This window comes from Microbacterium paraoxydans (genome assembly GCF_020524545.1).
GTDB classification, from domain to species: Bacteria; Actinomycetota; Actinomycetes; order Actinomycetales; family Microbacteriaceae; genus Microbacterium; species Microbacterium paraoxydans_C.
In genome coordinates, this window is the sequence record NZ_JAIVLG010000012.1 from 1 (window position 1) to 57,671 (window position 57,671).

Annotated in this window: 54 protein-coding genes and 1 pseudogene (1 of these 55 running past the window's edge); 36 read left to right on the plus strand and 19 right to left on the minus strand. The window is 64.2% G+C overall.

The features are described 5' to 3' along the window. Positions 1-181: 181 nt before the first annotated feature. Positions 182-310, minus strand: a complete 129-nt coding sequence (locus LC041_RS17245) for a hypothetical protein (protein WP_264189505.1) — start codon at positions 308-310, stop codon at positions 182-184. Here LC041_RS17245 and LC041_RS16685 point away from each other — a divergent pair. Then, a protein-coding gene (locus LC041_RS16685) for an IS3 family transposase (RefSeq protein ID WP_226534231.1) occupies positions 309-1,582 on the plus strand; the annotation gives its coding sequence in 2 pieces (ribosomal slippage) (positions 309-579 and positions 579-1,582; 1,275 coding nt in all). The genes LC041_RS17245 and LC041_RS16685 overlap by 2 nt on opposite strands. Positions 1,583-1,664: 82 nt before the next feature. Here the strand turns inward: LC041_RS16685 and LC041_RS17455 are convergent. Further along, positions 1,665-1,769 (minus strand): annotated as a pseudogene (locus LC041_RS17455) (NAD-dependent epimerase/dehydratase family protein); the annotation flags it as partial. Between the two features lie 134 nt (positions 1,770-1,903). Continuing rightward, the gene (locus LC041_RS16690) at positions 1,904-3,313 is read right to left on the minus strand and encodes an MFS transporter (RefSeq protein ID WP_308012793.1); all 1,410 of its coding nucleotides are present in this window, start codon (positions 3,311-3,313) and stop codon (positions 1,904-1,906) included. Between the two features lie 60 nt (positions 3,314-3,373). Here LC041_RS16690 and LC041_RS16695 point away from each other — a divergent pair, with 60 nt between their 5' ends. The 5 genes from LC041_RS16695 to LC041_RS16715 are packed head-to-tail and all read left to right on the plus strand — an operon-like array spanning position 3,374 to position 8,965. After that, a complete protein-coding gene (locus LC041_RS16695; RefSeq protein WP_226534234.1) occupies positions 3,374-3,721 on the plus strand; it encodes a cupin domain-containing protein in 348 nt (115 codons plus the stop codon). 17 nt (positions 3,722-3,738) lie between these two features. Then, positions 3,739-5,046, plus strand: a complete 1,308-nt coding sequence (locus LC041_RS16700; RefSeq protein ID WP_226534297.1) for an MFS transporter — start codon at positions 3,739-3,741, stop codon at positions 5,044-5,046. Positions 5,047-5,079: 33 nt separating this feature from the next. Further along, a complete protein-coding gene (locus LC041_RS16705) occupies positions 5,080-6,744 on the plus strand; it encodes an amidohydrolase (RefSeq protein ID WP_226534235.1) in 1,665 nt (554 codons plus the stop codon). Continuing rightward, the gene (locus LC041_RS16710) at positions 6,744-7,364 is read left to right on the plus strand and encodes an FMN-binding negative transcriptional regulator (protein WP_226534236.1); all 621 of its coding nucleotides are present in this window, start codon (positions 6,744-6,746) and stop codon (positions 7,362-7,364) included. The genes LC041_RS16705 and LC041_RS16710 overlap by 1 nt, the downstream gene beginning before the upstream one ends. Next, positions 7,361-8,965: a thiamine pyrophosphate-binding protein gene (locus LC041_RS16715; protein ID WP_226534237.1), complete on the plus strand. Its 1,605-nt coding sequence runs from the start codon at positions 7,361-7,363 to the stop codon at positions 8,963-8,965. Before LC041_RS16710 ends, LC041_RS16715 begins: the two co-directional genes overlap by 4 nt. Here the strand turns inward: LC041_RS16715 and LC041_RS16720 are convergent. Further along, entirely contained in the window at positions 8,950-9,879 is a 930-nt protein-coding gene (locus LC041_RS16720) for a LysR family transcriptional regulator (protein WP_226534238.1), read from the minus strand. The genes LC041_RS16715 and LC041_RS16720 overlap by 16 nt on opposite strands. A gap of 100 nt (positions 9,880-9,979) precedes the next feature. Here LC041_RS16720 and LC041_RS16725 point away from each other — a divergent pair, with 100 nt between their 5' ends. Next, positions 9,980-11,155 (plus strand): iron-containing alcohol dehydrogenase, encoded by a 1,176-nt coding sequence (locus tag LC041_RS16725; protein ID WP_226534239.1) that lies wholly within the window; start codon positions 9,980-9,982, stop codon positions 11,153-11,155. Beyond that, the gene (locus LC041_RS16730; protein WP_226534240.1) at positions 11,152-12,705 is read left to right on the plus strand and encodes a CoA-acylating methylmalonate-semialdehyde dehydrogenase; all 1,554 of its coding nucleotides are present in this window, start codon (positions 11,152-11,154) and stop codon (positions 12,703-12,705) included. The genes LC041_RS16725 and LC041_RS16730 overlap by 4 nt, the downstream gene beginning before the upstream one ends. Positions 12,706-12,768: 63 nt before the next feature. Here LC041_RS16730 and LC041_RS16735 read toward each other — a convergent pair whose 3' ends face one another. Continuing rightward, a complete protein-coding gene (locus LC041_RS16735) occupies positions 12,769-13,845 on the minus strand; it encodes a 1-aminocyclopropane-1-carboxylate deaminase/D-cysteine desulfhydrase (RefSeq protein ID WP_226534242.1) in 1,077 nt (358 codons plus the stop codon). A 69-nt stretch (positions 13,846-13,914) separates the two neighbouring features. Here LC041_RS16735 and LC041_RS16740 point away from each other — a divergent pair, with 69 nt between their 5' ends. Next, positions 13,915-14,871 (plus strand): LysR family transcriptional regulator, encoded by a 957-nt coding sequence (locus tag LC041_RS16740; protein ID WP_226534244.1) that lies wholly within the window; start codon positions 13,915-13,917, stop codon positions 14,869-14,871. A gap of 163 nt (positions 14,872-15,034) precedes the next feature. Continuing rightward, positions 15,035-15,622 carry a helix-turn-helix domain-containing protein gene (locus tag LC041_RS17420; protein WP_226534246.1) on the plus strand — a complete coding sequence of 196 codons (588 nt, stop codon included), beginning with the start codon at positions 15,035-15,037 and terminating at the stop codon, positions 15,620-15,622. 118 nt (positions 15,623-15,740) lie between these two features. Here the strand turns inward: LC041_RS17420 and LC041_RS16750 are convergent, their stop codons facing one another. Both LC041_RS16750 and LC041_RS16755 read right to left on the minus strand, forming a co-directional pair. Further along, positions 15,741-16,094, minus strand: a complete 354-nt coding sequence (locus LC041_RS16750) for a DMT family transporter (protein WP_226534248.1) — start codon at positions 16,092-16,094, stop codon at positions 15,741-15,743. Beyond that, entirely contained in the window at positions 16,094-16,408 is a 315-nt protein-coding gene (locus tag LC041_RS16755; RefSeq protein WP_226534250.1) for a DMT family transporter, read from the minus strand. Before LC041_RS16755 ends, LC041_RS16750 begins: the two co-directional genes overlap by 1 nt. Positions 16,409-16,482: 74 nt before the next feature. On the opposite strand from LC041_RS16755, the gene LC041_RS16760 reads away from it, so the two are divergent. The 10 genes from LC041_RS16760 (at position 16,483) to LC041_RS16805 (ending at position 25,896) form a co-directional block, all read left to right on the plus strand. Continuing rightward, complete coding sequence (locus LC041_RS16760) at positions 16,483-17,079, plus strand: XRE family transcriptional regulator (RefSeq protein WP_226534252.1); 597 nt, start codon at positions 16,483-16,485, stop codon at positions 17,077-17,079. Further along, positions 17,076-17,804 carry a B3/B4 domain-containing protein gene (locus LC041_RS16765; RefSeq protein WP_308012794.1) on the plus strand — a complete coding sequence of 243 codons (729 nt, stop codon included), beginning with the start codon at positions 17,076-17,078 and terminating at the stop codon, positions 17,802-17,804. The genes LC041_RS16760 and LC041_RS16765 overlap by 4 nt, the downstream gene beginning before the upstream one ends. Positions 17,805-17,817: 13 nt before the next feature. Then, positions 17,818-19,050, plus strand: a complete 1,233-nt coding sequence (locus tag LC041_RS16770; RefSeq protein WP_226534253.1) for a trans-sulfuration enzyme family protein — start codon at positions 17,818-17,820, stop codon at positions 19,048-19,050. 5 nt (positions 19,051-19,055) lie between these two features. Further along, positions 19,056-19,955, plus strand: coding sequence for a dihydrodipicolinate synthase family protein (locus LC041_RS16775; protein WP_226534299.1), 900 nt, complete (start codon positions 19,056-19,058; stop codon positions 19,953-19,955). Beyond that, positions 19,952-21,154, plus strand: coding sequence for an MFS transporter (locus LC041_RS16780; protein WP_374197681.1), 1,203 nt, complete (start codon positions 19,952-19,954; stop codon positions 21,152-21,154). The genes LC041_RS16775 and LC041_RS16780 overlap by 4 nt, the downstream gene beginning before the upstream one ends. Continuing rightward, a complete protein-coding gene (locus tag LC041_RS16785) occupies positions 21,151-22,074 on the plus strand; it encodes a LysR family transcriptional regulator (protein WP_226534256.1) in 924 nt (307 codons plus the stop codon). Before LC041_RS16780 ends, LC041_RS16785 begins: the two co-directional genes overlap by 4 nt. After that, positions 22,061-22,504, plus strand: a complete 444-nt coding sequence (locus tag LC041_RS16790; RefSeq protein ID WP_226534258.1) for an Lrp/AsnC family transcriptional regulator — start codon at positions 22,061-22,063, stop codon at positions 22,502-22,504. The genes LC041_RS16785 and LC041_RS16790 overlap by 14 nt, the downstream gene beginning before the upstream one ends. A gap of 108 nt (positions 22,505-22,612) precedes the next feature. Continuing rightward, positions 22,613-23,491: an arginase family protein gene (locus tag LC041_RS16795; protein WP_226534259.1), complete on the plus strand. Its 879-nt coding sequence runs from the start codon at positions 22,613-22,615 to the stop codon at positions 23,489-23,491. Positions 23,492-23,534: 43 nt separating this feature from the next. Further along, positions 23,535-24,959 carry an MFS transporter gene (locus tag LC041_RS16800; RefSeq protein WP_226534260.1) on the plus strand — a complete coding sequence of 475 codons (1,425 nt, stop codon included), beginning with the start codon at positions 23,535-23,537 and terminating at the stop codon, positions 24,957-24,959. 133 nt (positions 24,960-25,092) lie between these two features. Beyond that, positions 25,093-25,896, plus strand: a complete 804-nt coding sequence (locus LC041_RS16805) for an aquaporin (RefSeq protein ID WP_226534261.1) — start codon at positions 25,093-25,095, stop codon at positions 25,894-25,896. On the opposite strand, the gene LC041_RS16810 is transcribed toward LC041_RS16805, so the two are convergent. The 7 genes from LC041_RS16810 to LC041_RS16840 all read right to left on the minus strand — a co-directional run bounded on the left by LC041_RS16810 (position 25,869) and on the right by LC041_RS16840 (position 34,269). Then, positions 25,869-27,395: a PucR family transcriptional regulator gene (locus tag LC041_RS16810; RefSeq protein ID WP_226534262.1), complete on the minus strand. Its 1,527-nt coding sequence runs from the start codon at positions 27,393-27,395 to the stop codon at positions 25,869-25,871. The two genes, LC041_RS16805 and LC041_RS16810, sit on opposite strands and share 28 nt — an antisense overlap. Before the next feature lie 36 nt (positions 27,396-27,431). Next, positions 27,432-28,796, minus strand: coding sequence for an aspartate ammonia-lyase (locus LC041_RS16815; RefSeq protein ID WP_226534263.1), 1,365 nt, complete (start codon positions 28,794-28,796; stop codon positions 27,432-27,434). Beyond that, positions 28,793-30,196, minus strand: a complete 1,404-nt coding sequence (locus tag LC041_RS16820; RefSeq protein WP_226534264.1) for an aldehyde dehydrogenase family protein — start codon at positions 30,194-30,196, stop codon at positions 28,793-28,795. Before LC041_RS16820 ends, LC041_RS16815 begins: the two co-directional genes overlap by 4 nt. Next, positions 30,189-31,235: a homoserine dehydrogenase gene (locus LC041_RS16825; RefSeq protein ID WP_226534266.1), complete on the minus strand. Its 1,047-nt coding sequence runs from the start codon at positions 31,233-31,235 to the stop codon at positions 30,189-30,191. Before LC041_RS16825 ends, LC041_RS16820 begins: the two co-directional genes overlap by 8 nt. 249 nt (positions 31,236-31,484) lie before the next feature. Then, positions 31,485-32,378 (minus strand): universal stress protein, encoded by an 894-nt coding sequence (locus tag LC041_RS16830; RefSeq protein WP_226534267.1) that lies wholly within the window; start codon positions 32,376-32,378, stop codon positions 31,485-31,487. After that, positions 32,375-33,880, minus strand: coding sequence for an amino acid permease (locus LC041_RS16835; RefSeq protein WP_226534268.1), 1,506 nt, complete (start codon positions 33,878-33,880; stop codon positions 32,375-32,377). Before LC041_RS16835 ends, LC041_RS16830 begins: the two co-directional genes overlap by 4 nt. A gap of 62 nt (positions 33,881-33,942) precedes the next feature. Further along, a complete protein-coding gene (locus LC041_RS16840; protein ID WP_226534269.1) occupies positions 33,943-34,269 on the minus strand; it encodes a hypothetical protein in 327 nt (108 codons plus the stop codon). A 94-nt stretch (positions 34,270-34,363) separates the two neighbouring features. Between LC041_RS16840 and alr the strand changes: the two genes are divergently transcribed. The 14 genes from alr (at position 34,364) to LC041_RS17260 (ending at position 46,783) form a co-directional block, all read left to right on the plus strand. Beyond that, positions 34,364-35,527: an alanine racemase gene (gene alr, locus LC041_RS16845; RefSeq protein ID WP_226534270.1), complete on the plus strand. Its 1,164-nt coding sequence runs from the start codon at positions 34,364-34,366 to the stop codon at positions 35,525-35,527. Between the two features lie 160 nt (positions 35,528-35,687). After that, positions 35,688-36,668: a LacI family DNA-binding transcriptional regulator gene (locus LC041_RS16850; RefSeq protein ID WP_308012795.1), complete on the plus strand. Its 981-nt coding sequence runs from the start codon at positions 35,688-35,690 to the stop codon at positions 36,666-36,668. Positions 36,669-36,763: 95 nt separating this feature from the next. Then, the gene (locus tag LC041_RS16855) at positions 36,764-38,131 is read left to right on the plus strand and encodes an aminopeptidase P family N-terminal domain-containing protein (RefSeq protein ID WP_226534273.1); all 1,368 of its coding nucleotides are present in this window, start codon (positions 36,764-36,766) and stop codon (positions 38,129-38,131) included. A gap of 12 nt (positions 38,132-38,143) precedes the next feature. Then, positions 38,144-39,409, plus strand: a complete 1,266-nt coding sequence (locus LC041_RS16860; RefSeq protein ID WP_226534274.1) for an amidohydrolase family protein — start codon at positions 38,144-38,146, stop codon at positions 39,407-39,409. 14 nt (positions 39,410-39,423) lie between these two features. Next, positions 39,424-40,245 carry an ABC transporter ATP-binding protein gene (locus LC041_RS16865; RefSeq protein WP_226534276.1) on the plus strand — a complete coding sequence of 274 codons (822 nt, stop codon included), beginning with the start codon at positions 39,424-39,426 and terminating at the stop codon, positions 40,243-40,245. Then, positions 40,242-41,090 (plus strand): ABC transporter permease, encoded by an 849-nt coding sequence (locus tag LC041_RS16870; RefSeq protein ID WP_226534277.1) that lies wholly within the window; start codon positions 40,242-40,244, stop codon positions 41,088-41,090. Before LC041_RS16865 ends, LC041_RS16870 begins: the two co-directional genes overlap by 4 nt. A gap of 134 nt (positions 41,091-41,224) precedes the next feature. Beyond that, positions 41,225-42,241, plus strand: coding sequence for an ABC transporter substrate-binding protein (locus LC041_RS16875; RefSeq protein WP_226534278.1), 1,017 nt, complete (start codon positions 41,225-41,227; stop codon positions 42,239-42,241). Between the two features lie 79 nt (positions 42,242-42,320). After that, the gene (locus LC041_RS16880; protein WP_226534279.1) at positions 42,321-43,187 is read left to right on the plus strand and encodes an arginase family protein; all 867 of its coding nucleotides are present in this window, start codon (positions 42,321-42,323) and stop codon (positions 43,185-43,187) included. 38 nt (positions 43,188-43,225) lie between these two features. Further along, positions 43,226-44,665, plus strand: coding sequence for a purine-cytosine permease family protein (locus LC041_RS16885; protein ID WP_226534280.1), 1,440 nt, complete (start codon positions 43,226-43,228; stop codon positions 44,663-44,665). Positions 44,666-44,673: 8 nt separating this feature from the next. Then, positions 44,674-45,003, plus strand: coding sequence for a hypothetical protein (locus tag LC041_RS16890; RefSeq protein WP_226534281.1), 330 nt, complete (start codon positions 44,674-44,676; stop codon positions 45,001-45,003). Then, the gene (locus tag LC041_RS16895; protein ID WP_226534282.1) at positions 45,003-45,500 is read left to right on the plus strand and encodes a hypothetical protein; all 498 of its coding nucleotides are present in this window, start codon (positions 45,003-45,005) and stop codon (positions 45,498-45,500) included. Before LC041_RS16890 ends, LC041_RS16895 begins: the two co-directional genes overlap by 1 nt. A 200-nt stretch (positions 45,501-45,700) precedes the next feature. Continuing rightward, complete coding sequence (locus tag LC041_RS16900) at positions 45,701-46,180, plus strand: hypothetical protein (protein ID WP_226534284.1); 480 nt, start codon at positions 45,701-45,703, stop codon at positions 46,178-46,180. Further along, positions 46,177-46,572, plus strand: a complete 396-nt coding sequence (locus tag LC041_RS16905) for a hypothetical protein (RefSeq protein ID WP_226534285.1) — start codon at positions 46,177-46,179, stop codon at positions 46,570-46,572. Before LC041_RS16900 ends, LC041_RS16905 begins: the two co-directional genes overlap by 4 nt. Before the next feature lie 76 nt (positions 46,573-46,648). After that, positions 46,649-46,783: a hypothetical protein gene (locus LC041_RS17260; protein WP_264189508.1), complete on the plus strand. Its 135-nt coding sequence runs from the start codon at positions 46,649-46,651 to the stop codon at positions 46,781-46,783. Positions 46,784-47,309: 526 nt separating this feature from the next. Here the strand turns inward: LC041_RS17260 and LC041_RS16910 are convergent. Together LC041_RS16910 and LC041_RS16915 are read right to left on the minus strand one after the other, a co-directional pair. Continuing rightward, positions 47,310-48,113: an SDR family oxidoreductase gene (locus LC041_RS16910; protein WP_226534286.1), complete on the minus strand. Its 804-nt coding sequence runs from the start codon at positions 48,111-48,113 to the stop codon at positions 47,310-47,312. Continuing rightward, positions 48,110-48,628, minus strand: coding sequence for a MarR family winged helix-turn-helix transcriptional regulator (locus LC041_RS16915; protein ID WP_226534287.1), 519 nt, complete (start codon positions 48,626-48,628; stop codon positions 48,110-48,112). The genes LC041_RS16910 and LC041_RS16915 overlap by 4 nt, the downstream gene beginning before the upstream one ends. 172 nt (positions 48,629-48,800) lie before the next feature. Here LC041_RS16915 and LC041_RS16920 point away from each other — a divergent pair, with 172 nt between their 5' ends. Next, positions 48,801-54,761, plus strand: coding sequence for a DUF5979 domain-containing protein (locus tag LC041_RS16920; protein WP_226534288.1), 5,961 nt, complete (start codon positions 48,801-48,803; stop codon positions 54,759-54,761). Positions 54,762-54,782: 21 nt separating this feature from the next. Here the strand turns inward: LC041_RS16920 and LC041_RS16925 are convergent, their stop codons facing one another. Beyond that, positions 54,783-55,754: a methyltransferase family protein gene (locus tag LC041_RS16925; protein ID WP_226534289.1), complete on the minus strand. Its 972-nt coding sequence runs from the start codon at positions 55,752-55,754 to the stop codon at positions 54,783-54,785. A 46-nt stretch (positions 55,755-55,800) separates the two neighbouring features. Continuing rightward, on the minus strand, positions 55,801-56,952 hold the full coding sequence (locus LC041_RS16930; RefSeq protein WP_226534290.1) for a calcium:proton antiporter: 1,152 nt from the start codon (positions 56,950-56,952) through the stop codon (positions 55,801-55,803). 197 nt (positions 56,953-57,149) lie between these two features. Here LC041_RS16930 and LC041_RS17265 point away from each other — a divergent pair, with 197 nt between their 5' ends. Then, complete coding sequence (locus tag LC041_RS17265) at positions 57,150-57,284, plus strand: hypothetical protein (protein WP_256535463.1); 135 nt, start codon at positions 57,150-57,152, stop codon at positions 57,282-57,284. Positions 57,285-57,402: 118 nt separating this feature from the next. On the opposite strand, the gene LC041_RS16935 is transcribed toward LC041_RS17265, so the two are convergent. Then, positions 57,403-57,671: the end of a hypothetical protein gene (locus LC041_RS16935; protein ID WP_226534291.1), read on the minus strand. The gene runs 745 nt beyond the window's last position; only the last 269 of its 1,014 coding nucleotides appear in the window; its start codon lies beyond the right edge, outside the window — the gene reads right to left on this strand; the stop codon is at positions 57,403-57,405.

Consider the following 57,671-nt stretch of genomic DNA (forward strand, 5'->3'; position numbering starts at 1 on the left):
TGATCAGGATCTCGTACTTGGCCACCGTTCACGATGTCCTGAGACATCACCGCGCCACCAGACCCACCGTTCACGATGTCCCGAGACAGTCGTTCACGATGTCCTGAAACCAGACACCCCCTCGCGCACAGTGTGATGTCTCAGGACATCGTGAACGACTGAACCCCCGGTTTCCGGGGGTTCAGTCGTTTTTGAGTTGGTAGTTCTTGGTGGGGTTGAGGGTGTATTCGGCGAGTAGTTCGCCGGTGTCGTGAACCGTCCCCGGTTTGATGCCGTTTCCTTTCGAGTCTGGAAGGAAGATGTTGATCATGCCGAAGAGGATTCCGGAGGAGACGAAGCAGCGCGCGATCAGGCTCGTGCTCGATCACCTCGATGAGTACCCGAATCTCACGAGCGCGTGCGAGACCGTGTCGAAGCGGCTCGGTTTCGGTGCCGAGAGCTTGCGCCGGTGGGTGCGTCAGGCGCAGGTCGACGTCGGCGACCGGCAGGGCGTGACCTCGAGCGAGTCGGAGCGGATCCGCAAACTCGAGCGCGAGAACCGCGAGCTGCGCGAGGCCAACGCGATCCTGCGAGACGCGGCGGTTTTCTTCGCCGGGGAGCTCGACCCCCGAAAGCGCTGATCGTCTCGTTCATCGAGGAGCAGCGAGCGCTGGGACGCGCGGTCGAGTCGGTCTGCCAGGTCCTGCGGGAGCAGGGCGTGCAGGTCGCCGCGCGAACCTATCGGTCCTGGAAGACCGCACTGCCCTCATTCCGCGACCTCGAGGACGCGGTGATCATCGACGCGATCCTCGCTGCCCGTGTCGACGAGAACGGGAAGGCGACGCCGGAGTCGATGTATGGGCGGCGGAAGATGACCGCCTTACTGCGCAGGCAGGGCCTGACCGTGTCGAAACGCCGTGTGGACAGGCTGATGCGTGACCTTGGCCTCAACGGGCTCGTGCGCGGCCGCGGCGTGCGGACGACGGTCCCGAACCGCAACGCCGACCGCGCGCCGGAGCTGCTGGAGCGGGACTTCACCGCCGCCGCCCCGAACGGCCGGTGGGTTGCCGACTTCACGTATGTGCGGACGTGGTCGGGGTTCGTGTACGTGTCGTTCGTGATCGACTGCTTCTCGCGGTCGATCGTCGGCTGGCACGCCGCGACGACGAAGACGACCCCGCTGGTGACCACCGCCCTTCGGATGGGACTGTGGCAACGCGACCGGGCAGGTCACCCCGCCGGCGACGGGCTCGTGCATCACTCCGATGCCGGGTCGCAGTTCACCTCGATCAGCTTCGCCGAGACGCTCGCGCTGGAGGGCATCGCGGCTTCGATCGGGAGCATCGGCGACGCCTACGACAACGCCCTCGCGGAATCGACGATCGGACTGTTCAAGAACGAAGCGATCCGCGACGACTCGCCGTTCCGGAGCGGGCCGCTGCGCACCCTCGACGACGTCGAATGGGTCACCGCCGAATGGGTCGACTGGTACAACCACCGACGCCTGCACTCCACACTCGGCGACGTCCCGCCCGACGAATTCGAGGCAGCCCACTACGCTTGCCTCGAAACGCCATCCCACCCGGTGCTGGCACCCGCATAGGAGCGGCAGAAACCCGGGGACGGTTCACAAGGTCCTCGGCGGAACCTGACCGATACTCCACACCCTCGATCTGCTCGGACGGGATGGATCGGCTCAACGACGTCACCTCGTGGCCGCGGCGGCGGGCTTCGGCGACGACGGCGGAACCGGCGTAGCCGCTTCCGCCGAGGACTGTGATTTTGGCCATTGGAACTCCTTGAGGATATAGGTGGCGTGGAGGCGTCTCGGCACCCTTACGCTGGATGGTGTAGTGCAGTTGGCTGCCTTTTGAGCGTACTGAGCTGCACGGTGCCCGGATCCGATATTTCGTGATTCGTCGCCTTAGAGTCGCTGAGACCGTTGGAAGAAGATGGCGACAACCAGTGCCGCGATCACAATGGCAGACATGGCTGTGATGGCCGCGCCGTCGAGACCAGAAACTGCGAGCACACCGCTAACACCAACGACGCCTAACGCGTTCGAGGTTCTCATCATCGCAAACACCTCGGCGCGTCTATCGGGCGGTGAGAGTTGGTCTAAGACAAGGGAGTAATACGTGCCCAGCGCGGGCAAGCAGAACCCGACCACGACGGCCCCGAGGAGCAAGAGGGTGATGTTGACGCGCAACCCAACGAGCACGGCGCCAGCTGACGTGAGGACAAGGAGGGCGATGACCTGGCGTCGTGTGAGAATGCGGTTTCGGATGCTCACCCAGACCCCTCCGGCGACTGAACCAACGCACAGGGTCAAAGCGAAGACGAATCCCCACTCCGGCGCGAGTCCGAAACGTACAGCGAACGGCACCGCGCCCACCTCGACAGCCGCTACCACTGCGGATCCAGCTGCCGCGCAGATCAACCAAACCCAGACCGCCCTCGGTAGCGGCATTCGTCGCGGCGTCGCAGGACGTAAGGGAGCCCGCGCTTGCGGGATGGAGGGCATGAGGACGAGCGGACCGACGCCGAGAATGGTGAGCGTGAACATTGCGACCACGGGAGACAACGTTCCTAGCGCGGCAGCCAGCACGGGCGAGACTGCGAATGTGACTTCGTTCAGGGTTGCTGCGACCCCTAGAGCGCGGGGTAGACGCTCAGGCTCGACGAGATAGTTCAAGAGTGACCGCTGGTACCCGTAGGCGGCGCCGTTGGTGAGGCCGGCGGCTGCGGCGGCGGTGATGAGGACGGGCATGGGCGCGGCGACGGCGGCCGCATAGGTCACGCCGAGGAGGGCGACAGTTCGCGCGACGAGGAGGGCACGTAGGTAGGACACCGGATTGAATCGGTTGCCCCATCTGGAAAGTGGAGTTGCGGCGAGAACTTGAGCGGCAGTCATCGCGAAGACCATCCCTGAGCCTGCTTCCGCGGACCCAGTCAGGGGCAGCGCCAGAAGCGAGAAGGCAATCGGGGCTGCAGCTTGGGGCACACCGAACGTCCCATACCCGACTTGCCATCGCACGAGCTTCCACCGACTGACCGCCATGGTTTGAGAGTATCGACAGTGCAGCAGAATGCTCTTCTCTGCGCTTTCGCATGCTCGCGGGAACGGTACATCGACCGGCACATGCCCCTCCCTTCTCGCCCCCGCTGAGCGCCGAAATTCGGTGCGCATGTTGCGTCGATGTAAACATCTGCGCACGCGCGCATCACACGCGAACGTCGGCGCCGCGAATTCTCGGGGCCGCGTGGCTTCATATGGTCCGGCCTGCAAATCTGCAGTCTGAACTGCGGCGGTGTGCATTGACGTGATCAACATCGCCGCCTTGGATGTGTGTAACCCGAAGAGGTCTCGATACTTCCGCCCGAAGGAGCCGCAATGCCCACTCTGACTCGTGTCGCACTTTCCACCGTCGATGGTGAACTCAAGCCGGCGGGACAGCGTGCCGGCGCTGATTCCGGGGATCCGCAGCTCAGGACCTTGGCGCTGCCGACCGGGAGCGACGCAGCCATTGGTGTCTGGGAATGTGAACCGGGCGGCTGGGAAGTCCTCAACCGCCCAAACACGGAGACGTTCACTGTGCTGAGCGGGTCTGCGGTCCTGACGGACTACGACACCCAGGAGCAGACCACCATCTCGGCGGGGGACCTCATCATCCTCCCGCCCGGTTGGTCGGGCCGCTGGGATGTCACCGAGACGCTTCGCAAGGCATATTCCATCTTCTGACCGTTCAAGGAGCACCAATGACCGCTGCATCCGTAACCGCCCCGGCGAGGTCGACAAACTCGCCCCGCCGCATCGCTGCTGCCCAGATCATCGGAACCACAATCGAGTGGTACGACTTCTTCATCTTCGGCACAGCGTCTGCGCTCGTGTTCAACACGATCTTCTTTCCCGAGTTCGACCCGTTGACCGGAACCCTGTTCGCATTCGCGACGTTCGGCGTCGGGCTCGTCGCCCGACCGCTGGGCGGGATTATCTTCGGTCACATCGGAGACCGGATTGGTCGGAAGACCACGCTCGTCGTGACTCTCATCCTTATGGGCGTCTCCACCGTCGCCATCGGACTACTACCCACGTTCGACACCGTCGGTATCGTCGCCCCCATCCTTCTCGTCGTGCTCCGCATCATCCAAGGCATCTCCGTCGGAGGGGAATGGGGCGGCGCCGTCCTCATCGGCGTCGAGCATGCTTCCCCGAGCAAGAAGGCGCTTTTCGGCTCTTTCGCACAACTCGGATCCCCGATTGCGCTCGTCCTGTCAACGCTCGCGTTCCTCGCCGTCTCGTTCGGGTCGCCTGAGTGGATGCATGACTGGGGCTGGCGCATCCCGTTCCTCGCATCCGTCATCCTCATTCCGGTCGGTCTGTACATCCGCAGCCGCGTCTCTGAGTCTCACGAATTCAAGGAGGCGTCCAAGAAGCCCAAGCCGGAGCGACTGCCGATCTTGGAAGTCCTTCACCGCAGTTGGAAGCAGCTTCTGATCGGCGTCGGCGTCGCCAGTGGCATTTTCGTGACGTACTACCTGTTCGTCACCTTCGTCCAGGCGTATGCGAAGAACACCCTTGGTATGCCGCAGTCGATCTCCTTGCCGGCAAACATCATCGCTGCCGTGTTCGAAGGCGGAGCTTTGATGCTCGGGGCATGGTTGTCGGTGAAGGTTGGCGGGAGGCGCATCGCCATCATCGGTGCGGCCGCGCTCGTCGTATGCGCCATTCCGAGCTTCATGCTGGTGAGCACGGGGGAGCCGTGGGCGCTCTATCTCGCGACCGCTGTCAGCATGACCGCACTTGGGCTCCCGTACGGCGTTATCGCAGCGGAGATCGCGCTCATGTTCAAGACTCAGGTGCGTTATACGGGGCTGTCGCTGTCGTACAACGTCTCCAGCGCGCTGGGTGGCGGGCTCTCGCCCGTTCTTGCGACGCTGTTCCTCGGCTGGACTGGGAATCTGTGGGGCGTGGCGATCATGACCCTTATCGTCTCCGTCATCATGCTCCTGTCGTGTATTGCTCTGCCCAAACGCGACTTCAGTGACGACGTGCAAGAGTCATAGGACGCGTAGTTAGGCACGGAAGGAACACCCCGTATGGCCCCCCAGATTGTTGTCTATACCGCTCGCTCTGTCATCACGATGGATCCTGGTCGTCCGAGGGCGGATGCTGTTGCTGTCATGGATGGGCGCGTCCTCTCCACCGGGACGGTAGAGTCGATGGGGCCGTGGCTCGAGCGGTACGACCACCGCATCGACGACCGGTTCAAGGATGCGGTGATCACCCCCGGCTTCATCGACCCGCACACGCATTTCGAGATGTCGTCCGGGTATCTGGGGGTCCCTTACGTCGGGCCGATTGAGTCGCCAGGGCCATGCGGGACGAATCCGGCACACCCCACGCGCGAGAGTGTGCTCGAGGAACTTGCGTCGTTGAACACCTCGACGCCAGAGGGGGAAACGATTGTCGCGTGGGGCTTGGATCCAGCGATCCAAGGAGGGCACCTGCACCGAGACGAGCTCGACGCCGTCGTTCCAGATCACCCGCTGTTCGTGATCTCGTATGCTCCGCACTTCCTTTACGCCAACAGCCGTGCGCTGGCGTTGACGCCGCTGACCGACGACTCGACCAGTGAAGGAGTAGGCAAGTACGATGACGGCCGCCTCAACGGTCAGTTCATTGAGATGGCCGCCCACAAAGCAGCGGTCGGCAAATCGGCTGCGGACCTCGTGGATGATGCTGGAGAGGCCGGGCTTCGCCGCATGGCGGATGTCGGGGTCGCTGGTGGCGTCACCACAACTGCGGAGATGCTCTTCGGTCTCACTGACCCTGACCGCGAGTGGCGAATCCACGACGCCGTCTTCAACGCGCCGAATCCGGCGATGCGCATGGCGCTCGTATACAGCTCCATGACGTTGCACGACGATCATGGCGCTGACGCCGCTGCCCACCTTGCAGAACAATACGCCCGTAACTCCGACTCGCTTTTCTTTGCGGGTGTGAAGTTTCTCGCGGACGGTTCGTTCCCGGCGATGTCGTCGCGAACTCGGTGGCCGGGATACCTCGACCTCACCAACGGCGTCGAGAACGACGTCCCGTGGACCGAGTTGGCAGAAAGGATGCGCCCGTACTGGGAGGCGGGCATCCCGATTCACTGTCACGCAAACGGCGACGAAACCATCGATGCGACCTTGGACGCGCTCGCTCAGCTGCAGGCGTGGCGTCCGCGGTTCGACCACAGGTTCACGTTCGAGCACTACTGCCTCAGCACCCCGGATCAGGCACGCCGTCTCGCGGTTCTCGGGGCGCTCGCGTCGGTGAACATCTACTACGTGCATTATCGGAGCCACATCCACCGCGAACAGGCATACGGTCCTGACCGTGCTGAGGCACTCGGCCGCGTGGGCTCGCTCGCTCGCGAACGTGTTCCCTTCGCGCTGCACTCTGATTTCTCGCTCGTCGGTGTTCCGATGAAGCCGTTGACGGCCGCGTGGATCGCCGTGAATCGAATTGCTCAAGACGGCTCGACGGTTTTTGCTCCCGGTGAGCGGATCTCCGTTGACGCAGCATTGCACGCCATCACGACGGATGCTGCATATGTGCTCGGTCAGGAGCGCGTGCTCGGAAGCCTCGAACCAGGCAAGTTCGCCGACTTCGCCATCCTCGATAAGGACCCTTACGAGGTGGCGCCGGAGGAACTGCGGGACATCGAGGTGCTCGGAACCGTCGTCGGCGGAGTCGTTCATGGGGCCTTGGCCTGATGTATCTCCCTCCGCACTACGCCACGAACGATGGAGAAGCGCGCGAAATCGTGCGATCCGGTCGGGCCGCGGATTTCGTCACGGCAACCGAGTCAGGTCCGGTGGTGAGCTTTCTGCCGTACGTGTTTGACGAGGCGGGTGGACGCTTGCTGGCGCACTTTGCTCGAGGCAACCAGCACTGGAAAGAGCGTGCCCTCGGATGCTCGACAGCCATCATTCACCGACCGCACGGTTACGTGAGCGCGGATTGGTACCCCTCGACCCGTGAGACCGGCGGGTCTGGGCCGACATGGAACTATGTCGTCGCGCACGCGCGCGGTGACATCGTGATCCACGACGATCCGCAGTGGGCCATCGAGAGCATCCGTCACCTCATCGATGTGAATGAGGCGGACCTCGGATCGTCCTGGTCGCTTGACGATGTGTCGGAGGACTACTTGCGCAAGCGAGTGCGTGGTGTGGTCGCGTTCGAGTTTGTCATCGACACCATCGAGGCGAAAGTGAAACTTTCGCAGAACAAGCCGCAACAGGATGTCGACAGCGTCATCGCGCATCTTCGGCAGGAAGGTAGCGCTGTGGCCGATGATATGCAGCGGCACTACGGGGCGGGACAACAATGACGACTGGATTTTCGCTCGCGGCGACAGAGATCGCTGCACAGGAGCCGGGGGTTGTGTTCGGTCTCATGGGCGACGGCAACATGCGCTTGACAACGGCTCTCATCCGTGACCACCAGGTCCGCTATGTAGGCACAGTGCACGAGGCAGGCGCTGTTGCTGCTGCGGATGGGTATCACCGCGCAACCGGCGGTATCGGTTACGCGACCATCACCCACGGTCCTGGTCTGACCAACGCGGTGACCGCGTTGACCGAAGCGGTGCGGAATCGCAGTCAGCTACTCGTCATCACCAGCGAGCCGCCTCAGCGCCGTGAGTACGCGCAGCACATCGATTCGGCGATGGTCGTCGCCCCGACCGGAGCCGGATACATCCTCATCAGACATGAGTCGGACATCGTCGCAGGGTTGCGTCGCGCAGCACGGGCGGCGCGAAAGCAGCGCCGCCCTATCGTCGTGAACGTGCCGTTGGACGTGCTCAACGCTGACCTCGACGCCGACGGCCCGGCGTACTCGGCACCGACAGTCACTGCACCACTACCCACTTCAACCTCTCTCGCAGACATCGCGAGCGCGGTAGCGGCGCTCCGTCACGCGCGCAGGCCGGCAGTTCTCATTGGCCGTGGTGCGATGAGCTTGCCGCTGGAAACCGTTCACGCGCTTGGTGATCGTCTGAAGGCGCCGATACTGACGACTCTCCTTGCACGGGACCGCTATCAGGAATCGTCGCGGAGCCTTGGCGTCGCCGGAGGGCTCGGTACGAGAGCTGCGTGTGGTGCTCTTGACGAGGCGGATGCTCTACTCGTGCTCGGTGCGGGCCTCAACCATTTCACGACGCAGCATGGCCGTTTCACTGACGGCAAGACGATTATCCAGGTGGACACAGACTTCGAGGCCTTCGGTCTGCACGTTGAGCCGACGGTCGCTGTCACCGCAGACGCCGGCATGGCCGCAGCTGACATCATCAGCGCACTCGATGCGGCCAGCGAGGACGATTGGGCTCAGCCGTGGTTCGATGCCCGCGACCGAGAGACCCTTTCGGATGAGTATGAGTCCGGAGATCGCGGTTCAGGTCTCGACGCTCGAGACGCGCTTATACATTTGAACGCGACTCTTCCACGCGAGCGGATCATCGTCACAGACGTGGGCAGGTTCGTGATGGCGGCGTGGAAGTATCTCAGTGCTCCGAGCCCTGGCCAACTCATTCACACATGCACCTTCGCCTCCATCGGCTTGGGGCTAGCGACTGCCGTGGGTGTAGCTGCGACCGGGCGACCAACGGTGGCTGTGGTCGGTGACGGTGGCCTAATGATGTCGCTCGGAGAACTCTCGACAATCGCGCGGCATTCTCTGCCGGTGGTCATCTTGGTCGTCAATGATGGGGCGTATGGCGCCGAGCACATGCGGTTGCGTCAGTACGGCGAGGATCCTCAGCCTTCGCTGATGGCGTGGCCCCACCTCGCCGAGGTTGCTCGTGCGTGCGCGATACCCAGCATCGTGGTCGACGGGAAGGAGTCATTGCAGCATGCTGCGACCCGATTCTCGGAGTTGCCGACCCTGGTGGACATCCGCACAGACCCGGCAATCGATTACGGCGACTGGTGATTCTCGGTTGCTTTCGTGCGCGCTGCACGCAGGCCTGGCTGCGCTGCCACGAGCCCTCGGAGAGCCTCAATCATTGTCTGAACCCGCGCCAGCTGCACGACCTGTTTCGGCACGACTAGCCAGTACGTCCGCTCCACGCTGAACTCCGACGGCAGCAGCCGGACAAGCGAGGGATTGTCTTCGCCGATATAGGTGGGAAGAGGGGCAACGCCAAGTCCACGCAGGGCGGCCGTGAGATGTCCGGAGATGTTGTTGGTCTGCACTTTTGCTCGAGCTCCCGGGAGAACCTGGTCGAGGATGCGCAGGGGCTGGACGTCCAACACGGAGTCGACGTACCAGATGATGGTGTGGTCGGATCGCACGGCAGCCAGATCCTGTGGCGCGCCATGACGGGCGACGTAGTCTACGGAGGCATACAGACCCAGCTCATACTCTGCGAGCCGTTCGGTTCTGGTGCTATGCCGAGCTGGCTTCTCAAGAGTTACCGCCAGATCGAAATCGCGTGCGACAAGAAAGTCGTGTGATGTCGCCGTCGACACTTCCAGATACACGTCCGGATTCGCCTCATGGAACACCGCCAACCCGGGAACGAGGACGTATGCCCCGAACCCATCCGGCGCGAGCATACGAATCGTTCCCGACAGGGATCCTGGGGCCGAGGTAAGTGTTTCGGAGGCTGCGGCAAGGGTGCTGTCTATGCTCTCCGCATACGGGAGGAGTCGTCGCCCCACCTCCGTCAGTTGCCAACCGCCGCGTCCCCTATCGAAGAGCCGGTGGCCGACCTCAATCTCTAGCCGGCCTATGCGGCGCGACAACGTTGTCTCATCCACACGCAGCTTGCTCGCGGCGTCGGACAGCCGCCCCGTGCGTGACAACTCGAGCATGAGCCTGAGGTGATCCGTGCTGATCTCCATGTCTGCATTGTTGCAGATTTGCCTGCGTGACTGTGCGTTGACCTAGGCAAATATGCGGTGAAGGCTGAGTGGATCACACCTACGCTACGGAGGCGCATACATGTCATATGAGGTGAGCTTCCCGCGGCTCGTTCGGGTCGGCGGTGGTGCCATATCTGAGGTGGCGGACATCGTCGTCCAACTTGGCATCACGAGGCCATTCGTCGTCACTGACGCGTTCCTGAAGAACTCGGGACTGCTCGACAAAGTCGTTGACATACTCGCGACCGCGGGGATTGTTGCGGGGTCGTTTGCGGAGACAGTCGCGGATCCGACGACTGCGTCGGTGGCCACCGCGATGCAAGCTGCAGCCGACCATAATGCGGACGGCATCATCGCATTGGGGGGCGGCAGCCCTATCGACACGGCGAAGGCGATGGCAGTACTCGCCAAGTACCCGGGGCAGATGCACGAGCTGAAAGCCCCGGTGTCGTACAACGGGCCAGCTCTGCCGGTGGTCGCTATTCCGACAACTGCTGGCACTGGATCGGAAACCACACGGTTTACCGTCATCACAGACAGCCGTACCGGGGAGAAGATGCTCTGCGCGGGTGGTTCGTACATGCCGGAGGCAGCGATTGTCGACTACGAGTTGACGACGACGATGCCGCCACGCTTGACGGCGGATACCGGGATCGACGCGCTGACGCATGCCATCGAGGCGTACGTCAGCACCAAAGCCAACCCGATCTCGGATGCGTTGGCTCTGCGAGCCATCGCGCTGATTGGACGCAACCTCCGTCGCGTGTACACCGACGCGGACCATATTGCTCGCGATGAGATGATGACAGCCGCGACTCTGGCGGGGATGGCTTTCTCCAACTCCAGCGTCGCCCTCGTGCACGGCATGAGCCGCCCTCTCGGAGCTCATTTTCACATCGCGCACGGCCTGGCGAACGCGATGCTGTTCGCCGAAGTGACAGCATTCTCGGTCAGCGCAGCTCCCGAGCGTTATGCAGAGTGTGCACGGGCGCTGGGGCTGGGTGCTCATGACAGCACAGCTGCGGAACTAGGGTCCGAGCTCGTGGCGGAGCTTCGTGCCCTCGCGGAGGAGCTTGAGGTGCCCACGCCCCCCCAGCTCGGCATCGAACGTGAGAACTGGTCAGAGCACGTGCCTGTGATGGTGACCCAGGCCATCGCTTCCGGCTCGCCAGCGAACAATCCGCGGATCCCGACCGCTGACCAAATCGCGGAGATCTTCCAGACCGTCTTCGACCACCAGAAGGAGCAAGCATGACGAATGTGACCGAAGCTGCCACGACGACAGACACAGCAACGACAGTTCGCACCATCGGACATTGGATCGAAGGTAAGGAGCACCGTTCCCAGAGTGGCCACACCGCCACGGTCTATAACCCGGCCACCGGCTCGGTGACAGCGAATGTTGCTCTCGCCGACCAGGCAGAGATCGACGAGGCCATCGCGTCCGCCGAGCGCGGTTACCAGGTCTGGAAGAACTACTCCATCGCCAAGCGTCAGACCGTCATCTTCGCCTTCCGCGAGCTGCTGAACGCCCGCAAGGACGAGTTGGCGGAGATCATTACGGCCGAGCATGGCAAGGTCGTCTCCGACGCCATGGGCGAGATCCTCCGCGGTCAGGAAGTCGTCGAACTTGCCACCGGCTTCCCGCACCTCATCAAGGGCGCGTTCAGCGAGAACGCGTCCACCGGCATCGACGTGTACTCGCTCAAGCAGCCCCTCGGTGTCGTGGGCATCATCAGCCCCTTCAACTTCCCGGCCATGGTCCCGATGTGGTTCTTCCCCATCGCCATTGCCGCCGGAAACGCCGTCATCCTCAAGCCCAGCGAGAAGGACCCGTCCGCTGCGCTGTGGCTCGCGCAGCTGTGGAAGGAAGCCGGTCTCCCCGACGGAGTCTTCACCGTCCTCCAGGGCGACAAGCTCGCCGTCGACGGTCTGCTGCACAGCCCGGTGGTGCAGTCCATCTCCTTCGTCGGCTCCACGCCCATCGCGCAGTACATCTACGAGACCGCGTCGCGCAACGGCAAGCGTGTCCAGGCGCTCGGCGGTGCGAAGAACCACATGCTCGTCCTGCCCGACGCCGACCTCGACCTGGTCGCCGACCAGGCCGTCAACGCAGGCTACGGCGCAGCCGGCGAGCGGTGCATGGCGATCTCTGTGGCCATCGCCGTCGAGCCCGTCGCTGACGAACTCATCGAGAAGATCTCGGAGCGCATCGCCATGCTAAAGATCGGCAACGGCGCGGGCCAAGACGGCGTCGAGCCCGACATGGGACCGCTCATCACCGACGTGCACCGTAACAAGGTGGCCTCCTACGTCGACATCGCGGAAGCCGACGGAGCGAAGATCGTCGTCGATGGTCGAGGTATCACGGTCGACGGGCACGCGGACGGCTTCTTCTTCGGCCCGACCCTCATCGACGAGATCCCGACCACCTCACGCGCGTACACCGAAGAGATCTTTGGCCCAGTGCTGTCGGTGGTGCGAGTGAAGACCTTCCAGGAAGGCCTAGACCTCATCAACTCCGGCGAGTTCGGGAACGGCACCGCGATCTTCACCAATGACGGTGGCGCTGCTCGTCGCTTCCAGAGCGAAGTCGAGGTCGGCATGATCGGCATCAACGTGCCGATCCCCGTCCCCGTTGCCTACCACTCGTTCGGTGGCTGGAAGGCGTCGCTGTTCGGTGATGCCAAGGCTTACGGTGTGCACGGCTTCGACTTCTTCACTCGTGAAAAGGCCATCACGAGTCGCTGGCTCGACCCCGCCACCCACGGCGGCATCAACCTGGGCTTCCCTCAGAACAGCTGAGCGAGCCAATCGACCCTCGCCGCGGGCCGCTTCACAATCTGATGTGGAGCGGGCTCGTCGGGTCTAGCCGCCGATTCCGCCAACAATCTCAGGGATCTCGAAGAGATTTCCGGTGTCGCCGGTATGCAGAAAGGCGACGTTGCTCCCGGCGGGGATTCGTCCACTACGCGCGTGGTCGAGCATCCCCGCGAGACCTTTGCCGGTGTACACAGGGCCGACGAACACGCCCTCCGTTGCAGCGAGCTCGCGGATCGCTTGGGTGCTCTCTACGGAAGCGACCGCATAGTCCGAGCCGATGAAGCGCTGGTCGACGTCGATCTCAGCGCGAATGCTTGGGATGTCGGGGACATCGGCACCCAAGGTGCGAAGGACAACCTGCGTGCGTTCTGAGATGACGCTCGGATTCATCGGGTCGCTGTCGTTGTAGCTCTGGATGGCGATGGAGCGAAAGCGAACGGAGGAGCCCAGGCTTAGCTTCGCGGCCAGCATGCCGGGGAGCGCTGTGCCGGTTCCGATGGTGTGGTAGGCGAAATCCAGATCTACACCCATCTCCTCGGACTGCTGAAGCATCTCGGCGAACGTCACCGCATGAGCGACGAATCCTTCGGCAAGTGCGCCTCCTGTGGGGACCACGAGCACCTTCGCCCCGCTCTCCTCCAACGCGAGCTTGCGACGCTCGATGAGATCGGCGATGACGGCGCCGACCTCGGGGTCTTCCCACGGGTTGCCCTCCACGTTGACCAGGTGGGTCTCGACCCCCATGGTCTGTGTGAGGAGGTAATTGCCGCGAAACTCGGTGAGTTCGCCGTGGTTCACCGTGTTGCGAGTGAGGACGAGGATCGGTGTGATTCCGCTGCGCAGGCACGCCGCAGCAAATTGCATGCCGGAATTGGTCAGTGACGCCCCCTGAGTGATGAGGTGCGTCACACCATCCGTGAGGGCGCGTCCGATGATGAACTCTGCCAGTCGAGTCTTGCTTCCGCTGATTGCGCTCGGGCCGGCGAGGTCTTCGCGCTTCATGAAGAAGTTCACTCCATACGCGCGAGAGAGGTTCGGCAACGCATGAAAGGGAGTGGGGTAGAAACCGACTCGCGTGCGCGGGAGGGCATCGATGGTCTGGGAGAAGTCGGTCAGGTTCATAGGACCAGCCTTGGGCTGAGTCAGGATAAGAACAAGCGAAGATTGCTTCTCTCTCGATAAGCTCCAGTGATGGATCGAGAGTGGCCATTCGACCCCCGGCACTTACGTGCTCTTGAGGCCGTGGTACGGCTGAAGTCATTTCGAGCTGCTGCGGAGGAGCTCGGGTACACCCAGTCCGCAGTCTCGCAGCAGCTGTCGGAGCTTGAGCGTCGTGTCGGGCACCGTGTCCTCGAGAGGAGGCCGGTGCGCGCGACGGAGACGGGCCAAGTCCTTCTCGATGCTGGGGCTTCGTTGAGCGCAGTGATGGGTCGCGCCGCCATCGAGCTAACAGCCCTGTCTAGCGGTGATGCTGGCACCCTACGAGTGGGTGCGTTCATCTCTGCGGCAGCTTCGTTCGTCCCACCCGCTCTCGCACAACTTCGAATGAACCATGCCGGAGTTGGCATCGTGCTGCGCGAAATCGAACAGCACGAAGCAGATCCATTGCTGCTCCACCGCGAGCTAGACCTCGTCGTGACGTTCGACTACGTCCACGCCCCGGAGAAGGTGCCGGCGGGAGTGACCCGGACACACATCCTTGACGATCCCATCATGGCTGTCCTGCCTCACGGGCACCCCTTGAGTGACGCAGATGTCGTTGACCCCCGTAGCCTCCCAGCAGATCAGTGGATCAACACCGCGGTCGATGTCGGAGCCTTCTCTCCTGCCCCTGCGGAAACTGCACGGGGCGGTCTTGGTTTTGATGGGCAGGATTTCCGGACGGTGCTAACTCTGGTTGATGCCGGCCTGGGCGTTACGTTGCTTCCGTCGTTACTGCTCCTGGATCCGCCTGCAGGCGTCGTCGTGCGGCACCTCGCCCCGGAGCACAGTCTCGTACGTCGGATATTCGTCAGTGAGCTTTCTGCAGACCGGGTGCGTTTGTCTCAGCAGCGGCTCGTCAGCTACCTAGCTGACGCTGCCAGCCAGATGGCCGTTGCGACACTTCCGGGCACCGGGTCGCGGGCGCTTCCGCTGTCGACGTTCTGAGTTCCCATTCTGGGAGTCCGCGCGGGATGTCGCGGATGCCATGTGTCCATGGGCGGGGTGCGGCGGTTGAGGCCGGTCGTCCCTTTGCGCGCACGTTGGTCGTGAAGAAGGGCCACCGTTCACGTGCCCGCGTGTGCCGAGCTGCCGCGTCTATGATGCCTAAGTGACCGAATCCCCGAGCGACCTCTCTGCCGTGATAGGCGCACGCGTGAAAGACCGGCGCCAGGAACTGCGATGGACCTTGGACCGCCTCGCTGAACAGGCAGGCGTCAGCCGTCGCGTCCTGGTGAACATCGAGCAGGGAGCAACGAACCCGAACATTGGGACGTTGTTGCGCGTCAGCGACGCTCTCGGGGTGGGGCTTCCCGAACTTGTCGAGCCGCCGGACATCGACCTTGCACGAGTGACGCGGCATGGTGAGGGAGCGGTCCTGTGGAAAGGTGAATGCGGGGGCCGGGGTGTACTCGTCGCGGGCACGAAGTCGCCGAACGTAGTGGAACTCTGGGATTGGACCCTCGCTCTCGGGGAGCGGCACGACAGCGAAGCGCACATTGACGGCACTCGAGAGTTGCTCCAGGTATTACGGGGCTCTGTAGAAGTCAGGGTGGGATCAGAGGCGTTCACGTTGGCCGAACGGGATGCCATCACGTTTCGTGGCGATGAAGCTCACGCATACGTGAATGTGGGCGATGGTGAGGCACGCTTTGCGCTCACGGTTTTCGAGCCGATCCCAGGTGGCGCGCACCGGTAGAGCGGCCCATACAGCAGAGCGCTGCCATCCGTGTGGCGGGATGACAGCGCTCTCCGCATGCACGGGTGCTGCGGTGTGCCCGCGCGCTCAATCCCCCGATATGTCGCGCGCGGGGCGCCTATGCGCTCTCTGAGGGCGAGGCGGTTTTCGGGTGACCAGTGGGAGCGAGCTTCAATCCGATGACTGCCCCGACGATGCCCCCGATGAAGATGAGCTTCCACAGGGACGCCGGTTCCGTGCCGGTGAGGATGGCGTAGATCACGGTCAGGGCGGCGCCCAGACCAACCCAGACGGCGTAACCGGTGCCGATGGGGATTGTCTTCACTGCCCATCCGAGGCCGACCATGCTGAGGGTCGCGGCGGCGAGGAAGATCGCTGTCGGGACGAGCTCGGTGAGACCGTTCGACAGTCCAAGCGCGGTGGCCCACACGGCTTCAAGGACGGCGCTTCCTAGGAGAACGAGCCACGGCATCAGCTCACCACCTTCAATCCGATCACTGAACCGACCAGAAGAAGAAGGAGAGCGACCCTGATGAGCGTTGGACGCTCCTGCTTCGTCACGAACCCCCAGACGAGCGTCAGCGTCGCACCGATCCCCACCCAGACCGCATATGCGGTCCCGGTCGGTATCTCATTCATCGCCCAGGCAAGTCCCGCGAGGCTCGCACCGATGGAGACGAAGAACAGGATCGTGGGTCCCCTCTTCTTGAAACCATTGGACGCGGACAGCGCAGCTGCCCACACGGCCTCCAGCGTGCCGGAAAGGAGGAGGACAACCCAGGCCATGGAGTTCCTTTCGCTTGGGTGCTAGTCGACGACTCGTCGTTGACTACACTGCCTAGTGCAGTATTATGCACTACATGAACGATGCCGCCAACTCCCTCTCTCGCGCAATCGGGGCGCGAGTGAAGAACGAGAGGACCGCTCGTCAGTGGACCCTGGATCGACTTGCAGAAGCAGCTGGCGTCAGCAGACGCATGGTCATCAACGTCGAGCAGGGAGTGGCCAACCCGAGCGTCGCGACCCTCGTCCGCATCAGCGACGCCCTTTCTATAGGATTACCGAGCCTGGTCGAACCGCCCACCACACACAGCACCAGCCTCACCCGAGACGGTGAAGGCTCCGTGTTGTGGAGAGGGGAACATGGTGGGGAAGGCGTCCTTCTCGTTGGCACCCAGCAAGCAGACTCTGTAGAACTCTGGGAGTGGACCCTCGCTGTCGACGACATCCACCGCAGCGATCCCCATGCTCCGGGGACGAGGGAGTTGTTGCAGGTCCGCTCCGGTCGAGTGAGTGTTTCCTCGGGGAGCCAGGTGCACATACTTGCTCTTGGCGATGCCATCGCATTCGCAGGAGACAACTCGCACTCCTACATGAACGCCGGCAAAGAGGAGGCTCGATTCCTCCTCGCCGTGTTCAAACCAGATCTTCGCAAACACCAATGGAAGGAGCCATGATGGCTACGACAACCGACCTCGAGAGCTTTCTCAACGAGGCCACCATCGACGAAGAAGTCTTCGCTCTGCGTCCCGATTACCGGGCACTGCTGATCGCCGTGGACGGCATTGAGCCAGGAGCCAGCGATGCGCATAGCGAAGCGCTTCTCGTACGCGCTGAAGCAGTCGCTGCCTCCTCGCTTGCGCAGGGACCGGTGGAGGAGCTCCCTCACATTGCTGCTTGGCGGGAGGCCTACCGTGCATTCGGTGCCAAGCCTCAGCGCACGCGCAACAGCCTCGAAGCACTCACCCGCCGCGCTGTAGACGGTCTCCCACGCGTGAATCGATTGACCGACATCTACAACGCAATTTCCGTCACTCACCAGATCCCGCTCGGAGGTGAAGACCTCGGCGGTTACGAGAGCGCACCGCGACTCACACGCGCGAGCGGGTCTGAGAACTTCGACACCATCTCGGGTGGCGAGATCACCATCGAGCACCCGGACCGTGGCGAGGTGATCTGGGGCGACGTTCGCGGTGTCACCTGCCGACGCTGGAACTGGCGGCAGGGACGCCGCACTGCGCTCACCGACAACACCCGATCTGCGCTCTTCATCCTTGACGCGCTGGCGCCACTGAGCGATGAGGACCTCACGCGGGCGGGCCAGGAGCTCGTCGATGAGCTGAGTCGTCTCGGCGAAGAGATCACAGTCTCGCAGCGACTTCTCGCCGCAGGAACGAACTAGGAGGAAGACCAACATGACCACTCGACCCGACAAGCACAACGCTGACACTGTGGACTTCCTCACCTGGGCAGTCCACGGCGGTAACACCATCGATGAAGGCACCGGCGCGGTTCGCACCCCGCTCGTCATGGCCAACTCGTACCGGCTTCCGGACGACCCGGCCTCCATGGACTGGTCTGCCACCGACCGTCTTACCTACACGCGAAACGGCGGCGCGAACCAACAGGCGCTGGAAACCAAGCTCGCTGCGATGGACGGCGGCGAGGCGGCCGCGACCTTCGCAACCGGAGTCGCCGCCCTCCACGGTGTCTTCTTCACCCTCCTGAAGACCGGAGATCACGTCGTCGTGTCGAACGTCACGTACGAAGCTGTCTGGAAGCTGTTCTCCGAACTCCTCCCCGAGCGGTACAACATCGAGGCGACGTTCGTGGATGTCGGAGACCTCGACGCTGTCCGCGCGGCAATCCGCCCCAATACGAAGCTCGTTCATGTCGAGACCATCGCGAATCCCACAACCAAGGTGGCCGACATCCAGGGGATTGCGAAGATCGCCCACGATGCGGGAGCGCTGCTCACCGTCGACGGCACGTTCACACCGCCGCCCTTCTATCGGCCGCTGGCGGACGGCGCTGACCTCGTCATCCACTCGCTGACGAAGTACATCAACGGACACGGTGATGCGATGGGCGGCGCGGTCATCGGCAGCTCCGAGCTGGTGGAGCACATCCGACACGTCGCTGTCGTTGATGTCGGAGGAGTCATCTCCCCGTTCAACGCCTGGATGATCATGCGCGGGTCGGTCACCCTTCCGCTCCGGCTCGCTCAGCACCTCGCTTCCGCGCAGCGAGTTGCAGAGTTTCTCGAATCCGATCCTCGCATCGCGTATGTGGAGTACCCGGGTCTTGCGTCCCACGCACAGCATGAGATCGCCAAGCGGCAGTTCGGCGGACGAGGGTTCGGTGGCATGCTCGCATTCGCCGTTGATGGCGACAGCGACACGCAGAACCGTTTCGTTGACAACCTTGGTGTGGTCACCTCCGCTGTCTCCCTCGGGCACGACGAAACCCTCATCGTTCACGTTGGACCGGATGCGCGCGGAGGAAGCGAAAGCTATCCCGCTGGATTCCTTACCTACGGGCACCTTCGCCTGTCCGTGGGACTGGAGTCCGCAGACGACATCATCGCTGATATTCGTTCGGCTTTGGACCGTACGGAGATCACTGGCGCGCGAAAGGGCGGACAGTGAGCGCCGTGTTCAGCGGGCTGAGCGCTTTCCCGCTCACACCGCTTCAAGATGACAGCCTGGACGAGATCTCCTTCGCTCGGATCATCGGGCATCTCGCTGGATCGGCTGTGGACTCGATCACGGTGCTCGGTTCAACCGGATCCTATGCATACCTAAACCGCCCTGAGCGTGCGAACGCCACCCAGATCGCGCTCGAGCTTGCAGGAACCGTGCCAGTCTTCGCGGGGATTGGGGCACTGCGCACACGAGACGTCGTGGCGTACGCCGAAGATGCCCAAAGAGCCGGAGTGGCGGGCGTGCTGCTGCCGGCGATGAGCTACCAGCGGCTGACAGAGGACGACGTATACGGGCTCTTCGCAACGGTCACCGCGAACCTCGACCTGCCTCTTATCGTGTACGACAACCCGGGAACAACACATTTCGAGTTCACGGACGATCTGTACGCGCGCATCGCGAACTTGCCACACGTTGCGTCCATCAAGATTCCTGGTGTGCCTGAAAGTCCTGTCGACGCTGCTCGCCGCGTCACGGAGATCCGAGCCAGAGTACGGGAAGGCGTGACCATCGGAGTGTCCGGCGACGCGCTCGCAGCGACCGGCCTGAACGCTGGTTGCGATGCATGGTACTCGGTCATCGCCGGTACCCTTCCGGGAACCGCGCTGGCCATCACGCGAGCAGCACAAGGTGGCCAACAGGACGAAGCTGTCGCGCTGTCGAGGCAACTGGAGCCGCTCTGGGCCGCGAACCGTCAGTACGGCAGTCTGCGAGTTGTCGCTGCGCTTGCCGAGCACATCGGCTTGACACAGAAGAACGCCCTTCCTCTCCCGATTGTTGGGCTCAGTGGCGCGGATCGTGATGCCGTCATCGCGGCGGCCGTGCAGTCGAAAGTATTGAGCACACCGTGACACAGCCGTCCGACGAGCGCCGAGGAGGACTCGCTCGATACATCGTCGCGGCGACTCTCGCGCGCACGTCGGACGGCGGCGCGGTGGTAGGTGTCGTGCTCCTCGTCACCACGGTGGGCGGACCGCCCTGGGCGGCCGGCCTTCTGGGAGCATGCATCACCTTCCCTCACCTGATCGGACCGTTCATCGCGCGTGTACTGGACACTGCGCGCGATGGACGGAACGTTCTCGCATGGGCGTGCGTTCTTCATGCCGCCACGCTGGCTGCGGCTGTACTCCTCTACGACGTCATCTGGATAGGTATACCCGCCGCCCTTCTCATCGCATCAGGTGCTCTCGGCCCCCTCCTCACCGGAGGTATCAGCTCTCGGCTGCCCGCCATCGCCGGACCTGAGCGAGAAAAGCAACGTCGCGCCCAAGGGTGGGATGTCGCCACCTACGGCATCGGAGGTACCGTCGGACCGACTGTCGTGGCAGTCATCGCTGCAGCATGGGATCCCACCGCGGCTGTTCTCGTGCTGGCTGGCTCCGCAGCAGTCGCCGCTTTCCTCGTGAAGATGCTTCCTCCGTCGGAAGAGAACGTGGGGTCATCCGATGTCCCACGTCCGTTGCGGACCCTGTCGATGATGCTCAGCTCGGGGCCACTGCGGCGCACCTTCTACAGCACGATTGCGATTGCCCTGTCCGTGGCGGTGCTTCCGGTCGTCGCCGTTTCAGGAACCACCCGATTCGATGTGCCACCTGCCGCCGCCGGCTTTCTGACCGCTGCGTACGGCCTGGGGAGCTTCGCAGGTTCCGTGGGCGTGATGGTCCGGCCTCTCCGGGGCGACGCAGACAAGGCGATGCCGCTGCTCGCAGCCTGCGTTGGAGTAAGTCTGCTCGGTGTGTTCATCTCCGGCGACATCGTGTGGGTCGTCACGGCGTACGCACTCACCGGGATCCTGAACTCATGCTTCTTTGCTGCAACGCTCGCGGCGCGAAGTGAGTATGCGCCGGTGGCTGCGCGTAGTCAGGTGTTCGTCTGGGTGGGAGCGTTGAAGATAACTGCGGGCTCGCTCGGCACGGCGGCCGCGGGCACCCTCATTGCTGTGGATGCCTGGCTGCCCGTCATTCTTGCGTCGGCGCTCGCTTTGACCTCAGCTGGCGTCGCCGCGCTCGACAGGTTCGGGTCGCGATCTGGGGAAGGCAGTGATTCATGACCTCTCTGCCGGGCGATCTCACCCGGACACTTGCCGCTGTTGCTGACGCGGGATCCCTGGACGGTGCGGCGCGTGAACTCCGGGTCACTCCCTCGGCTGTGAGCCAGCGGCTCAAGGCTCTGGAGACTCTCCTCGGTCAGGTCGTGTTGGTGCGCTCGAAGCCGGTGCGCTTGACGACCACGGGGGCATATGTCGTTCGTTTCGCGCGGCAAGCTGAGATGCTTGAGAGGGAAACACTGCGCGGCTTGGGGCTGCTATCCGAAGGCGCTTCTCGGAGGCGCGCAACCGTCGCCGTAGAAGTCGATTTGAGTTCGGTATGGCTTTCTGCGGTCGCGCGGGCTGCTGTCGTCGCGCCGATGGATCTGCACATTATCGACGAGCCCGCGAAGGGACAATCGCTCTCGAGCGACGACATCATCTTTCGAGTCACCACCTCACCCGAGGAGATGTCAGGAACACACACTGTCGATCTCGGACAGGGGATGCTCGATGCGGTGGCGGCTCCAGCCTTCATCGACCGTTGGATTACGCGGGGCGCCCAGCGGGCAGATTTCACTTCTGCGCCGGCCGTGATCGTTCGCGGCCGGGAAGCTCGTCATCAAACGTTCGTCGAAGCGGCATCGTTGGCGTCGAGCAGTGCGCTATCCACTGTGGCGTCTACCTCGGCGGCGAAAGCGCTGCTGCTGGAAGGAGCGGCGTGGGGTCTTCTTCCGCGGTACGAAGCGAGAAGAGAGATCCAGATGGGCCGTCTCCATCGTGTGTCCACAGCTACGGCGGTAGAGAGCTACTACCTGAGGTTCGCCGCTCTGGAATCTGAAGCGTTGCATGTGCTGGCGGAGCACGTGCAGGCTGCCGCCCGCACCGCCCTCGGGTCGGGCCCGACGGTGCAACAAGGAGGTTCTGCGCATGCGTCAGCTTGACTCCATCGACCAGAGGATCCTCGTCGAACTTCGACAGAACGCGCGCACCAGTCACGCACAGCTCGGCGAGATCGTGCGACTGTCACGGAACGCCATTCGTCAACGAATCGAACGTCTCGAGCGCGACGGGCACATCCTCGGCTACACCATTCAGGAAAGACCTCTCGGAGCTCCACCGGTGAGCGCCACCATGCTTGTCTATCGCCAGGACAGGATGCGTGGCGCCGATGTCCTCGCAGCGCTGCAACAGATCCCTGAAGTCGTGCAGTGCGACGTCGTGGCTGGCGAGCTCGACCTGGTTGTGCGTGTGGAAGCCCCCTCACCCGAACGGATCCAAGACGTCTGGACAACGGTCGCGGATCTTCCGGGCGTTCGCGACATCACCACAGCGATGTCGCTGCGCACCGTCATCGCAAGGGGCGGCCGGTAGACAATCCCGTGCATCTCTGTGCCCTTCAGAGTGCATTCTGATGATTGTTAGAAGGTCGATGCGCGCCGAGACTTGAGCCAGTTCTTCATCTCAGCAAGGCGGCTTCTCATGACTTCTCCCCGCACATTCGAGCTCATCGGCGCTCCCTTCGATGGAGCTGCAACGCTCGGCTGGCCCGGCTCTCGCTACGCGCCAGCCAAGATCCGAGAAGCGCTCGGGTGGGTCACGCAGCGTGCTGTGAACGGACAGGTCTATTCCATCGAGACCGGAGAGACGCTCGCTGCTCCGCACATCATCGATGGTGGAGACGCTGACGTCGTCGCCCATGATCTGACCGAAACCCTGGCGAACGTCTCGGATCGGGTTGCCGCGAGTGTTCGTACCGGCAATGTTCCTATCCTCCTCGGGGGAGACGACAGCATGCTGTTCGCCGGCACCAAGGGACTGCACGACGCTGTCGAGGGAGAAGTGGCGATCATTCACTTCGACGCGCACCTCGACTCTGTGCATGAGAACCGGCAGCAGGGGCGGTACAGCCAGTCCAGTGGGATGCGCCGCAGCCTCGAGCTTGAGCGCGTGAATCGCGAGAACACGATTCAGATCGGTCTGCGACACTTCAGCTTCCCTGAGCTTCACCGCTTTGCGGAAGCTGAGGGACCCGCCCAGATCACTGCTCGTCAGTTCGCGCAAATCGGCACCGACGAGGCAGTCGCAGAAATCCTCGCGCACATCGCAGGAGCGCAGCACGTCCACGTGAGCTTCGACATCGACGCCATCGACCCCGCTCACGCGCCCGGAGCGGGTGCGCACGAGCCGGGTGGGATGACATCTCGGGAGGCGCTGGAGATCGTCGGTGCCCTCGCCCCGCACTGCGACTCACTGACCATCGCAGAGGTCAATCCGCTTAAAGACGTCCAGGACCTCACCGTCAACCTCGCGGCCTACCTGACCTACTACTTCGCACTCTTCGGCGCCACTCGCGCCTGAACCCCTTTCCACGCAACACACCCGAATGAACGAAGGAGTTCTCATGACCACGCCCGCACCCGGTGAGCCCGCAGCGCTCACAACCGGCACCATCAACGTCATCCGACGGAAGACACTCAATCGCGCTGTCCGCGGCACCATCGTCGGGAACGTGATGGAGTGGTACGACGTTGGAGTGTTCGGCTACCTGATCGTCACACTCGGAGCAGTGTTCCTCCCGGACGCTGACCCCGCAGCGCAGGTGGTGTTCCTTCTCGGGACTTTTGCGAGCACCTACCTGCTTCGACCAGTTGGCGGATTGTTCTTCGGGTGGCTCGGAGACAAGATCGGTCGCCGACGGGTTCTCCTGCTCACACTGATCCTGGTGGCAGTGTCGACATTCTGCATCGGAATCCTGCCGACGTATGACGCCATCGGGTTCACGGCCGCGCTCCTACTCATGTTCCTCAAGGTGGTGCAGGGCTTCTCAGCTGGCGGCGAGCTCACCGGAGCCCTGACCTTCATCGGAGAGTCGGCCCCCGACAAGAAGCGTGGCTTCTACTGCGCGCTTCTCGACTCCGGCAGCTACATGGGGTTCGCGCTGGGTGCAGCGTTCGTGACGCTCCTTCAGGTGACTCTGGGGCAGGACACGATGGTCGAGTGGGCATGGCGCATCCCGTTCCTGGTCGCCGGCCCCTTGGGCATCATCGCCATTGTCCTTCGACTCCGGGTCGAGGAGTCTCCTCACTTCGCTGCTCTGCAGGCGGAGCAGCTCGCCAAGGTTGGTCAGACGGCGCTCAAGGTGAGCATCTTCCGGGTCTTCGCTCAGAACTGGCGTCCCATGCTCATCGTCGCTCTGCTGGTGGCGGCGGCCAACACCGCCGGATACGCCTTCACGTCGTACATGCCGACTTACCTCGCGACGGTGGAGAACTACGACGCGGTGCAGAGCAACCTGCTGACCCTTCCGCTGCTGGTCCTGATGGCGCTCGCGATGCCGTTCGTTGGTGCACTGTCCGACAAGGTGGGCCGCAAGCCTGTCCTGTTCGCAGCGTCTGTGATCACCATCGTGTTGAGCGTGCCCGCGTTTCTGCTGATCGACGCTGGCACCCCCGCTCTCGTGATTGCCGGGCTTGCTCTGATGGGGTTCCCTGTCGCCCTGTACATGGGGTCGCTGGCGGCGACTTACCCGGCGCTGTTCCCGACCAAGAGTCGCTACACGAGCCTCGGAGCGTCGTACAACATCTCGGTGGCGATCTTCGGAGGCACCGCTCCACTCGTGATCGACTCCCTGATCCACTCGACCGGCACCTTCCTCGCCGCGCCCTTCTTCCTGATTGGTGCATCGGTTGTCGGACTGGTCACGGTCTTCTTCCTGAAGGAGAGCGCGCGGCGTCCACTGGACGGTGCCGAACCGAACGTCGAGACGGACGAAGAGGCTCACGAAATTCATACTGCTCGTATCGCGGCTCTCGCCGCGCGCGACTGATCTCCACGAAGAAGGACCCGATGTTCGGATCGAGCATGCAGTCAGCAGCCGCTTTCGCGCGACCTTTCTCGCTATGCGTACAGGACACACCTCTGGCGGTGTGCTCACCCGCAAGCCAGTCGGAGCCTGAGGGATGACTGTGGCCGATTCGGACCAGGCGGTTTCTGCGCCCAACGTACCCCCGACCGTGCGAACGCCCCTGACGTTCGCACGGTTGGGTGCGGAAGCTGTCGGCACGGCTGTTCTCGTCGTCGCCGGCGTCGGCACCGGCGTTCTCTCCTTTTCAATGCCCGGCGGCGAAGGCCTTGACTCCGGGGTCGGAATCCTCGGCGTCGCCTTCGCCGTTGGCTTCAGCATCGTTGCTGGTGTCTTGGTTTTCGGCCCCATCTCCGGGGCGCACTTCAACCCCGCGGTCACTGTGGGTATCGCGGTGGCAGGCGAGGCTCCCTGGCGGACGGTGCCGGCGTACCTGGCTGCACAGCTCATCGGTGGCGTAGCGGGCGTATCCCTGATCGCCTTCATCCTCGGCCAGGCGCCAGGACGTTTTGATGCTGCAGTCGCGGCTGGTTTCTCCGCCAACGGGTACGGGGATCAGTCCTCGTTGGGCGTCGGCGTCGTCGGTGTTTTCGTCGTTGAGGTTCTTTTCACGGCCCTGTTGGTGATGGTTGTGCTGATTGCCCGCACCCGAGGGACGATGTTCGCAGCCGTCGCAATCGGGCTCACGGTGGTCCTGTGCTGCATCGTGACGATTCCCGTCGACAACACGTCGCTCAACCCGGCGAGGTCGTTCGCAGCCGCGCTCTTCGCGCCATCGACCGCCATGGAACAGGTGTGGCTCTTCTTCGCCGCGCCCGTGGTCGGTGCTGTGCTCGCAGGGGTCGGTTATCGTCTGATGCGCCGAGCACGAACTCAGCTGGAGCGCGTGTCTCGCTCCTGAAGAGCGAACCACAGCGACATCCGAACATCTGCGGAGTCGAACGACGCGCCGAGTCGTCCTTCGATGGACGCAATCCGTTTGACCAACGTCTGCCGGTGGATACCGAGGGCACGCGCGGCGGGCTCCCATCGCCCGTTCGCTTCCAAGAAGGCGCGAGCGGTCCGCAGCATCTCGTCCCTGTCGGACAAGAACGCGTCGAATGGTGCGAGCAGGGTGCGGCTCACAGCGGTGGCATCCTCGGGGCGAGCGATCCCCAGCACAACGTCGAAGGATGACAGTTCGGAGAACACGACGATTGGTGCGGAGACGCTTGCATGTTCCAGTGCCACAGCCGCCTGTCGTCGTGCTTTCTCCAAACCCACAACGAGCGTCGCATCGCTAACTCCGACTCGTGTCTCTTCCCCTAGACGAGCTCGCAGGGCGACCATGTCGTCAGTCGCTGCTCCAGGCGTTTGCAGGATGATGATGTGCCGGTTCTTCTGCGTACGATCCCGGATGCTGATGGTCGGAACCTCGTGTGGAGAGAACACGTCGTGCACGATCTGTGCGACGTCTTCGACCGCGGTCATTACCGCAAGGACTTGCACCGACGTTCGCGGTCCGATCCCGAGACCTTCCGCGGCGCCTGCCCTCTGGGCGGAGGTGGAGGTAGCGCTCAGCAGGGTCGCCCCCAAGACGTCGGCGGCTGCAGCCTGCTGGCCGGACAGACGAAGCCGCTGTTCCGAGGCGAAGGACAGCAAGGACACGGCGCTGGCGATGACAATGCGGTCGAAGGCATCGAAAGCCTCTATCTTTCCCACGATGAGCACCTGGCGGACGGAGAGCGGACCTCCCAGCGGGTGCAGGCTTGTCACTCCCTGCGGCCCGGAGACAGAGGCGACCGAACCGGAGTCTCGGACGCGCGCGAGATCTTGGTCCAGCTCGCTGAGCAGGTCCGGTGACGTGGCGTTTGAGGCGGCAATCGTCCGACCCATGGGGGTGGTGAGTGCCGCCCACCCGTTGATCAACGCCGCCAACGTAGTCACGACACGTGCATGGCCCTGCCTGTCGAGAGCGACTCGGGTGAGGTCGCGTTGGGCGTCGAATGCACGCTGAGCGAGCTGGTTCTGCTCGTCTGCGATGCGGCGGGAAACGTATTCGGAGATGAGCACCCAGGGGGTGTCGATAGGGACTTCGAGCAGCGGGATACCTCGCTCGGCGGCCCCCGCGAGAAGCGCCGGCGGAATCACCTCATGCATTCCGAGATAGTTGCCGGTGCTGAACCCGATGCCTGCCACTCCGTGAGCGGCGAGGCGATCCAGGTACGGCGGAACGAGAGCGTCGTCGGTGAGTCGGAACCCTGTCGTCAGTACAAACTCACCGCCCCGCATCCATGGGGTCGGATCGAGCATCTCGCTGACATGCACCCACCGCACAACGTTCTCAACGTTCTCGGCGCCCGCGCGCAGAGTGAGATTCGCGTCCTCAAGCTCGAGGAGGGAGCGGACGGTGACTGACATGACTCAAGGGTAGGCGCGGGGCGACGGAGGGCGACCTCACCCCGCGAGCTGTTGTGCTTGTTCGACGTCGATGAGGCCCTGACGGATGGCAAGGCTGATGACGTCCTCGCCGGACACGCGTGCTTCCGCTGCGAGCGTGGACGCACGGCTGTAACCGAGAAGCGGTACCAGAGCGGTTGCCTGGGCGGAGTTGGATGTGCGGCGCGCGACGAGCGCGGGTCCCACCTCGATGCCTTCCACGCACAGAGACGCGAGGGTGGATGCTCCGTTCCCGATCCACGTCATCGACTGCAGAATGGCGTGCGCAATCGCCGGCTCGAACGCGTTGAGCTGAAGCTGTCCATGCTCGGCTGCGAAGGTGACGGTGAGATCTGCACCGAACGTGAAGAAGGCGATCTGGTTCATCACCTCTGGAATGACCGGGTTGACCTTGCCGGGCATGATCGAGGATCCGGCTTGCCTCGCCGGCAGCGTGATCTCAGCGAAGCCCGTCTCCGGCCCGCTGGCCAGCAACCTGAGGTCGCTGCTGATCTTGGACAGTTTCGTCGCCACGCGCTTGAGGACGCCGGAGAATTGAACGAAGGCCCCCGTATCCCAGGTCGCCTCAATCAGGTCTCCTGCGGGCGTCAGATCGAGGTTGGCGACCGAGATTAGACGACCAAGGATCTGTGCGCGATACTCGGGTGTCGCGGTCACTCCCGTGCCGATGGCTGTCGCGCCGATGCTGCACTCAAGGAGCAGCCGGGCCGCGTCAATGAGTCGCTCCTGGTCCTCGCGAATCGTCACGGCAAACGCGGTGAACTCCTGCCCGAGCGTCATCGGAACGGCATCCTGCAACTGAGTGCGCCCGAGCTTCGGCACGTCGGCGAAGGCTGCGCCACGTTCTGCGAAAGCTGATTCCAGGTGCCGGAGGGCGTCGAGCAGCGGGTGGAGTGCGAAGACCACAGCGATCCGAAGGGCGGTGGGGTAGACATCATTCGTCGACTGGCACAGGTTGACGTGCTCAATCGGGTGGATGATGTCGTAGCGGCCAGCATCGTGACCGAGAACCGTGAGAGCGCGGTTTGCGATTACCTCGTTCGCGTTGAGGTTGACGGACGTGCCCGCACCTCCCTGGATCACATCGACGACGAACTGTTCGTCAAGCTCCCCGTTGATGACGTCCCGACTGGCGGCGACGATAGCGTCGCCCACCTCGCGGGGAATCAGGCCGAGGTCACGGTTGGTGAGCGCTGCCGCCGCTTTGACGGTGCCCAGCGCTTTGACCAGAGCCCGGTGGGTCCCGACTGGGGTCCCACTGATGCGGAAGTTGTCAAGGGCTCGCTGCGTGTGGATGCCCCACAGGGCTCCGTCAGGGATGTCGACGGAGCCCAGTGAGTCACTTTCGGTGCGGGTGATCATCGTGAGATCGCCACGACCTTCGGCTGAGTCATCTCCTCGTAGGCGAAGCGCACTCCCTCGCGACCCATCGACCCGTACTTGCTGCCACCGAAGGGCATCGCGTCGAGGCGATAGTCCGAGGAGTCGTTGATCATCACACCGCCGGCGTCGATGGCCCCGGCGACACGGAGCGCCCGGTTGAGGTCCCTCGTGAAGACGCCGGCCTGGAGGGCATAATCGCTGTCGTTCGCAGAGATGATGGCGGACTGCTCATCGTCGAAGGGTTCGACGATGACGATGGGTGCAAAGACCTCTTCTTCCCACAGGCGGCAGGTGCGAGGGACACCGGTCAGCACGGCCGGGGTCAGCAGCGAGCCGTTCAGCTCACCACCGGTGAGAAGCGCGGCACCGTCGGCAACGGCCTCATGGATCTTGGCGCTGGCCGCCTCGGCGGACTGTGCGCTGATCATCGGCCCCACATCAGTGGCATCCAATCGCGGGTTGCCGGTCACGAGCTTCTCGGTTGCGGCGACGAACGACTTCAGGAACGCCGGGAACACTGACCGCTCCACGAGGATCCGCTGTGCCCCGATGCAGTTCTGTCCTGCCGCCCAGAACGCTCCGGACACTGACGCCTCCACCGCAAGGTCAAGGTCAGCGTCAGCGAAGACGAGGACCGGGGCGTTGCCGCCGAGTTCCATCGCCAGCTTCTTGATGCCTGCGGTGGCTGCGATTGCCTGGCCGGTGGCGAAGCCCCCGGTGAACGAGACCATGCGCACGTTCCGAGCCTGCACGAGCGCCTGCGCCACGTAACGGTTACCGCGGACAATGGTGATGACGTTGTCCGGAAGGCCCGCCTCAACGAGAAGGTCGACCAGAAGCTGCGCAGTGAGAGGCGTCTGCTGAGCGGGCTTCAGAAGCACAGCGTTGCCTCCGGCGATGGCCGGCCCGATCTTGTGAGCGACGAGGTTCAGCGCGTCGTTGTACGGCGTGATCGCCACGATGAGACCGAGCGGTTCCCGGCTGAACCATCCCTGCCGGTTCTCTCCACCGGGGAACGAGTCGAACGGGATGACTTCGCCGGCGTTACGCAGGGCCTCAGCGGCGGAGAGCCGGAGCGTGTTCACGGCTCGCGACACCTCCTTGCGGGCCTGCCGGATCGTCTTGCCAGCCTCGGAGACGATGAGCTCAGCGACGCTCTCCGAACGCTCACGGAGCAGGGCCGCCGCCTCTTCAAGAATTGCGGCGCGCTGATGACGAGGGAGCGCTGCAGCCGTGGCCGTGGCGATCTCCGCATCGTCGATAGCGTCGAGCGCCTGCTCCACGGTGGACTGCGAGACCGCAGCGATCTGCTCGCCGGTGAACTTGTCGAGGACGACCAGATCGTCAGCCTGCTGCGGGGTCGTGAGGGTGTCAGACATTGACCTTCTCCTTCTCGTGAGAGTGGATGGCGATGATGTCGGTGATGAGCGCGTAGGCGGTCTCGATACGCCCGGCACCGGGACCGGTGATGGTGACGGTGCCCAGCAGGTCCGTTTCGACGGAGACCGCGTTCGTCGCGCCCGGGATGTTGGCGAGCGGGTGATCGGCGGGGACCGCTTCCGGAGCAACGGTCGCGGTGAGCGTGCCGTTCGCGTCGCGGCGTGCGGTGCCGATGAGCTTGTACCGCTTGCCTTCACGTGCGGCGTTGATGATGTGGTCGGCGGTGATGTCGGTAATGCCGGTCGTGTCGACGTCTTCGGGAGCGATGTCGGCACCGAGCAGTTCGTTGGCGAGGATTGCGACCTTCAGCTGCACATCGGAGCCTCCGATATCGGCCGTCGGGTCGGCCTCCGCGTAACCCTCGGCCTGTGCTTCCGCGACGGCGTCGTTCAGCGACAGGCCCGCTTCCATACGGCCGAGAACATAGTTCGAGGTGCCGTTCAGGATTCCCTGCACGCCGAGGATGGTGAGACCGGCGAACTGGTCACGGGCGAGGCCGAGCACCGGGGTGCCGCTGAGGACGGATCCTTCGTAGGCGAAGTGTGCTCCGGTCTCCTCGGCGAGGTGCTTCAGAGCCTTGCCGTGCAGTGCGATGGGGCCCTTGTTCGTGGTGGTCACGTGCTTGCCGGCCTCGAGCGCCCAGCGCACGTGAGATGCGGCAGGCTCCCCGTCGACGGGGTTTGTGAAGGTTGCTTCGGCCACGATGTCGACCGCGTCGTGGCGGATCACGGACTCATTGTCTGCCGTGGCTGAGCCGCCCGGGAACGCTTCGAATGTGGTCCCTCGGGGGAGGGCGAGCACCTCGCTGATGGCGATGCCGTCCTCCTGGACCAGCGATCCCATCAGCAGGTCTGTGATTGCGACGACCTTGAGGTCGAAGCCCAGGTGAGCGAATCGGGTGGGATCCTCATCGATGAGCTGGGCGAGCGCGCGGTTGACGCCGCCGAAGCCGATGAGAGCCAGATTGTACGTGGTCATACCGGCGTACTCCTTCGTGTGCGGGATTGAGGATTCCACTCTCCGCCCGGAGCTGCACTGCCGAATATGGGCGAAATGACACTGTGCACTGTCGTTGTGACAGTTGTTGTCGGTCCTTCTGCGGAAACGCTCAACACGGGTGCTGGGGCACGAGAAGACGGTGCACGCCCATTCAGGCGTGCACAGATCGGAAGAGGGTGCACGCCTGAATGGGCGTGCACCGTCTTCTCGTGGATAGGATCGTGAGTCCTAGAAGCTGGATCTACCGTGAGGCTGGGGAAGGACGATCACCGGAACCGGCGTGCTCCGCGTGATTTTCGCACCGCGAGATCCGAGGAAAACCTGCGAGATCGGCCCCCGCTCGCTGGACCCGAGGACGAGAAGCTCATCCTTCCGCCAGCCGATGTTCGCAACAGCCGATTCCCATGTCGGCCCCCTCCCCACCACAGGCTTCTCCACGCGTGCGCTACCGCTCACGGTGGCAAGCAGTTCTGAGAGACGCGAAATGCTGCCCTTGGACCACTCGTCAGCGATGCGTTCTCCGGCGTCGAGTCCTGCTCCAGAGGTGCCCGAGTCTCGGGGAACGACAGCAAACGACGCGAGTCGGAACTCGACATTCCAACGAGCCGCCAGGCTCGCCATGTCGCGCACGAGCTCCACTTCCACGGGGGCGACTTGGACGGCTCCGGTGATGCGACCGACGAAGGCTCCGGGACCGGCTCGGAACCCTCGCGGCGCCACTGCGACTGGAACCTTCGATGCATGCAGGATTGCATCTCCGTCGGCACCGATGGCCACACGCCCGGGAGCTCCGCCAGATCCGGAGCCGAGAACGATGAAGTCGGTCTTGTACTGTTCTGCGACTTCCAGGAGGCCGCCTCGAGCGGACTGAGCCTCGTGTACAAGGAACTGGGCTTCAATGGTGTCGCCGAGGACGGCGGCGGCGTAGTCCAGGGCGAGATTTGCAGCATCGTGCGTGTAGCGCCGCCACTCTGCATCGACGCTTCCCGCAACCGGCCCCCATGTGGCGGGCAAGACGGCAGCCACCACTAGGTCCCCTTTCACGGAACCCGCCAGCAGGCGAGCGAGGTGCACTGCTGACGCGGAGCGACGTGCGGGGTCTATCCCGACGACGACGATCATTTCCGCGTCGACTTCCGGCGGGCGGCCGCTGCTCGGCGAATCGCGTCCGTGCTGGGGCGAGCGAGGTTTGTCGTGTACGGGACATCTGGTTCAGTGCCCATCGGGAGGTCCTCCCGTGCAAGGATCGAGCGCTTCCTGCCGTAGAACCAGTAAAAGACGAGGAACGCTGCGGTCCAAATGCCGAAGACGACGATGGTGATCGGGCGCAGCTGGGTGATGATCGCGATGCATCCGAGGATGGACAGGATCGGGATGGTCCATCCGAGAGGCAACCGGAATCCACGCTCGAGCTCCGGCTCCCGGACTCGCAGAATGATGACCCCGACCGAAACAACCAGGAACGCCACGAGAGTGCCGATGCTCGTCATTTCTGCGAGGAAGTCGATGGGAATGACCGCGGCCAGGATGCTCGTGGCGATCATCACGATCACTGTGTTCGGGATCGGGGTCATCGTGCGCGGGTTCACCCTCGCGAACACCGGGGATATCATCCCGTCGCGCGACATAGCGAACAGGATGCGAGTCTGACCGTAAAGGACGACGAGCGTCACGGACAGAATCGAGATGATCGCTCCGGCGGCGACGACCGTGCCCGGCCAGCTAGATCCGATGACGTTCTGCAGGATCGCGGCAAGTCCCGCGTCCTGGTCGGTGAAATCTTCGGGGGCCTGTGCGCCGAGAGCTGCGATGCACGTGATCACGTAGAGGGTGATGATGATCCCCAGCGCGAACATGATCGCGAGCGGGAGGTTGCGTCGCGGGTTCTTTGCCTCGTCACCGGCCGTTGAGACAGCATCGAGGCCGATGAAGGAGAAGAAGATGATTCCTGCTCCTCCGACAATGCCGGCGAAGCCTGCGGGGGCGAAGTTGTCGAAGTGGTCCGCGTTCCATCCTGTGATGGCCACGGCACAGAAGAAGAGCAGAACGCCGATCTTCAGGATCACCATGATGTTGTTCACGAGGGTCGACTCGCGTGCTCCGCGGATGAGCAGAAGCGAGCACAGCACGATCACGATGATCGCTGGCACGTTGACGACGCCTCCCTGCTCTGGTGCCTGTGATAGTGCCAGAGGGAGGTGCCAGCCGAAGAGGTTCTGCAGAAGCTGGTTGACGTACTGAGACCAACCAACGGCGATGGCCGCCGTCGAGACCCCATATTCCAGCAGAAGGCACGCGCCGACGGCCATAGCCGCCCCTTCGCCGAGGGTGGCGTACGCGTATGAGTAGGTTGACCCGGAAACGGGCACTGCGCCCGCCATCTCGGCGTAGCAGAGGGCGGTGAGCCCGGCTACAACCCCACCGATGACAAACGACCAGATCACTGCGGGGCCCGCAACAGGAACCGCCTGAGAGAGGACGAAGAAGATGCCCGTGCCGAGCGTGCCGCCGACCCCGATCATGGTGAGTGAGAAGAGGCCGATGCTCCGTTTGAGGGGGACATCCCCAGTCTGGGATGCCGTTGTCGGCTTCCGACGCAGTAGTTGTTCAGCGATGGTGGGCATTTCCAGTCTCCTTTGAGTGGTCGGGTAGGTCGCGGCGGGCAGGCGAATCCTGCCGTCACAGGTCAGGCAGCGGCGGGCGCGTGTGTGATGCCGAGCCCGGGTGTGCCGTACGTGGGGAGCACTTCGCCGAGTACCAGTCGGTAGTCATCGATCCACCGACTGCTCTGGCCTTTCGACTTGCGGTGGACGGGCGTCCCGATCAGCTGCTGCATCGACTCTTGAGTCGCCCGGTAGTACACCTTGGCATGGCGCTCGCCGCTCTCGTTCGTCCGTTCCTCCTCGCCTAGGAAGCGCGGGATTTGGCGCGCGCGTGCGGCGATCTCGTTGTTGAGTTCGTGAAACTCGGCGTCGAACGCCCTGGCTTGAGAAATGAACGTGGACGTGAACACGGATGCCTCCTCGCATCGAGTGCCCGGCGGGGCTGTCGATCAGCATAGAGCACTGCACTGCACTTTGCTAGCAGTTTGGTGCACTATGGAGTGTATGAAGTTCACCGCATCGTCCGACGTAGATCGCTCGTGCGCGCCGCGCGCCTGCGTCGATCTTTCGGCACTACGGCGCAATGCAGACACCGTAAGGAAGTTGCTGCCGTCGAAGCGACTTATGGCAGTCGTGAAAGGCGATGCCTATGGCCACGGGCTGGTCGAATCTGCCATGGCGTTGGTAGATGCGGGTGTCGAAGCGCTTGGCGTCGCCTCGTTGGAGGAAGCGCTCGAACTGCGAGATGCAGGAGTGCCGGAGGCGGTCCGAATCCTCGCATGGCTGTACGCCCCAGTGCACAACGATGCGCGTATTGCTGAGGCGATCCGGGCTCGCATTGACCTTTCGGTTGGCTCTATGGAGCACCTCGCTGCAGTCCATCGTGCTGCGACGAGTGTCGGCGAGCTTGTTCGTGTTCACCTTGAGATGGACACCGGCCTCGGACGCGGGGGGGTGCAGATGAGCGTCTGGGACGATCTAGCGCGAGCCGCAGCGCTGCATGAGGCGAGCGGGGCCATTCGGATCGTGGGGCTCTGGACTCAGCTCAGCTACGCAGACGCCCCAGAGGATCCCGTCAACGAACGTCAGCTTGCTGTTTTCCGCCGCGGCGAGGCGGTCGCGCAAAGCTATGGACTCCGATTCGAGGCTGTTCACACGTCGACATCCGCACGTGCGCTCACCCGGCCGACTTCCGAGCTCTACGGAGACACAGTGCGAATTGGTCTGGCATTGTTCGGGGTGTCGCCGGTGAGCGGTACCTCCTCACACTTCTGGGGCTTGTCGCCGGTTCTTTCGGTCACTGCCCCAATCGTTCAGGTGAAGTTCCTCGAGGCGGGCGCGCGCATCGGATACGACGAAAGCCATCGTCTCTCCCGCGACGGCTACATCGGGCTGGTGCCGATGGGGTATGCGGACGGCGTTCCGAAATACCTTTCGCGAGGGGCGGACGTGAGCGTGCGCGGGCGCCGCCATGCAGTCGTTGCGGTCAATATGGACCAGTTTCTGATCGACCTTGGGAGGGACCCGGTACCCGTTGGCGCAGTCGCCACGATCTTGGGTTCGGATGGGGCGGTGACTATTGATGCCAATGACTGGGGTGCGGCGATAGGTAGCTACGGCGACGAGATTGTCGTTCGGTTCGGGGCTGGCCTGCCGCGCACCTACTAGTTGAGCGCGTTGAAGCGGAGAAGTAGGGCTGGAACCGAGAGTCCGGCCGCGCGGGTACGCTTCACGCGTCAAGCTGGCGCAACGTTACGCAACGTTCTATCGTGGGGTCATGGCATCTGATGTTGTACCCCGTAAGCGGCGCCGCCCGAGCATTCACGCGGTGGCTGAAATCGCCGGCGTAGCGCCCTCCACCGTCTCCCGGTATCTCAACGGGAAGCTTGAGATTGCTGTTGAGACTGAGGGACGTATCCGCGCGGCCATGGCCGAGATTGGGTACTCCAAGCCGCAGACCGAGGAGCCTTCGGGGAAGACGCCGCTCATCGCCATCGTCGTGCCGCGAGTGGAAATCGCCTACTTCGCAGACCTCGCAGATCGCGTCGCTGATGCCGCTGAGCGCGCCGGATTGGAAACGGTGATCTGTACGACTCGCAGTCGTGGTTTCAAGCGCGGCTCACTCATCGAACAACTTCTCGCACTGCCGGTGGCCGGTGTGGTGTTCGCGGGAACGAACAAGCACAACGAGGGGGTGCGTCAGTTCCAAGAGGCGGGGATCCCGGTCGTAGCAATTGCTGAACCTGTCCGCGGCCTGGAGCTGGACAGCGTGCGCGTCGACTACCGCTCCGGCGCCCATCAGGCGGTCGCCTACTTGGCGAGCCTCGGACACCGTTCCATCGCGATGATTGCGGGGCCTTCCTGGTTGGAATCGAATCTTGCTGCTCGCTCAGGGTTCGAAGACGCGCTGCGCCAGTGCGGCATCGAACCGCGCGCGGACCTGCAACTTTTCGGAGAGATCAGTCGCGATTTTGGCTACTCCGCGCTCTCTCAACTGCTGCTCGAGACGGACCGTCCCACAGCCATTTACGTCACAGCCGATGAGATTGCGCTTGGGGTGTACTGGGCAGCACGAGACCTCGGTGTGACGCTGCCGGACGAGCTCTCGATTGTTGGTTCAGACGATATCTCGATGGCACAGTTCCTCACGCCCGCCTTGACGTCGGTGAGACTGCCACGCGACAAGATGGCAGACCGCGCCATCGACATCCTTCTGAGCCGTCTGGCTGGTGAGGATTCCGGTGAAGTCTCCGATCTGGTCCTGCCCGTGACCCTCCAGGTCCGCAGCTCCGCAACCAACCCCATGTAACGAACTCGTAAACAACGATCACGAAACACTTGCGCAACGTTGCTTGCGTGGTGCATGCTCTGTGCAATCGCTTTACACAGAGAGGTGCCCTACTCATGGCTCGCTACGCACATGTCCCCCTTCCCGTTTTCGGTCTCGGTGAGAACCCCGCAGAGACGACGGTGGAGGAGTACCAGCAGCGCATTGCCCAGGCTCGCGAGCTGATGAAAGCTAAGGGTCTCGACACCCTCGTGGTCTACGGCGACCGGGAGTACTTCGGTGACCTGTATCACCTCATCGGTATCGACCCGCGCTTCGAAGAGGGTCTGCTCGTTCTCACGGCGGACGACAGCACGGTGATCCTCGGCAACGAGAATCTTGGCCGTCCGAACCGCGAGATCGGGCACAAGGTCGCTCTCTGGCAGGAGCTCAGCCCGGGTGGCCAGCGGCGCGACGCTGCTTCAACGCTCGAGAGCCTGCTGCGCGATGCCGGTGTGAGCGCCGGCTCCACGGTCGGCGTGAACGGCCAGAAGCGTCTGACCTCAACGTTCTTCGAGTCGGATGCACCGCAGTTCTCCGCCCCGGCGTACCTCGTCGATGCTCTGCGCAGGCTCGTCGGCAACGGCGAATTGCGCGACGCAAAGGACCTGTTCACCCACCCCGACTTTGGACTTCGCTCTGTGGCCACGGTCCACGACATCTCACGGTTCGAGTTCGGCTCCAGCGTTCTCTCGCTCAGCGTCCTTCGCGCGATGGAGGGCATCACTCCCGGCGTGAACGCCGACGAGCTCAGCGACGGCTACTTCAGCCGCGGAGTTTCCGAAACCGTGCACCGCATGCTCAACTTCGGAGACCGCGTCGGACTCGGCTCCCCGCGACCGCTTCCCGCGCGCCTCGGCGACAAGTTCCAGCTCGCCCAGGGCATCCAAGGCGGCCTGACTGCACGCGTCGGAGTTATTGCCGGCAGCGAGAGCGACCTCAAGCCCGAGCAGGCTGAGTTGTTCAACGCGCTCACCCTCAACTACTTCGACGTGCTGACCGCATGGCACGAGACGGTGCGCGTCGGCGCCGACACGGCAGACGTGTTCGATGTCGTCGACGGGATCCGGGACGACTCCGTGTGGCAGTTCGCCCTCAACCCGGGTCACCAGTTGCACTACGAAGAGTGGAGCAACAGCAACTTCTGGAAGGACGACCACCAGACCCTCCGTTCCGGCTCGATGCTGCAGTGCGACGTCATTCCCGTCACCGCTCGCGCAGACGTCGAGGTCGGTATCGAGGACGGGCTCGTCCTCGCGGACGCCGCGCTTCGAGACGAGATCGCAAACATCTACCCGGAGCTGTGGGGCCGCATCCAGGCACGTCGCACCTTCCTCGCGGACAACATCGGCGTGCAGTTGGACGAGTCCCTCCTGCCGCTGAGCAACACCCCTCTCTGGCACACCCCGTACGTGCTCGACGGTGCACGCAACCTCACCCGATAAGGAGCCGAGACCATGACACACGCAGACAAGACCATCGTCATTCGTGGCGACGGGATCGTTGACGGCACGGGCGGGCCCGTGAAGGATGCCGCCGACATTGTCGTAACCGGAACGAAAATCGAGCGGATTGTTCCTCGGGAGTCCGAGACGTTCGCCGCTGACGTGGAGATCGTCGATGCATCCGGCTCCACTCTCATGCCAGGGCTTATCGACTCACACATGCACTTCTTTGGTGTGCCGAGTCATCAACTCCAGCGGCTTCCGAAGGAGACCGAGTCGTACCGTGCGCTTCGAGCGGCAGGCGAGGCCCGCAAGATGCTGCTCGCGGGCATCACGTCCGCAAGAGACCTCGGCTCGTCCATCGGACCGGACGTGCGCCGGGGTATCAACGAAGGGCACATCCCCGGGCCGAAGCTGGTGACTGCGGGGGAATTCATCACCACCACCAACGGCACCTGGGAGTACACGGACCTCCCTATCGAGTGGGCTCGTGAGCGAGACATCATCGCCGACGGCGCGGACGGGATGCGTGAAATCGTCCGTCGTCGCACGCGCTCCGGCGCGAACGTGATCAAGCTGGGCCTCTCGAAGGGGTATATCGACGACCAGTACCACGCTTGGGGCGACGACCCCAACATGCAACTTGCGGCGATGACACTCGAAGAGGTCGAGGCTGCAGTCGACGAAGCTCACATCCACGGCATCAAGGTCAGCGCACATTGCATCGGTGAAGCGGCGGTCGTCCTGGCCCTGGACGGCGGCATCGACATCATCGAGCACGGCTACGCCATCACCGAGGAAACGCGAGCGCGACTTGCAGCCTCCGGAAAGCTCGTCGGTTCGACCATCTCGCAGTTGTACAGCCACCAGGCCGCATACGTTGAGTACAACTACCCGCAATGGGAGCGGGACGTCTTCGACCGCCACACGAAGCAGATGAAGATCGACTTCGTGCGCAGCCTCGCTGCAGGCGTTCGCTTCGTCCTCGGCTCAGACCTCATCGGCTACCCCACACACCCGCAGGACACAGCAGCACGCGAGTTCCAGTACGCAGTCGAGTGGGGCATGGACCCGGAAGAAGCGCTCGTGGCGGGTACAGCCCGTGGTGCGGAAGCCCTCGGCGTCGAGAACGAGACCGGCACACTCGAGGTCGGCAAGTACGCCGACATCATCGCGGTCCCCGGTGACCCCACCGCGGACATCACGTCCCTTCAGCGGCCGTCACTGGTCGTGAAGAACGGGCACCTCATCCGACACGGCAGCAACATCCTCATCTGAAAGAAAACACAACCATGACACTCCTCAACGACAACGGCGTCTCCCTGAGGGAAGACGACGCGAACGAACCGTACATGCGGTTCCAGGACGTCGGGCTGCGATACAGCGAGCGCGGCCCGGCGATCCTGTCCGACATCAACCTAGATGTGAAGAAGGGTGAGATCGTTTGCCTGCTGGGAGCGAGCGGGTGTGGGAAGTCCACGCTGCTGAACGTCGCAGCAGGATTTCTTGAGCCAACTGAGGGCAAAGCACTCCTCCAGGGGAGCGAAATCTCAGGCCCGGGCGCGGACCGTGTGATGGTCTTTCAGGAGGACGCGGTGTTCCCCTGGTACACCGTTCGCCAGAACGTCGCGTACGGACTGCGCGTCCGTGGAGTCTCGAAGCAGGAGACAGCCGAGCTCGTCAACGATGCCATCAACCTAGTCGGTCTCACTGAGTTCGCAGACGCCTATCCGCGAGAGCTCTCCGGCGGAATGCGCAAGCGCTGCGACATGGCCCGAGCCATCGTCCTTCGGCCGGAGTCGATCCTGATGGACGAGCCATTCGCTGCACTTGACGTCATGACGAAGGAGCGGTTGCAGGTGCAGTTCCGCGAGATCAGTGAAGCGCAGAGCTCTACGTCTCTGTTCGTCACCCACGATCTTGAGGAAGCGTTGTTCGTCGGCACTCGCATCGCGATTCTTCGCAAGGGTGCGGGTCCCTTCCTTGCTCTCGCGGACGTTCCATTCGGCGCGCATCGAGAGGTGGAGATCAAGACATCCCCGGAGTTCCAGAAGCTCCGTCGCGAGCTCGTTGATGTCATCGCCAGCGACCCCTCCAACCAGAAGGCTGCATGATGTCTACGACTACTCAGATCTCCACCCGGTACCGTCGTCCGCCGAGCGTGTGGCGCAGCCGGAGCCTTCGAACCGTCGAGGCGCTCGTCGTACCCGTCGCGCTCCTCGTCCTCTGGGCGGTGGTGACATCCGCGGGCCTCATCGACACGCTCTTCCTGCCGAGCCCTGAGATGTTCTGGAACAGCCTCGTGGGGCTTGCGCCGCTGCTGCCGAGCGCCATCGGGATGACGGTGAGTCTCACCCTCGCGGGCTTCTTCATCGGCACGCTCGGCGGCATCGTCGTCGGGCTCCTGCTCGCCTACAGCTTCAGGATCCGGAACCTGTTCGGCGGGGTGTTCGAGGCGCTGCGCCCGGTACCAGTCTTCGCGCTCATTCCGCTCTTCATCCTCTGGTTCGGTCTCGGTACGACACCGCAGATCATCCTCGTCGCCTTCGGCACTTTCGTCGTGCTGGTGGTGACGACGTTGGAAGCGATCCGAAACGTCAGCCCGGTGTACGTCAAGGCCGCACTGAATCTCGGTGCCAGCCGCAGCTTCATCTACCGGACTGTCATCGTTCCGTCCATCACCCCGCACCTTGTCGGTGCAGTCCGAGTGAGTGCCGCAGCCTCCTGGGGGCTCGGTGTCGCGGCGGAGTTCATCGGCGCGCAGGACGGCCTCGGCTACCTGATGCTCAACCGGCAGACGTTCCTGGACACTGCCGGAATCCTCGTCATCGTCGTGATCTACAGCCTCATCGCGTTCTTGTTCGACACCCTCATCCGGATCGGTCAGCGGCGACTGCTGCGCTGGACCGGTCGCAACCAGTTGTCCTCGCAAGTTGGTTCTGTCCTAGGAGTGAAGTAACGATGCAACACACGAAGCGCACCACCCGATCCCTTCTCACCGCCCTTGCCGGCCTGTCTGCTGTGGCTCTCGCCCTCAGCGGATGTGCGGGAAGCCCCACTGAATCCGCAGCTGATGACCTCACGACGGTGAGGATGTCTGTGCAGCCGCTGCATCAGTACGTGGCGTGGGAGTTCGCAGAGCAAAGCGGGATGGCGGAAGAACTCGGGCTGGATCTCGAGTTCACCTACCTTCCCCAAGTGGACACGGCCGTCCAGTCTCTCGCACGCGGCGACCTCGACATGATCAGCACCTGCGGCGCTTGCAACTTCCCGTATCTCGCGCAATCCCCCGACCTACGAGACGCCCTCATCATCAGCCAATTCAAGGGGTTCATTCTCGTCGGACAGGACGGGGCGCCCAGCTACGACGCCCTGGTCGAAGAAGGGGCGAGACCGGAGGACGCCCGGCAGGAAGTCTTCGACTACCTCAAGGGCCGCACGTTCGTTCTGCGAGAATCGGCATTCGGGGCACTCGTGAACGGCCTGCTGGATGAAGCTGGCCTCACCCGAGACGACGTCACGATCCTCGACGTCGCCGACGACGCCCGTGCTGGTCAGGCCTTCCTGCAGGGGCAGGCAGACTTCTACATGGGTTCGCTCGCCCAGGAGTCCAAGCTTCTGCGCGACTACCCGGACCGTGCAGTCAACATGGGCGGTGCCGAGATTCTCGGGCCGGGAGGTCTGTGGTACGACACGATGGCCGTCGATCAGGACTGGCTGGACGAGAACCCCGAGACGATGGTCAAGATGGCTGCGCTGTGGGCGCGCGTCGCTCGGTACGTCACCGAAAAGCCCGACGACGTCGTGCCGCTCATCACGGAACTCATCAACAAGAACTCCGGCTCCACCTTCTCCGATGAGGAGATCGAGCAGCTGCTGAACGACTTCCTCGGTTTCGCGACCTTGGATCGCTGGGAGAACGACACCTACAACCCGAACAGCGACCTGTACTGGAAGAAATCCATCGACTTCTACGCAGCCCAGAACGTCACTGACGGAGTCCTCCCGGAAAGCGTCGACGTGGACCAGCATTATGTTGACGAAGAGATCTATAACCAGCTCACTGGCGATCAAGACCTGCTCGATTGGGTCAACGCCCCGCTGACCTGAGCACCGTAAGACTGGGCACGCGACCGGTGTCGCGTGCCCAGTTTCGTCCCCAGAGCGTTTTCGAAGACGAAAGAACACCATGGCGAAGACCCCTCGCACCCTCCGGCTCTCCTTCCCGCAATGGCAAGGTGGAGATATCACCGGCTATCGGCTCGGAGCAATGGTGCTCGACCAATTGATCCCAGCCCCGGGGCACATGGTGAGCGAAGCAGTCGCTGTCCCGGTACCACCCGCGGGCCGGTCAGGACTACTCGAAAGCCCCGAGACCAATCACACCTCCTCCTACGACCAGGTGCATGCGCAGCTCCAGCAGGCCGTCAGCCTCATCGACCGTGCGGCCCCTGAGCGCATCCTCACCATCGGCGGTGACTGCGCCGTGTCCATTGCACCGTTCGCATGGCTGGCATCGAAGTATCCGGAATTCGGCGTCGTATGGGTGGACGCTCACCCGGACATGTGGGCAGCCGATGAACAGCCGCACGCAAACGCCCGCGCAGCTTCCATCCTCAGCGGCCAGGACGCCACCGACCTCGACACGCTTCTTCCCACGACCGTTCCGGCCGACAAGTTTGTCTGGGTGGGCACTCGCGCAGAGGTCGTGCCGCAATTGGTGGACCTGGACCGGGTATGGAGCAATCGTGTCCGCGTCGACGAGGTCGAGGCCTCGCCGCGCACGGTGGTGGAGCGTCTGCGCCGAAAAGGCGTCCGCCAGATTGCCGTTCACTTCGACCTCGATGTTCTCGATGCGAACGAGTTTCACGGAGTGGCTGTCGGCGAAGAACGAGGCATGACCTGGCGAAGTGTCGCAGGACTTCTACAGTCTCTGGACTCGGAGTTCGAACTTGTCGGGCTGACCATCGCAGAACACATCCCCGAGGGCCTAGAAACGCTGCGCGAGATCATCTCGGCGACGTCACTCATGCGCTCGGACTTCGACGCGCGCTAACCCCCAACCCCCTCCCTCCCGATCTCTGAGGACCCGCCATGACCCATCCCGAACAACCCCGCGAACTCATCGAGACGAACTCGTTCAATCATGTCCCTGAATCTGGGCGACACGGATCCGTTTTCGGTCAGACGCAATTCTGGTTCATGATCAACGCGACCATCATCACGGCCTTCGCCGGAACAGTCGGACCACTAGCTGGACTGAGCCTTGGGTGGACACTGCTCGCAATCGTTATCGGCAACGTTGTTGGGGTGAGCTTCCAAGCATTCCACGGTGCCCAGGGCCCGCACATGGGTCTGCCCCAGATGATTCAATCCCGCGTACAGTTCGGTTCCCGCGGCGCCCTCATCCCCATCGCTGCCGCCGCCGTCATCCAGATCGGATTCGGCATCTTCAACCTGCAAACGGCAAGCCAATCTCTCGGATCCATCACCACCCCTCAGCCCGTGGTCTACCCGCTGGTACTGGGGGTCGTCGCAATCGTCGTGGCCATCGTCGGCTTCCGCCTCATCATGGCTGTCGAGCGGATCGCGTCCTACTTCATGGTCACAAACCTCGTGTTCCTGACCATCGCGATCTTCGTTGTCCTAGACATGCCGGCACTGTTCGCCGTGGGAGCCTTCGTTCCGGCTGCGTTCATCGCCCAGATAGCGGCCGCAGCGAGTTATCAGATCGCCCTCGCCCCGATGGTGTCTGACATGACCCGATATCTCCCGACTCGCATCGGAACCAAGGCTGTCGTTGTCTCTGTATTCTGCGGAACGCTCATCTCGGCAACCTGGATCGAGAGCCTCGGGGCAGTTGCGGTCACCGCTTTCCCCGCACAAGATGCTGTCAGTGCGCTCGCGGAGATCGGTAACGAGTTCGGATTCGGCCTCGGCACCATCATGCTCATCATCGCCGTTGTGGTGACGCTCGCTACTTTCACGCAGGGCATGTACAGCGGATCAATCGCCGCACTCAGCGGCATCGAAGCCTTCAAACACCTTGAGCCCACCGCGCGCCTGCGAGCTATCGCGCTTGGTATCGCGGGTGCCATCGTCATCGCTGCAAGCCTGTTGGTCTCCGACGACATCCTCAGCAACTTCGGAGTCTTCCTTGCCTTGCTCGGCTACCTCCTCATCCCGTGGACTGCCATCAACCTCACCGACTACTACTTCGTCCGACGCGGCAAGTACTCGATCACAGACATCTTGAAGCAGGATGGCGGCATCTACGGGAAGTGGAACGCAAACGGGCTCATCAGCTACCTGGTCGGCCTGCTCTTCATGATCCCGTTCGTTGCTGTTCCCTTCTACACCGGGCCGTTTGCAGCCCTCATTGGTGGCACGGACGTGAGCTTCGTCGCGGGCTTCATCGTCTCTGCGGTGGTCTATATGCTTCTAAGCAAGCGGGTGGACCTGCGCCCAGAGTTTGACGCTGTCGACGCCAGCCCGGTGCAGACTGGAACGATTCGCCAGCCGGGACGCCGGTAGCTACCTCCGTGAAGTTCGAGAAGCCGTCGGCCGGCGCTTCCTACGCGCAGATCGTTCTCCGCCACAACGCGGGGAACCCCGGATGCCAGTTCTTCGACGTGGCCTACGGTGGAAAGATCAGCTACGGAGAGTGGGTGCAGTTCTATCGCAGTGGAACGATCACCGCGAACGGGTACCGGCGTCCGGCGCCCGCTCACGAGCTGTACGGGGCGTTCACGAACGCTTCCGGCAACAACGTCTGGCGCGTGATCTCTCGTCGGGCGAACCAGGGCTTCCACTGCCTTCTGGGTAACGCCTTCTGCCCGCTCGACTTCTATGAAATGAGTGCCGTCTACTGATGAGTACTAGCGAACCCCGGCTGCGGCCACAGGTGTCCAGCGCAGAGCATGTTCTCACTGCGGGGGCGGCGGTTACCGTCATCGCGGGCGTGATCAGTCTCGTCAGCTGGGCGGCGGACGGGGCTTCGCTGGCGACTTTCTCGTCGGCAGCGACAGCGGCAATGTCCGCGTTCGCGGCCGGCGCGGCTGTACGAGGACTGGGCGGGCTGCTCACGCGGTTCTCTCATCGAGTCGGAATCGTTCTGTTCGGCGACCTGGGCGCGGTCGTCATCGCCGCAGCTGTCGTGCTGGTGGCAAGCGTTCTCCACGATTCCTCGGGATCCGGGACACTCACGGTCGTCACGACGCTGGGGTTCCTTTTGCCGATTGTCGTAGTCCTGTCTCCGCTCGTCGCTCTAGCGAACCGTCACGTGCGGGTGCGTCTGGTGTTGTACGCCGGGGCGCTGTTGCTCTTCGTCGTGAGCCTGGTCGGGTACGGCGCACTGGCCTGGAAGTAGCCCTCCCTTTCGGCCTCATCATCTGGGTTCTCGCCATCCCGCTGTGCTGGTGGCTGTTCCTACGAGACGCTGCGAAAACCAAAGCCGTCGTCTTCTACGACGTCAACGATGCCGCCGCTCAACAGTTCGACGAGCTCGTCACGAACTGGGGATGGTTCACCGACGCGACGAAACTGTGGCGAACCGTTGCCTCCGGGCAAGTGCACACCCTCCACCAGCACAAGCGCAACGCTGGGGCGAGCAACATCATCACGAAGGTCGACGCCAGCGCCTCCCTCACCGGTCCGAAGCACCTCGCGACGAACGTGGCCGTGCCCACCGTGGTCGCCGGCAAAGCGAGTATCCACTTCCTGCCGGATCGCGTCCTCGTGCGTGAAGGAAAGGTGTACACCGACGTCTCCTACACGCATCTGGGCGTTCGCGGTCATCAGCAGCGCTTCATCGAGTCTCCGGGCGTCATGCCGCGTGACTCCGTGAAGGTCGGCGAGACCTGGCAGTACGTCAACAAGAAGGGCGGCCCCGACCGCCGCTTCTCCAACAACCCGGTCCTGCCCATCATGCTGTACAGCAACCTCGACCTCACGAGCTCCCGGGGGCTGAACTGGCGGGTGCAGTGCTCCCGCCCTGACGCGGCACCGGCGTTGGGCGCCTCGCTCAGCCGAATGCCGATGCTCGCGTGAGCTTCGAAGCGGAGTTCGATGAGCCGAGATTCCACCGATCTGTGGATGCGGCCCGGAAGGTCGCCGAGGATGTGGCGCACGCCATCTTCTCGCTGAAGCAGTGGGACGACTGGGAGTCGCACCGCCCTGGCGTCGAGCTGACCTTCTACCTGGCGCTCGTCGACTACGAGACCAAGGTGCTGGTGCACCGACTGATGACGTCGCCAGGCGACCGATACATCTGGGAGAAGTACCTCACCCCACCTCCACGAAGCACTCCAGAAGGTGCCGAAACAGATCAGCGACGCGATCCGCGAGACGGGCAGGCCAGGCACCGCCTCACACGCGTCACCCGCCAGCTACATTGCCGCGAACCAGGTGTTGAAAGAGGCGCTGAAGCCCATCCACGCTGACACGGACTTCATGACGACGCTGAGGCAAATCCGGAACTCGGTCGCCGCGCATCACGGTGGTAAAGGTGAGACGAACATGGACGCCAGCATCTATTGGATGCTGACCTCGAGCCAGGGCGTCACCGAGGGGCGGAGCCCACTGCGCAGTCAAGTCCTCGAGTACGCGACGCGCTTCACGCACGCCGTCCAGGACTTCGCTCACTCCCTCTGAGCGGGCGGTGGACCGCGCATGGCCGAGCGGTGAAACGGCCCCAAGAACAGGCCAGAAAAGTGGCCTACGGACACTCTGAGAACATGCAGCGAGAAACCGATCCTGATCTGGAGAAAGCAGATATCCGTGGAACTTTCTCGGGCTTAGCGTGGAATCGCCCTGAAAGCCGGTGGGCGGGATCCCTTGAGGCTCAGGGGGTTCCGGGATAAACGAACACACCCACAGTGTGTCCTGTTCGTTTTTGCAGGGCAATCTGTTCGTGGATTGAAAGAGCCGGTCGGAAAAGGTTTCCGACCGGCTCTTCACGTTTGTGAAGAGCCGGTCGAGCGGTGCCTGGCGCCAGCCATCCACCGTGAACGAGTCGCCTGTCATCACTCTGCTGGTTGTCGTGGCGATCCTCGCGACTGTCTTCTTCGCTGTGCGAGGGGTCGTTCGTTTCATCCATCGACGTCGGCAGCAGCGGGCGAAGGTTCCGTCGTCCCGGGGGAGGTAGTTCGGCTCGGCAACCTGCGCGTCGCTCGCGACGTCACTCGCGCGGGGCGTCGTTCCAGGACCAGATGTCATCTCCACGGAGCACGGCATCAGCCCCGCCGTCGCAATAGATCGTCTGCCCGGCCATGTGCGTGTTGACCGGGCTCGTCAACCACGCCAGAAGCTCCGCGATCGACGAGGCCGGCTGGTGGTAGTTGAGCGGCATCGGCACGGCTGCGTCGACCTGAGCCAAGCCCTCGGGGCTCGCGAGCAGTCCCGAAGTCATGGGCGTGGTGACGGTGCCGGGGGCGACGGCGTTGAGGGGGATTCCAGCGCCGGCCCAGGCCTCGGACACGGACTCGCGGCGAACCCAGCGTGAGAGGGCGCGCTTGCTCGAGGAGTAATTGAGGAATCCCGCTTCGGGCGTGGCAGCGAGCTGACCGCCGATCTCCAACGCCAGGGCCTCGTCGCCGCTGAGGGCGGCATCGACGAGCTCAGCCGAGACGGGCTGCAGCGAGGCCATCGAGGAGACCACCGCGGCGCGCGGTTGGTCGGCGAGGCTGAGCTTCGGCAGCCGGGCCGTGAGGAACTCGGTGACCCCGAAGTAGTTGATCGCCATGGTCTTCGCAATCGGCGCTGCGATGCCGGCGCACGCGATGACCGCATCGATGCTGCCGCCGCTGTGTTCGATGGCCGCCTCGGCCGCGGCGACACGCCCCTCGGGGGTGGAGAGGTCGCCGGAGACTTCGACGCCTGCCAGGTCGACGCCGATCACGGTGTGACCTTGCGAGCGCAAGAGTTCGGCGGTCGCGGCGCCGATGCCGGATGCGGCGCCGGTGACGACATAGGTACGGGTCATGATTCCTCCTGTGTGGGTGGGACGAGCTGTGTGGGTGTGACGGGATCGGAGGGGAGGAGCGCGACGGCGGCGCGGCTGGTCTGCGTCAGCGCGGAGACGAAACGACTCAGGTGCGCCTGGAACGCGATGATCTCTTCCGGCGTCCAACCGGAGAGGGCTCCGCCCACCAGATGCTGGCCCGCGGCGACGAGCCGCGTGTAGGTCTCGGTACCAGTAGCCGTCAGCCGCACTTCGACCGTGCGACCGGAACGCACGCGGTCGACCAGGCCTTGCGCGGACATGCGCGACACGAGCTTCGACGTGGTCGGGTTCGACAGTGCCGCGCGCTCGGCGAGCTGGCCGAAGCCCAGTGCGCCGCCGTTCATGCCGATCAGGTACAGAGCGCGGGTCTCGGCGGCATCGAGCGCATCGTCGATCGTGGCGGCGATCGTCACCTGCAGGTCGCGTCGGGTCCACTCGGCGACGACGCGCACGAGCGCATCGCGAATGTGGTCGATCTCGTCGGGGACGGTCACGAGCTTATGCTATCAGTACAGTTGCGTGAGGCAACTATCCAAGCGCCATGTGAGAGACGCTCACCCGTACGGGGTGAGTGCCTCCTCGCAAACCCTGGTGCGATAGCGCGAGACTTGTCGGCGACAGTCACTCCTTCGTTGCCTTGCGGGGCTTCCCCACGAAACGAGCTCCATGTCCATGACATCTCGGCCCGCTGATCACCGGCTGCGCCGCTTCCTGGTCGCCTTCGTCGCGATCTTCGGCCTCGTCGGGGCCGGACTGGCTGTTCCTCTCGCCGCGCAGGCCGCGGAATCGTCCCTGCGGATCGACAAGCGCGTCGACGACCTGGACACGCAGGATTCCCTCCAACCCGGCGACGAGTTCACCTACACGGTCGACCTGGTGTGTGACGATGTGGACTGCCTCAACGTCGTCCTCACGGACACACTGCCCGCCGAGTTCGCGGGCTTCCAGTTCGTCGGCTCCTCGTACACGCCCTCCACGCTCCCGTTGACCGCGACGACGACCGGGTGCGTCGAAGAAGGCGGCGTGCCGGTCGAGGTCAGCGACGACTGCACGGTCCAGGTCGTCTTCCAGCAACCGGTGGACGGCGGGATCGGGCTCGAAGCGGGCGGGACCCTGAAGCTGAGCGTCGTGCTGCGTGCGCCGCTGGATCTTCCGGCCGATTGGGCGTACAACGGCGACACCGTCACCAACACCGCGACGGCCGATTGGGACAACGGCCCCGGTGACGTTCCTGCGACCATCCAGGACAGTGCGGACGCGGTCGTCACCGTCGAGACCGTCATCGGCGTCGAGGCCAGCAAGAGCTGGACCCCGGCATCGCAGCAGTTCGACCCCGGCGTGACCTCGACCATCACGGTGGGTGCGCAGAACCAGTCGAACATCGGTGGTGACTCGCTCGTGATCCAGGAACCGACGAGCGCAGTCGACGGGGCGGCGACCCTTGGCGCGGACAATCCGTTCCGCATCGTCGACTTCCAGGGCTTCGGGGCCACGACCCTGCCACCGGACGCGACCACCGTTCAGGTCGATGTCTATGTGTACGACGACGGAGCCGGCACTTGGGGCTGGCAGCCGGGCGCTCCGGGAGCGACGCCCGAGCTGCCCGCAGGCGTCGCGCCCGAGGATGTCGGTGGGATCCGGCTGACCTATGCCGGCGGCACGATCGCCTCCGATGCCGCCGCCTCGACCGGCTTCACCGTGGGACAGCGCGAGACGGACCGCAACGACGCGAGCTCGCTCGCGACCGGTGACGCGGTCACGAATGACATCACTTCGACCGTGAACGCCCCGGGTGGCGCGACGGCCAGCGACGATGCGACGGCTCCCTACGAAATAGGACCCCTGACCGTCGACGTCCTCGCCGGGAAGACGATCACCCCGGGCGAGCTCGCGGCCGGCGGAGAGGCATCGGCCGAGCTGACGGCGACCAACACGTCCAACGGTCCGGTGCAGAGTCTGACGATCTCGGACCTCGACTTCTTCGACGCCGACATGGTCTTCGGAGGCTTCCCCTCCGGCATCGACTATCCGACGGGTGCCACCGGGGGCACGATCACCTGGTACATCGACGGCACCGCGCAGGCGCCCATCGCCTTCGTGGACGGTGAGACGCCCATCCCACCGGTGGGCACGGTCACCGGCTTCGCGATCGAGTTCACGGGACAGATCCCGGCGACCACCGTGGCGACCGTCGATGTCGCGATCGAGCCCGGCCTGTCGCTCGTCAGCGAGGCGGAACCGACGCATCAGCGCACGAACACGATCGACGTCACGGCGACGAACGACGTGGGAACCGCCGACAGCGAGGCCTCCGACGACATCGGGGTCTACTACCCGCAGATCGGTGTCACGCTCGACAAGCAGATCACGCCGGGAGGGGCGGTCGAGCCGGGAAACAGTGTGGTCGCCAGCCTGACCGCGACCACCCAGACCGGCGTCGCACAGGTCGATTCGACCGAGATCGTCGTGGAGGACACGTGGCGAGAGGGCCAGACCGACGACTTCTGGAACGCCTTCGACGTCGTGGCGATCGCGCCGACCCAGGTTCCGCCGAACACCACCGCCACTGCCGAGTACCAGCGGCCGGACGGGTCGTGGGTCACGCTCGCCACCGTCAGCACGGGCGCGACGGCGGCGACGTTCCAGATGAGCCGTGCGGAGTTCGCCGCTGCGCTCACTCCGCCGGATGTGCCGTCCGATGTCACGGGTGTGCGCTTCACCTTCGACAATCCGGACGGCTTCCCTCAGGGGTTCAGCGTCGTGCCGAACGTCGTGTTCGAGGCGCGATCCGACCTCCGCGACGGCACAGGCCCGACGGATCCGCGAGACGATCCCGAAGACGAGCAGTCCGCGCAGGTGCCCACCGTCTACGAGAACGAGGCCAGTGCACAGAGCCACGGCGAGGTCGACGGGCTCCCGGACGGCATCGACAGCGACGTCGTCACCGACCAGGACACGATCGGTGTCCAGACTCCCGCCACCGGTGAGGGTGAGGGGGTCGATGCGAACAAGCGGTGGGTCGACGCGAGTGACAAGATCACGGATGTCGACTTCCTCGATGCGCAGTCGGGTGCGATCGTCTCCACACGCAACGAGTGGCGCACCGGCGCTCCCGGCGTCGAGAGCCTCACGCTCTCCGATCCGGCGACCGCTCCGGGGGACGACCCGCCCGGCGCAGCAACGACGGTCTTCCAGGCCTTCGATCTGCTGGCCATCGACCCCGTCACACTCGCCGACGACCCGCTGCTCGCGTGGGACGACATCACCGAGATCCAGCTGTTCGTCGGCGGCGCGTGGACGCCGATCGCCGCTCCGGGCGGATCGTGGATGGGGCCGGACGGCTTCCTCGGCTACACGCTCTCCCCGGAGCAGTCCGCCGGGACGACGGGTGTGCGTCTGGTCTATGAGCCGGATGACACCGCGCGCGCGGCGAGCACGGATCTGACGCGACCCGAGCCCGGTTCCGGTCTGGCCACATCCGCCGTCGGACAGTACCGCCCCACCTTCCTCACCTGGGAACTGCGCAACGTCGTGCGCGACGACACCGTGACGAGCGACCGCTGGGTCAGCGCCGACGAGAACTACAACGATCCCGACCCCGGCATCATCTGGAACAGCCTCCGCGGTGACTGGACGACCGCGGCCGGGACGGGCAGCGACATCGACCAGGACAACGTCACCCTGATCGACCAGCCGCCGCTCGTCTCGGCGGAGAAGAACGCCACACCCGCGACGGTCACGATCCCCGAGTCGGCCGATGTCGATCCCGCGAACTACCCGAACGTGACGTTCGACATCACGGCCAGGAACGACAGCACCGCCCGCGCCTCCTATATCCGGCTGACCGACCCGATCCCCTGCGCTGCGGGTGCTGCCGAGCAGTGCGTGAGCCCGCCGGACGCCTGGGCGGACGACCCCTTCGACGGCGCCGACTACGACCCGGACACCAACCCCTACGAGCACCTCGACGTGCAGTCGCTCGCATTCACCTTCCCGGCCGATCAGGTCGACCCGGCCGCATCGACCGTGACCCTCTGGGACCGCGCGACGGATGGCACACTCTCCACCCGCACGCTTTCGATCACCGACGCGGGAGCGCTCGCCGTCGGTGAGCTTGCCACCGTCGTCGGCGTCGGCGTGGTCTTCCACGGCATCGATCCCGCGACCGAGGGCGGCAGCATCCGGGCCGGGGAGGATCTGGGCATCGAGATCGTCACCAAGGTGCGCCAGTACGAACGCTCGAACGCAGCCCAGCTCGTCGAACCGGGTACTGTCGCCAACGACGTCATCGCCCAGTCCTACGACCCCGTCCTGACGCCGTCGGGAAGTGCATCGACGCCCAACGACACCGCGAACGACACCGTGGTGCTGGTCAGCGCCCTGCTCGACGCGACGCTCGCGAAGACCATCGATCCGGACGCGATCCTCGAGACCGAGCTCGACGACCCCGTCACCGTGACGCTGGAGGCGACGGATGGCGCGTCGACCGCAGCGACCCAGCAGGTGACCATCACCGATGCGGATGAAGACTTCTGGAACGGCGTGCAGCTCGCCTCCGACCCGGCGCTGACCACCGTGCTGCCCGCGGGCGCCGATCAGGTGCGGATCGATGCGCTCGTGGGTTCCAGCTGGGTGGAAGGTGCGTTCGCGGCGACCGCAGCGCTCCCCGCCGGTACCGATCCGGCGCAGATCGTCGGCCTCCGAGCGGTGTTCCGCAACGCCGCCGGCGAGGTCTTCTCACGCACCGCCCCTCCGGAGGATTGGACCGCGCAGCTCGCCTTCGACGTGATCGTGCTGACGACCCAGCGCGACGGATCCGCGCTCGCGCTGCCGTCCACGCTGCCGAACGCGGCGACGGTCGTGAGCGAGAGGCTCGATGGGCTGTTCGCCGACGCAGATGCGCACGCCGACGCCGAATTGGCGATCGACCCCGGTACGCACGAGATCGACGTCGTCAAGTCGCAGCCCGGATCGAGTCACGTCGTCTCCATCGGAGCGAGCCTGCCGTGGACGCTGCAGTTCACGAACACCGGGACCGGATTCCTGACGATCGACCAGCTTCAAGACACGCTCCCCGAGTACCTCGATTGGGACTTCTCTCCGCCGATCTATCAGACCTCTGCGGGCGGGACGCTGTCGACGGACGTGTCCGCATTGATCGACGACACCGGGAAGAACGTGACGTTCACCTGGCCGGAGGGCGGTGACAGGATGTCTCCCGGCGAGGTGTTCACGATCACCGTGAATCTCGTGCTCGCTCCGGGGCTCGCTCTCGACGGTTTCACGACCAACACCTTCGTCGTCACCACCGATGAGGAGCTCACCGCGTGCACCAACACGTCCGGGAACGGCGAGGGCATCGTGCCCGACCTCGACCCCGACCAGTGCGGCACGACGAACTACGTGCAGCCGTCGCCGGGCGGATCTCTCGCCGCATACAAGTACGTCAAGGGTGAGGTCGACGGTGACCTGGTCGACGGTCAGGTCAACCTGAACAACCCCGACGCCGCCTGCCCGCTGGATCCGGACGGCTACACCCGTACGCCGTGCGCTGCCTACACGGCGGTCGGCGCGACGGACGACTGGCGGCTCTCCGTCGTGAACAGCGGGACCGTCGGCTTCGAGACCGTGTCGATCGTCGATCCGCTGCCGCGCATCGGCGACCGGATGCTCGCGACCGGCGCCGCGCGCAACAGCACGTTCGACCCGGTGCTCCTCCCGGAGTCGCTCGCCGCGAACCTCCTCCCCGCCGGAGCGACCGTGTCGCTCGACGTGACGACGTCCGCGTCGCCGTGCGTCGGGACCGGCTCCAGTTCGGCGTGGTTCGGGGATCTGCTCTGCGACACCACCGCCACCTGGGTGCCGGTGCTCTCGTACGCGGGAGCGTGGGAGGAGGTCACCGGCATCCGGGTCACGATCGACTTCACCGCCACTGTGGCCGGCTCCTTCGCGCCGGGTCAAGTGCTCGCGCTGCACTACGAGACGCGGAACGTCCCGGAGTCGACCGCGTACCCCGACCTCGCCCCGATCACGGTTCCCGACGCCGGCGGTTTCGCGTGGAACCAGATGGGCGCCGTGGGGACCGACGCAGGCGGACGCGAGTACTCCGTGGCCCCTGTCCAGGCCGGCGTCACGCTGTTGGACGGCGATCTCGGGGTGCAGAAGGTCGTGGCCGGTGACGCCGACCGGGCGCCCGTCGCCTTCGAGTTCCTGGTCGAGTGCACGGTCGCCGGGGCTCCGCTGGTGCTCCCGGACGACGGCATCCTCCGCGTCTCCAGTGCGAACGACCTGCGAGCGCGTCTCGACGGACTCCCCCTCGGGTCGGTGTGCCAGGTGTCCGAGACCGGAGCAGTGGGCGCGTTCGGCGAGGGATCCCGGATCAACGACGGTCAGACCGTGACGATCACGACACCGGCCACCGACGGCGCGGAACCGCCGTTCTCCCAGATCGCCGCGATCACGAACGTGTATCCCGTCCTGCCGCCGGAACCGGATCCGGGCGGTGGCGGCGGCCTGCCGTCGACGGGGCTCGATGGGCCTTCCGCGTCCCTGTTCGCCGGGATCGGAGTGTTGCTCCTCCTCGCGGGCGGTCTCCTGATCGGTCGGCGGCGTTTCAGAACCGCGTAGCATCCGAGCGGGGCAGCGTGGTCAGGCGCCGGACCGTGTTCCCGCGTCTGCGGACGTGGGGAGCGGTCGTCGCGGGATCCAACACGAGACCCGGTCGCGGTAGGCGCGGAACGCCGAACCGAATCGGTCCTCGAGATCGGCCTCCTCGAGCGGGCGGACCAGCGCGTTCCACACGAGGGAGCCGCTGAGTGCATAGAGGACCACCAGCCAGGAGCCGATCATCAGACCGATGGCCACGCCCTGAGCGATCCCGCCGATCGCCATCGGATTGCGGACGAAGCGGTACGGGCCCGAGATCACGAGCCGGCGGGGCGTCGACGACGGCAGCGGTGTCCCGGCCCCTTGCACGGCCATCGCGGTGGACGACCAGGTCGAGAGCGCGAACGCCGCGGCGAACAGGACGGCTCCGCCGACGCGTACAGCAGGGGGGAAGACGAGCTGCAGTCCCCAGCGCCACTCCATGCCCGCGATGACCGCAGGCAGCGCGACGAGGAACGTCCCCGAGAAGACGAGCGTCTGGAGCGTGGTCTTGGACACGAGCGTCTTGGCACTGGCCTCCGGAGCCGGGCGGAACCGGAACGGCCCGACCAGCAGCCACTCCGACGGTACGCGTCCGAGGAGGAGGACGACTGCGGCAGCCGTCGACCCCGCCGCCGCCGCGACCATCAGCAGGGCTCCCCAGCCCGCGGTCGCCGTCACCGTGGCGTACACGGCCATTCCGACGGTGACCAGCACGGTCCAGGGCGCCGCGACCCAGACGGCCTTCCGCAGCCCGCATGCGATGAGGGCGGACGCGATCACGAAGAGCGGGATGTCCAGCGCAGCGACGATCCCGACGTCGAGCCCGCCCAGCGTCGCGGTGCGCACGGCCGGAAGGGTGAACACCGCGACCCACCAGGCGGTGCCCGCGACGGCTTGGAAGGCGAAGTAGAGGCGCCCCCAGGTCGCGGCGTTGATCGGGGTGGACGCCGATGGTCGCTGGGTCGCCGTCACAGCGGCCAGTCTAGGTGGACCGTCCGTTCGACCGGGAGGCGACGGCTCAGCTGAACAGCACGACGAGATACACGGCGAACACCACGAGGTGTGCGGCTCCGTGCATCGCCGTCACGCGACGGGCGGCGAAGGTCGTCACCGAGAGCAGCAGGGTGACGGCGAGCATCAGCAGGTTCGCCGGAGATTCAGCAAGAACCACGGTCTGGCCGGTGAACATCCCGATGATCAGCACTGCCGGGATGGTGAGTCCCACCGTCGACACCAGGGCGCCGTGGCAGAGGTTGCTCACGCGCTGGACCTCGCCGCCGAGGGCAGCCCGGACGGCGGTGATGGACTCGGGCAGGAAGACGATGCCCGCGATGAGGACCCCGGCGAGGGCTACCGGGGCGCCGAGACGTCCCAGCCCGTCGTCGAGAAGTGCCGCCATGTCGTGCGAGAGCAGCACGATCGGGATGACGGTGACCACCAGCAACGCGAGACGGACGAGGACCTCCGTGCGGTGCTCGGCCACGACCTGACGGATCCCCCGGCCGGCTTCGGTCTCTTCCTGATGCCGCGGGGTCTGCAGCAGGCGCGGGTCGACCTCGGTGAAGTCGCTCGCCTGCGCCCCCATCTGCCGGTACAGGAAGAACGCGTACAGCAGGACGGTGAGGAGGAAGATCGGGATCTCCTGCGCGGTCGTGAAAGACCCGTCCGTGCCGATGAGGGCCGGGAGGCCGAAGGCCAGCGCGATGAGGACGATGAGCATCGACAGATACGCCGACGTGCCGGTGCGGTTGTGCGCCATGCCGCGGTGGCGGAGTCCGCCGAGCAGGAGGGCGAGCCCGATCACGAGATTCAGGATGATCATCGCGACGGCCATGACGGAATCGCGCGCGATGGTGGCGTGCTCGCCAGGACCGAGCATGACCGCCGAGATCAGGATGACCTCGATGACAACGATCGACAGCGTCAGGACGAGCGAGCCGTAGGGGTCGCCGAGTCGATGGGCGAGGGCCTCGGCCTGCTTCACCACACCGAACGCGCACACGAGGATCACCGCGATGATCGCGCCGAGGGCGCCCACGAGGACCGGTGCAGGCACGGGGGCGGCCAACACCGGGTGCAGCAGGAGGAGGGCCGCGAAGGCACCCCATCCGAGGACGATGCGGACGATGTCCGTGCCGCTGATCAACTGTCTGAGCTCTGTGCGTGACATCGCGGGACTCCTTCGAGGTGGGGTCGTCCCCGAATGGTGATCACGATCGGGTCGTCCCGATCGCGACGGCGCGTCAGCGCTGTGAATCGCGCGGTCCATTCTAGCAAAAATTTCCCGGTCAGGAGGAAATTTGACTTCCTTGGGCAACGGGCTATGGTCAGAGGTTACGCCAGCCACAGAAGGGGAAGCGAGCAACCATGTCAGGCAAGTCCATCCAGGGTCGAGGAAGCAAGAAGGCGCCGCAGCTCACTCTCAAGGAGAAGCGTGCGGCCAAGCGCGAGAAGAACGCACCAGACGAGTTCCTGAAGCCCCGCAAGGGCGCGAAGGGCTGAGTGAACTCCGTCCCGGCGGGGGTGACGGGGCCGGAATCGCGTCGCCTCCGCCGGGCCTCAGGGAGAAGCCCCCTTCCCGAGGGCGGATTCGAGCACGCCGATGGTCTTCATCGCACCCTCACTCCCCTGAGCTCTGGCGGAACCGCCGTTCCCAATCGCGCAGCTCCGAGCGGCCGATGAGGGAGTCCAGCGACACCTGGAAGAGCAGCCCCTTGCGGGCGTTGACCTGCTTGATGTTGTCGACGATCTGCGTCGTCACGCCCGTCAGCGCCTCGCGCACTTCACCGATGCGCTCGCCCGGGGCGTCCCACAGATCAGGGCGCGTCAGCAGATCGAGCAGGTAGTCGGGTTCCAGGGCTGCGACGAGGCGTGCGAGCTTGTCGGAGT

Bases quoted from the DNA above. Each gene is read 5' to 3' on its own strand.
- LC041_RS16825 (WP_226534266.1), bottom strand. From the start codon at position 31,235: ATGACCACGTACAATCTGGCTCTCATCGGCTTCGGCGGCGTCAACCGC.
- LC041_RS16800 (WP_226534260.1), top strand. From the start codon at position 23,535: ATGACCACGCCCGCACCCGGTGAGCCCGCAGCGCTCACAACCGGCACC.
- LC041_RS16710 (WP_226534236.1), top strand. From the start codon at position 6,744: ATGTATCTCCCTCCGCACTACGCCACGAACGATGGAGAAGCGCGCGAA.
- LC041_RS16860 (WP_226534274.1), top strand. From the start codon at position 38,144: ATGACACACGCAGACAAGACCATCGTCATTCGTGGCGACGGGATCGTT.
- LC041_RS16750 (WP_226534248.1), bottom strand. From the start codon at position 16,094: ATGCCGTGGCTCGTTCTCCTAGGAAGCGCCGTCCTTGAAGCCGTGTGG.
- LC041_RS16835 (WP_226534268.1), bottom strand. From the start codon at position 33,880: ATGCCCACCATCGCTGAACAACTACTGCGTCGGAAGCCGACAACGGCA.
- LC041_RS16695 (WP_226534234.1), top strand. From the start codon at position 3,374: ATGCCCACTCTGACTCGTGTCGCACTTTCCACCGTCGATGGTGAACTC.
- LC041_RS16805 (WP_226534261.1), top strand. From the start codon at position 25,093: ATGACTGTGGCCGATTCGGACCAGGCGGTTTCTGCGCCCAACGTACCC.
- LC041_RS16730 (WP_226534240.1), top strand. From the start codon at position 11,152: ATGACGAATGTGACCGAAGCTGCCACGACGACAGACACAGCAACGACA.
- LC041_RS17265 (WP_256535463.1), top strand. From the start codon at position 57,150: ATGTCAGGCAAGTCCATCCAGGGTCGAGGAAGCAAGAAGGCGCCGCAG.
- LC041_RS16855 (WP_226534273.1), top strand. From the start codon at position 36,764: ATGGCTCGCTACGCACATGTCCCCCTTCCCGTTTTCGGTCTCGGTGAG.
- LC041_RS16885 (WP_226534280.1), top strand. From the start codon at position 43,226: ATGACCCATCCCGAACAACCCCGCGAACTCATCGAGACGAACTCGTTC.
- LC041_RS16875 (WP_226534278.1), top strand. From the start codon at position 41,225: ATGTCTGTGCAGCCGCTGCATCAGTACGTGGCGTGGGAGTTCGCAGAG.
- LC041_RS16700 (WP_226534297.1), top strand. From the start codon at position 3,739: ATGACCGCTGCATCCGTAACCGCCCCGGCGAGGTCGACAAACTCGCCC.
- LC041_RS16930 (WP_226534290.1), bottom strand. From the start codon at position 56,952: ATGTCACGCACAGAGCTCAGACAGTTGATCAGCGGCACGGACATCGTC.
- LC041_RS16865 (WP_226534276.1), top strand. From the start codon at position 39,424: ATGACACTCCTCAACGACAACGGCGTCTCCCTGAGGGAAGACGACGCG.
- LC041_RS16725 (WP_226534239.1), top strand. From the start codon at position 9,980: ATGTCATATGAGGTGAGCTTCCCGCGGCTCGTTCGGGTCGGCGGTGGT.
- LC041_RS16815 (WP_226534263.1), bottom strand. From the start codon at position 28,796: ATGATCACCCGCACCGAAAGTGACTCACTGGGCTCCGTCGACATCCCT.
- LC041_RS16830 (WP_226534267.1), bottom strand. From the start codon at position 32,378: ATGATCGTCGTCGTCGGGATAGACCCCGCACGTCGCTCCGCGTCAGCA.
- LC041_RS16920 (WP_226534288.1), top strand. From the start codon at position 48,801: ATGTCCATGACATCTCGGCCCGCTGATCACCGGCTGCGCCGCTTCCTG.
- alr (WP_226534270.1), top strand. From the start codon at position 34,364: ATGAAGTTCACCGCATCGTCCGACGTAGATCGCTCGTGCGCGCCGCGC.
- LC041_RS16720 (WP_226534238.1), bottom strand. From the start codon at position 9,879: ATGGAGATCAGCACGGATCACCTCAGGCTCATGCTCGAGTTGTCACGC.
- LC041_RS16785 (WP_226534256.1), top strand. From the start codon at position 21,151: ATGACCTCTCTGCCGGGCGATCTCACCCGGACACTTGCCGCTGTTGCT.
- LC041_RS17245 (WP_264189505.1), bottom strand. From the start codon at position 310: ATGATCAACATCTTCCTTCCAGACTCGAAAGGAAACGGCATCAAACCG.
- LC041_RS16760 (WP_226534252.1), top strand. From the start codon at position 16,483: ATGAACGATGCCGCCAACTCCCTCTCTCGCGCAATCGGGGCGCGAGTG.
- LC041_RS16705 (WP_226534235.1), top strand. From the start codon at position 5,080: ATGGCCCCCCAGATTGTTGTCTATACCGCTCGCTCTGTCATCACGATG.
- LC041_RS16755 (WP_226534250.1), bottom strand. From the start codon at position 16,408: ATGGCCTGGGTTGTCCTCCTCCTTTCCGGCACGCTGGAGGCCGTGTGG.
- LC041_RS16690 (WP_308012793.1), bottom strand. From the start codon at position 3,313: ATGTTGATCACGTCAATGCACACCGCCGCAGTTCAGACTGCAGATTTG.
- LC041_RS17260 (WP_264189508.1), top strand. From the start codon at position 46,649: ATGGACGCCAGCATCTATTGGATGCTGACCTCGAGCCAGGGCGTCACC.
- LC041_RS16795 (WP_226534259.1), top strand. From the start codon at position 22,613: ATGACTTCTCCCCGCACATTCGAGCTCATCGGCGCTCCCTTCGATGGA.
- LC041_RS16790 (WP_226534258.1), top strand. From the start codon at position 22,061: ATGCGTCAGCTTGACTCCATCGACCAGAGGATCCTCGTCGAACTTCGA.
- LC041_RS16820 (WP_226534264.1), bottom strand. From the start codon at position 30,196: ATGTCTGACACCCTCACGACCCCGCAGCAGGCTGACGATCTGGTCGTC.
- LC041_RS16880 (WP_226534279.1), top strand. From the start codon at position 42,321: ATGGCGAAGACCCCTCGCACCCTCCGGCTCTCCTTCCCGCAATGGCAA.
- LC041_RS16765 (WP_308012794.1), top strand. From the start codon at position 17,076: ATGATGGCTACGACAACCGACCTCGAGAGCTTTCTCAACGAGGCCACC.
- LC041_RS16895 (WP_226534282.1), top strand. From the start codon at position 45,003: ATGAGTACTAGCGAACCCCGGCTGCGGCCACAGGTGTCCAGCGCAGAG.
- LC041_RS16735 (WP_226534242.1), bottom strand. From the start codon at position 13,845: ATGAACCTGACCGACTTCTCCCAGACCATCGATGCCCTCCCGCGCACG.
- LC041_RS16870 (WP_226534277.1), top strand. From the start codon at position 40,242: ATGATGTCTACGACTACTCAGATCTCCACCCGGTACCGTCGTCCGCCG.
- LC041_RS16715 (WP_226534237.1), top strand. From the start codon at position 7,361: ATGACGACTGGATTTTCGCTCGCGGCGACAGAGATCGCTGCACAGGAG.
- LC041_RS16770 (WP_226534253.1), top strand. From the start codon at position 17,818: ATGACCACTCGACCCGACAAGCACAACGCTGACACTGTGGACTTCCTC.
- LC041_RS16810 (WP_226534262.1), bottom strand. From the start codon at position 27,395: ATGTCAGTCACCGTCCGCTCCCTCCTCGAGCTTGAGGACGCGAATCTC.
- LC041_RS16740 (WP_226534244.1), top strand. From the start codon at position 13,915: ATGGATCGAGAGTGGCCATTCGACCCCCGGCACTTACGTGCTCTTGAG.
- LC041_RS16910 (WP_226534286.1), bottom strand. From the start codon at position 48,113: ATGACCCGTACCTATGTCGTCACCGGCGCCGCATCCGGCATCGGCGCC.